This window comes from Variovorax sp. FG153, from assembly GCF_057809595.1.
Map to the genome: position 1 here is coordinate 55,966 of NZ_JBMDKG010000027.1, position 54,777 is coordinate 110,742.

General features: G+C 70.8%; 52 protein-coding genes (2 of these 52 cut by a window edge). 30 read left to right on the top strand and 22 right to left on the bottom strand.

What is annotated here, in order from left to right:
* The 4 genes from ACODT0_RS25705 to ACODT0_RS25720 all read left to right on the top strand — a co-directional run.
* Nucleotides 1-537 carry the final stretch of an FGGY family carbohydrate kinase gene (locus ACODT0_RS25705; protein ID WP_489042617.1) on the top strand. Its footprint begins 990 nt before the window's first position, so only the last 537 of its 1,527 coding nucleotides appear in the window; the start codon falls outside the window, past its left edge; it ends in the stop codon at nucleotides 535-537.
* The gene (locus tag ACODT0_RS25710) at nucleotides 534-2,291 is read left to right on the top strand and encodes a glycerol-3-phosphate dehydrogenase/oxidase (protein ID WP_261212337.1); all 1,758 of its coding nucleotides are present in this window, start codon (nucleotides 534-536) and stop codon (nucleotides 2,289-2,291) included. The genes ACODT0_RS25705 and ACODT0_RS25710 overlap by 4 nt, the downstream gene beginning before the upstream one ends.
* Nucleotides 2,288-3,043 carry a GntR family transcriptional regulator gene (locus ACODT0_RS25715; RefSeq protein ID WP_057592543.1) on the top strand — a complete coding sequence of 252 codons (756 nt, stop codon included), beginning with the start codon at nucleotides 2,288-2,290 and terminating at the stop codon, nucleotides 3,041-3,043. Before ACODT0_RS25710 ends, ACODT0_RS25715 begins: the two co-directional genes overlap by 4 nt.
* 89 nt (nucleotides 3,044-3,132) lie before the next feature.
* Nucleotides 3,133-3,390: an acyl-CoA-binding protein gene (locus tag ACODT0_RS25720; protein WP_057592544.1), complete on the top strand. Its 258-nt coding sequence runs from the start codon at nucleotides 3,133-3,135 to the stop codon at nucleotides 3,388-3,390.
* 13 nt (nucleotides 3,391-3,403) lie between these two features.
* Here the strand turns inward: ACODT0_RS25720 and ACODT0_RS25725 are convergent, their stop codons facing one another.
* On the bottom strand, nucleotides 3,404-4,654 hold the full coding sequence (locus ACODT0_RS25725; protein WP_489042618.1) for a CaiB/BaiF CoA transferase family protein: 1,251 nt from the start codon (nucleotides 4,652-4,654) through the stop codon (nucleotides 3,404-3,406).
* A 322-nt stretch (nucleotides 4,655-4,976) separates the two neighbouring features.
* Between ACODT0_RS25725 and ACODT0_RS25730 the strand changes: the two genes are divergently transcribed.
* From ACODT0_RS25730 to ACODT0_RS25760, 7 genes are all read left to right on the top strand, one after another.
* Nucleotides 4,977-5,876, top strand: coding sequence for a helix-turn-helix domain-containing protein (locus ACODT0_RS25730; protein WP_057592547.1), 900 nt, complete (start codon nucleotides 4,977-4,979; stop codon nucleotides 5,874-5,876).
* Nucleotides 5,877-5,987: 111 nt separating this feature from the next.
* Nucleotides 5,988-6,908, top strand: coding sequence for an ABC transporter substrate-binding protein (locus ACODT0_RS25735; protein ID WP_489042619.1), 921 nt, complete (start codon nucleotides 5,988-5,990; stop codon nucleotides 6,906-6,908).
* A 26-nt stretch (nucleotides 6,909-6,934) separates the two neighbouring features.
* Nucleotides 6,935-8,452, top strand: coding sequence for a sugar ABC transporter ATP-binding protein (locus ACODT0_RS25740; protein WP_489042620.1), 1,518 nt, complete (start codon nucleotides 6,935-6,937; stop codon nucleotides 8,450-8,452).
* On the top strand, nucleotides 8,449-9,429 hold the full coding sequence (locus ACODT0_RS25745; protein ID WP_057592549.1) for an ABC transporter permease: 981 nt from the start codon (nucleotides 8,449-8,451) through the stop codon (nucleotides 9,427-9,429). Before ACODT0_RS25740 ends, ACODT0_RS25745 begins: the two co-directional genes overlap by 4 nt.
* 48 nt (nucleotides 9,430-9,477) lie before the next feature.
* Complete coding sequence (locus tag ACODT0_RS25750; protein WP_489042621.1) at nucleotides 9,478-10,611, top strand: alcohol dehydrogenase catalytic domain-containing protein; 1,134 nt, start codon at nucleotides 9,478-9,480, stop codon at nucleotides 10,609-10,611.
* Nucleotides 10,608-12,134 (top strand): FGGY-family carbohydrate kinase, encoded by a 1,527-nt coding sequence (locus ACODT0_RS25755; protein WP_489042622.1) that lies wholly within the window; start codon nucleotides 10,608-10,610, stop codon nucleotides 12,132-12,134. The genes ACODT0_RS25750 and ACODT0_RS25755 overlap by 4 nt, the downstream gene beginning before the upstream one ends.
* 164 nt (nucleotides 12,135-12,298) lie before the next feature.
* On the top strand, nucleotides 12,299-13,036 hold the full coding sequence (locus ACODT0_RS25760; protein ID WP_489042623.1) for an SDR family oxidoreductase: 738 nt from the start codon (nucleotides 12,299-12,301) through the stop codon (nucleotides 13,034-13,036).
* Nucleotides 13,037-13,048: 12 nt separating this feature from the next.
* Here ACODT0_RS25760 and ACODT0_RS25765 read toward each other — a convergent pair whose 3' ends face one another.
* From ACODT0_RS25765 to ACODT0_RS25775, 3 genes are read right to left on the bottom strand one after another with little or no spacing between them, the layout of a single operon-like run.
* Entirely contained in the window at nucleotides 13,049-13,363 is a 315-nt protein-coding gene (locus ACODT0_RS25765) for a polyhydroxyalkanoic acid system family protein (RefSeq protein WP_489042624.1), read from the bottom strand.
* A complete protein-coding gene (locus ACODT0_RS25770; RefSeq protein WP_261212319.1) occupies nucleotides 13,356-14,486 on the bottom strand; it encodes an aminopeptidase in 1,131 nt (376 codons plus the stop codon). The genes ACODT0_RS25765 and ACODT0_RS25770 overlap by 8 nt, the downstream gene beginning before the upstream one ends.
* Nucleotides 14,483-16,567 carry a molybdopterin-containing oxidoreductase family protein gene (locus ACODT0_RS25775; RefSeq protein ID WP_489042625.1) on the bottom strand — a complete coding sequence of 695 codons (2,085 nt, stop codon included), beginning with the start codon at nucleotides 16,565-16,567 and terminating at the stop codon, nucleotides 14,483-14,485. The genes ACODT0_RS25770 and ACODT0_RS25775 overlap by 4 nt, the downstream gene beginning before the upstream one ends.
* Nucleotides 16,568-16,648: 81 nt before the next feature.
* On the opposite strand from ACODT0_RS25775, the gene ACODT0_RS25780 reads away from it, so the two are divergent.
* Nucleotides 16,649-17,776 (top strand): ABC transporter substrate-binding protein, encoded by a 1,128-nt coding sequence (locus ACODT0_RS25780; RefSeq protein WP_489042626.1) that lies wholly within the window; start codon nucleotides 16,649-16,651, stop codon nucleotides 17,774-17,776.
* A 34-nt stretch (nucleotides 17,777-17,810) separates the two neighbouring features.
* Here ACODT0_RS25780 and ACODT0_RS25785 read toward each other — a convergent pair whose 3' ends face one another.
* The 4 genes from ACODT0_RS25785 to ACODT0_RS25800 all read right to left on the bottom strand — a co-directional run bounded on the left by ACODT0_RS25785 (nucleotide 17,811) and on the right by ACODT0_RS25800 (nucleotide 22,061).
* Nucleotides 17,811-18,923, bottom strand: coding sequence for a M14 family metallopeptidase (locus ACODT0_RS25785; protein WP_413762137.1), 1,113 nt, complete (start codon nucleotides 18,921-18,923; stop codon nucleotides 17,811-17,813).
* The gene (locus ACODT0_RS25790) at nucleotides 18,920-20,122 is read right to left on the bottom strand and encodes a M20 aminoacylase family protein (protein ID WP_057592558.1); all 1,203 of its coding nucleotides are present in this window, start codon (nucleotides 20,120-20,122) and stop codon (nucleotides 18,920-18,922) included. The genes ACODT0_RS25785 and ACODT0_RS25790 overlap by 4 nt, the downstream gene beginning before the upstream one ends.
* Nucleotides 20,123-20,195: 73 nt before the next feature.
* Nucleotides 20,196-20,699 (bottom strand): deaminase, encoded by a 504-nt coding sequence (locus tag ACODT0_RS25795; protein ID WP_422098304.1) that lies wholly within the window; start codon nucleotides 20,697-20,699, stop codon nucleotides 20,196-20,198.
* A 30-nt stretch (nucleotides 20,700-20,729) separates the two neighbouring features.
* Nucleotides 20,730-22,061: a nucleobase:cation symporter-2 family protein gene (locus ACODT0_RS25800; RefSeq protein WP_489042627.1), complete on the bottom strand. Its 1,332-nt coding sequence runs from the start codon at nucleotides 22,059-22,061 to the stop codon at nucleotides 20,730-20,732.
* Between the two features lie 109 nt (nucleotides 22,062-22,170).
* On the opposite strand from ACODT0_RS25800, the gene ACODT0_RS25805 reads away from it, so the two are divergent.
* The 3 genes from ACODT0_RS25805 to ACODT0_RS25815 are packed head-to-tail and all read left to right on the top strand — an operon-like array spanning nucleotide 22,171 to nucleotide 25,564.
* On the top strand, nucleotides 22,171-23,085 hold the full coding sequence (locus ACODT0_RS25805; RefSeq protein WP_057592561.1) for a LysR family transcriptional regulator: 915 nt from the start codon (nucleotides 22,171-22,173) through the stop codon (nucleotides 23,083-23,085).
* 35 nt (nucleotides 23,086-23,120) lie between these two features.
* Complete coding sequence (gene argE / locus ACODT0_RS25810; RefSeq protein WP_489042628.1) at nucleotides 23,121-24,287, top strand: acetylornithine deacetylase; 1,167 nt, start codon at nucleotides 23,121-23,123, stop codon at nucleotides 24,285-24,287.
* Between the two features lie 11 nt (nucleotides 24,288-24,298).
* The gene (locus ACODT0_RS25815) at nucleotides 24,299-25,564 is read left to right on the top strand and encodes a DUF445 domain-containing protein (protein ID WP_489042629.1); all 1,266 of its coding nucleotides are present in this window, start codon (nucleotides 24,299-24,301) and stop codon (nucleotides 25,562-25,564) included.
* Nucleotides 25,565-25,698: 134 nt separating this feature from the next.
* Here ACODT0_RS25815 and ACODT0_RS25820 read toward each other — a convergent pair whose 3' ends face one another.
* The gene (locus tag ACODT0_RS25820; RefSeq protein ID WP_057592596.1) at nucleotides 25,699-26,481 is read right to left on the bottom strand and encodes a type III pantothenate kinase; all 783 of its coding nucleotides are present in this window, start codon (nucleotides 26,479-26,481) and stop codon (nucleotides 25,699-25,701) included.
* Between the two features lie 135 nt (nucleotides 26,482-26,616).
* Here ACODT0_RS25820 and lysM point away from each other — a divergent pair, with 135 nt between their 5' ends.
* The 3 genes from lysM (at nucleotide 26,617) to ACODT0_RS25835 (ending at nucleotide 28,211) form a co-directional block, all read left to right on the top strand.
* The gene (gene lysM, locus ACODT0_RS25825) at nucleotides 26,617-27,081 is read left to right on the top strand and encodes a peptidoglycan-binding protein LysM (RefSeq protein WP_057592562.1); all 465 of its coding nucleotides are present in this window, start codon (nucleotides 26,617-26,619) and stop codon (nucleotides 27,079-27,081) included.
* Between the two features lie 127 nt (nucleotides 27,082-27,208).
* Nucleotides 27,209-27,817, top strand: a complete 609-nt coding sequence (locus ACODT0_RS25830; RefSeq protein ID WP_489042630.1) for a nucleotidyltransferase domain-containing protein — start codon at nucleotides 27,209-27,211, stop codon at nucleotides 27,815-27,817.
* Nucleotides 27,765-28,211: a DNA-binding protein gene (locus ACODT0_RS25835; protein ID WP_261212304.1), complete on the top strand. Its 447-nt coding sequence runs from the start codon at nucleotides 27,765-27,767 to the stop codon at nucleotides 28,209-28,211. The genes ACODT0_RS25830 and ACODT0_RS25835 overlap by 53 nt, the downstream gene beginning before the upstream one ends.
* A gap of 4 nt (nucleotides 28,212-28,215) precedes the next feature.
* On the opposite strand, the gene ACODT0_RS25840 is transcribed toward ACODT0_RS25835, so the two are convergent.
* Complete coding sequence (locus ACODT0_RS25840; protein WP_057592565.1) at nucleotides 28,216-28,626, bottom strand: rhodanese-like domain-containing protein; 411 nt, start codon at nucleotides 28,624-28,626, stop codon at nucleotides 28,216-28,218.
* A gap of 226 nt (nucleotides 28,627-28,852) precedes the next feature.
* Between ACODT0_RS25840 and ACODT0_RS25845 the strand changes: the two genes are divergently transcribed.
* From ACODT0_RS25845 to ACODT0_RS25855, 3 genes are all read left to right on the top strand, one after another.
* Complete coding sequence (locus ACODT0_RS25845; protein WP_479671013.1) at nucleotides 28,853-29,968, top strand: TRAP transporter substrate-binding protein; 1,116 nt, start codon at nucleotides 28,853-28,855, stop codon at nucleotides 29,966-29,968.
* Between the two features lie 125 nt (nucleotides 29,969-30,093).
* A complete protein-coding gene (locus ACODT0_RS25850; protein ID WP_057592567.1) occupies nucleotides 30,094-30,723 on the top strand; it encodes a TRAP transporter small permease subunit in 630 nt (209 codons plus the stop codon).
* Nucleotides 30,720-32,666, top strand: coding sequence for a TRAP transporter large permease (locus tag ACODT0_RS25855; protein WP_057592568.1), 1,947 nt, complete (start codon nucleotides 30,720-30,722; stop codon nucleotides 32,664-32,666). Before ACODT0_RS25850 ends, ACODT0_RS25855 begins: the two co-directional genes overlap by 4 nt.
* 64 nt (nucleotides 32,667-32,730) lie before the next feature.
* Here ACODT0_RS25855 and ACODT0_RS25860 read toward each other — a convergent pair whose 3' ends face one another.
* The 7 genes from ACODT0_RS25860 to ACODT0_RS25890 form a co-directional block, all read right to left on the bottom strand.
* The gene (locus ACODT0_RS25860; protein ID WP_489042631.1) at nucleotides 32,731-33,699 is read right to left on the bottom strand and encodes a Bug family tripartite tricarboxylate transporter substrate binding protein; all 969 of its coding nucleotides are present in this window, start codon (nucleotides 33,697-33,699) and stop codon (nucleotides 32,731-32,733) included.
* 50 nt (nucleotides 33,700-33,749) lie between these two features.
* Entirely contained in the window at nucleotides 33,750-34,757 is a 1,008-nt protein-coding gene (locus ACODT0_RS25865; protein WP_489042632.1) for a hydroxymethylglutaryl-CoA lyase, read from the bottom strand.
* A complete protein-coding gene (locus tag ACODT0_RS25870; RefSeq protein WP_208514023.1) occupies nucleotides 34,754-35,959 on the bottom strand; it encodes a CaiB/BaiF CoA transferase family protein in 1,206 nt (401 codons plus the stop codon). Before ACODT0_RS25870 ends, ACODT0_RS25865 begins: the two co-directional genes overlap by 4 nt.
* The gene (locus ACODT0_RS25875) at nucleotides 35,956-37,341 is read right to left on the bottom strand and encodes an MFS transporter (protein WP_479671019.1); all 1,386 of its coding nucleotides are present in this window, start codon (nucleotides 37,339-37,341) and stop codon (nucleotides 35,956-35,958) included. The genes ACODT0_RS25870 and ACODT0_RS25875 overlap by 4 nt, the downstream gene beginning before the upstream one ends.
* Nucleotides 37,342-37,471: 130 nt before the next feature.
* Nucleotides 37,472-38,365: a LysR family transcriptional regulator gene (locus ACODT0_RS25880; RefSeq protein WP_203203197.1), complete on the bottom strand. Its 894-nt coding sequence runs from the start codon at nucleotides 38,363-38,365 to the stop codon at nucleotides 37,472-37,474.
* Nucleotides 38,366-38,381: 16 nt separating this feature from the next.
* A complete protein-coding gene (locus tag ACODT0_RS25885; RefSeq protein WP_489042633.1) occupies nucleotides 38,382-40,373 on the bottom strand; it encodes a PEP/pyruvate-binding domain-containing protein in 1,992 nt (663 codons plus the stop codon).
* 160 nt (nucleotides 40,374-40,533) lie between these two features.
* Nucleotides 40,534-40,938 (bottom strand): zinc ribbon domain-containing protein, encoded by a 405-nt coding sequence (locus ACODT0_RS25890; RefSeq protein WP_489042634.1) that lies wholly within the window; start codon nucleotides 40,936-40,938, stop codon nucleotides 40,534-40,536.
* Nucleotides 40,939-40,974: 36 nt separating this feature from the next.
* Here ACODT0_RS25890 and gorA point away from each other — a divergent pair, with 36 nt between their 5' ends.
* Entirely contained in the window at nucleotides 40,975-42,333 is a 1,359-nt protein-coding gene (gorA, locus tag ACODT0_RS25895) for a glutathione-disulfide reductase (protein ID WP_489042635.1), read from the top strand.
* An 8-nt stretch (nucleotides 42,334-42,341) separates the two neighbouring features.
* Here gorA and ACODT0_RS25900 read toward each other — a convergent pair whose 3' ends face one another.
* Nucleotides 42,342-43,244, bottom strand: coding sequence for a ketopantoate reductase family protein (locus ACODT0_RS25900; RefSeq protein WP_489042636.1), 903 nt, complete (start codon nucleotides 43,242-43,244; stop codon nucleotides 42,342-42,344).
* A 55-nt stretch (nucleotides 43,245-43,299) separates the two neighbouring features.
* The gene (locus tag ACODT0_RS25905; protein WP_057592576.1) at nucleotides 43,300-44,214 is read right to left on the bottom strand and encodes a LysR substrate-binding domain-containing protein; all 915 of its coding nucleotides are present in this window, start codon (nucleotides 44,212-44,214) and stop codon (nucleotides 43,300-43,302) included.
* 185 nt (nucleotides 44,215-44,399) lie between these two features.
* Between ACODT0_RS25905 and ACODT0_RS25910 the strand changes: the two genes are divergently transcribed.
* From ACODT0_RS25910 to ACODT0_RS25940, 7 genes are all read left to right on the top strand, one after another.
* A complete protein-coding gene (locus ACODT0_RS25910; protein ID WP_489042637.1) occupies nucleotides 44,400-45,176 on the top strand; it encodes an ABC transporter permease in 777 nt (258 codons plus the stop codon).
* A complete protein-coding gene (locus ACODT0_RS25915; protein ID WP_489042638.1) occupies nucleotides 45,173-46,201 on the top strand; it encodes an ABC transporter ATP-binding protein in 1,029 nt (342 codons plus the stop codon). The genes ACODT0_RS25910 and ACODT0_RS25915 overlap by 4 nt, the downstream gene beginning before the upstream one ends.
* A gap of 28 nt (nucleotides 46,202-46,229) precedes the next feature.
* Nucleotides 46,230-47,306 carry an extracellular solute-binding protein gene (locus ACODT0_RS25920; RefSeq protein ID WP_489042639.1) on the top strand — a complete coding sequence of 359 codons (1,077 nt, stop codon included), beginning with the start codon at nucleotides 46,230-46,232 and terminating at the stop codon, nucleotides 47,304-47,306.
* A 10-nt stretch (nucleotides 47,307-47,316) separates the two neighbouring features.
* Nucleotides 47,317-48,138, top strand: a complete 822-nt coding sequence (locus tag ACODT0_RS25925; RefSeq protein ID WP_057592579.1) for an ABC transporter permease — start codon at nucleotides 47,317-47,319, stop codon at nucleotides 48,136-48,138.
* Nucleotides 48,089-48,637 (top strand): TIGR00725 family protein, encoded by a 549-nt coding sequence (locus ACODT0_RS25930; RefSeq protein WP_261212290.1) that lies wholly within the window; start codon nucleotides 48,089-48,091, stop codon nucleotides 48,635-48,637. The genes ACODT0_RS25925 and ACODT0_RS25930 overlap by 50 nt, the downstream gene beginning before the upstream one ends.
* 45 nt (nucleotides 48,638-48,682) lie before the next feature.
* Complete coding sequence (locus tag ACODT0_RS25935) at nucleotides 48,683-50,200, top strand: AMP nucleosidase (RefSeq protein ID WP_489042640.1); 1,518 nt, start codon at nucleotides 48,683-48,685, stop codon at nucleotides 50,198-50,200.
* A gap of 147 nt (nucleotides 50,201-50,347) precedes the next feature.
* Nucleotides 50,348-51,340: a Bug family tripartite tricarboxylate transporter substrate binding protein gene (locus ACODT0_RS25940; protein ID WP_489042641.1), complete on the top strand. Its 993-nt coding sequence runs from the start codon at nucleotides 50,348-50,350 to the stop codon at nucleotides 51,338-51,340.
* Nucleotides 51,341-51,352: 12 nt separating this feature from the next.
* On the opposite strand, the gene ACODT0_RS25945 is transcribed toward ACODT0_RS25940, so the two are convergent.
* Nucleotides 51,353-52,054, bottom strand: coding sequence for an ArsR/SmtB family transcription factor (locus ACODT0_RS25945; RefSeq protein WP_057592581.1), 702 nt, complete (start codon nucleotides 52,052-52,054; stop codon nucleotides 51,353-51,355).
* Between the two features lie 82 nt (nucleotides 52,055-52,136).
* On the opposite strand from ACODT0_RS25945, the gene ACODT0_RS25950 reads away from it, so the two are divergent.
* The gene (locus tag ACODT0_RS25950) at nucleotides 52,137-53,315 is read left to right on the top strand and encodes a cytochrome P450 (RefSeq protein WP_489042642.1); all 1,179 of its coding nucleotides are present in this window, start codon (nucleotides 52,137-52,139) and stop codon (nucleotides 53,313-53,315) included.
* 16 nt (nucleotides 53,316-53,331) lie between these two features.
* On the opposite strand, the gene ACODT0_RS25955 is transcribed toward ACODT0_RS25950, so the two are convergent.
* Together ACODT0_RS25955 and ACODT0_RS25960 are read right to left on the bottom strand one after the other, a co-directional pair.
* Complete coding sequence (locus ACODT0_RS25955; RefSeq protein WP_489042643.1) at nucleotides 53,332-54,312, bottom strand: flavin-nucleotide-binding protein; 981 nt, start codon at nucleotides 54,310-54,312, stop codon at nucleotides 53,332-53,334.
* Nucleotides 54,313-54,323: 11 nt separating this feature from the next.
* On the bottom strand, nucleotides 54,324-54,777 hold the 3' portion of the coding sequence (locus ACODT0_RS25960) for a glutathione S-transferase family protein (protein WP_261212282.1). Its footprint extends 194 nt past the window's final position; 454 of the gene's 648 nt are visible here — the last part of the coding sequence; its start codon lies beyond the right edge, outside the window; its stop codon occupies nucleotides 54,324-54,326.

Here is a 54,777-nt window from a genome sequence, read left to right on the forward strand (position 1 = left end):
GCCGCCATGGGCTCGCCGCTGGGCGCGCATGGCGTGCGCTTCCTGCCCTTCGTCAACGGCGGCAGCGCGCCGCCCGGCGCGAGCGCGGGCTTCGTCGGCCTGCGCAGCCACCATGGCCGCGCCGACATGGCGCGCGCGGTGGTCGACGCGGTGGTGGCGCTGCATGCGCGCCACCTGGGCCGGCTCGCGGCCCACGGCCTGCTGCCCGGGGCGCTCACCATGCTCGGCGGCGGCGCGCGCGACGCGCGGCTGGCACGGCTGCTGGCCGGCTTCCTCGGCCGGCCGGTCGCGCGCTGCGGCGACGACGAGACCGGCGCGCGCGGCGCGGCGCTCTACGCCGCCATCTCGCAGGGCCTCGATCTCGACGCGAGCGCCAACGCCCATCTGCTCGCGCCCTGCGAGACCCTCGCGCCCGAAGCGGGCGACATCCCGCCCTGCGCCGATTTCCTGGCCGGCTTCGATGCGCTGCTCGACAGCCTCGCACCGGCCTTCACCCTGACCACCGGCACCACCCGCATGCCGGATTCCGCACGATGAGCGCCTGGCAACTGCCCTTCACCCGTCCCGCCTCGCTCGCCGGACGCCATTTCTCCACCGTCATCGTCGGCGCCGGCATCAACGGCGTGGGCGTGTTCCGCGACCTCTCGCTGCAGCGCGTGGACTGCCTGATCGTCGACAAGGGCGACTTCGGCGCCGGCGCCAGCAGCGCGCCCTCGCGCATGATCCACGGCGGCCTGCGCTACCTCGAGAACGGCAGCTTCTCGCTGGTGGCCGAGGCCACGCGCGAACGCAACCTGCTGCTGCGCAACGCGCCGCACCTGGTGAAGCCGCTGAAGACGGTGGTGCCGCTCGCGAGCCTGTTCGGCGGCATGCTCGGCAGCGCGCTGCGCTTCCTCGGCCGGCCGGCCTCGCCGCGCACGCGCGGCCTGCTGGCGGTGGCGCTGGGGCTGCGGCTGTACGACCTGCTGGGCCGGCGCCAGCGCGTGATGCCGGGCCACCGCATCGACCGCGTGCCGCCGCGCGACCGCCAGCTGTTCCGCGCGGCGATCCGCTGGACCGCGACCTTCTTCGACGCCTGGATCAGCCATCCCGAATGGCTGATCCTCGAGCTGATCGCCGATGCCTGCCGCGACCAACCGCGCTCCACCGCCGTCAACCACTGCCGCGTGATGGGCTGCGCCGGCAACATCCTCACCCTGCGCGACGAGATCACGGGCGAGCTGGTGCGCGTGACGGCCGACACGGTGGTCAATGCCAGCGGCGCCTGGCTCGACCGCAGCACCGCGGTGCTCGGCGGCAGCGGCCCGCGCGTGATGGGCACCAAGGGCTCGCACCTGGTGCTCGACCATCCCGCGCTGCGCGACGCGCTCGACGGCCGCATGGCCTACTTCGAGGCGATGGACGGACGCGTGTGCATCGTCTATCCCTTCCTCGACCGCGTGCTGGTCGGCTCGACCGACATCCCGGTGGAAGATCCCGACCAGATCGCCACCGAGCCGGAGGAGGTCGACTACCTGCTCGAGGTGCTGCGCGAGGTGTTCCCCAACCTCGCCTTCGACCCGGCCGACGTGGTCTACACCTATGTCGGCGTGCGGCCGCTGGCGCGCTCCGATGCCGACAAGCCGGGCCAGATCTCGCGCGACCACTCGGTGGCCGTCGATCCGCCGAACGCCACGCGCGACATCCCGATCGTCTGCCTGGTGGGCGGCAAGTGGACCACCTTCCGCGCGCTGGCCGAGGAGGCCACCGACGCGGTGCTGCGCCACCTCGGCCGCGCGCGCACCGCCTCCACCGACATGCTGCCGATCGGCGGCGGCGCCGAGTTCCCGGCCGACGCGGCCGCCACCGAGCGCCTGCTCGAGCGCCTGATGGCCACCGGCGCGAGCCGCCGCCGCGCCCAGGCGCTGTTCGCGCGCTACGGCGCCAAGGCGCTGCCGCTGGCGCAGCGGCTCGCGGCCTCGGGCGACGTGCCGCTGCGGCATGCGCCCGACTACTCGGTGGCCGAGCTCGGCTACCTGTGCCTCGAGACCGGCGTGATCCACCTGTCGGACCTGGTGGTGCGCCGCACCCTGCTGGCGATCCGCGGCCAGGTCACCGACGCCGCGCTGGCCGAGATCGCCGGCATCGCGGCCGAGGCCCTGGGCTGGGACGCGCAGCGCCAGCGCGAGGAGCTCCATGCCTGCGCCACCGCGCTGCGCGAACGCCACGGCGTGCGCCTGCAGACCGCCGCCCCGGCAGCGGATTCCCCTTTGGATGCATCATTGATGGCCTCGAAGCCCGTCCTCACGTGAACAGCCCGACCTTGACCGCGCCCGCCCTCGACCGGAATTCCGAATCGCCCCTGTGGGCCCAGTTTCGCGACGCCGTCCGCCTGCAGATCCTGCAGGGCGAACTGCCGATCGGCGCCAAGCTGCCGTCCGAGGCCGAACTCGGCGACCAGTACGGCATCTCGCGCATCGTGGTGCGCGAGGCGCTGGCCGACCTGGTGCGCAACGGCCTCATCTACAAGATCAAGGGCCGCGGCGCCTTCGTCGCGGCGCGCGAGCGCGACGAGGACTTCGTCTCCACCGTGCTGGGCTTCTCCGACGAGATGGAGCGCAAGGGCCGCTCGGTGCGCACCCAGATCCTGACCCAGGAGCTGCGCCTGCCCACCACCCTCGAGGCCGGCGCGCTCGGCCTCACCGAAGACACGCAGGTGGTCGCGCTCAAGCGCCTGCGCAGCGTGGACGGCGAGCTGCGCCTGCTGGTCGAGACCGTGGTGCCGGCCGACATGGCGCCGGGCCTGCACCGCATCCGGCTGGAAGACCGCTCGCTCTACGACGTGCTGCGCCGCCAGTACGGCCTGCGCCTGGTGCGCGCCGAGCGCTGGATCGACGCCGTGCTGCCCGACGCCCAGACCTGCGAGCTGCTGAACCTGCCCGCGCCCGAGCCGCTGCTGCGCATCGAGTCGATCGCCTACGGGCTCAATGGCCGGCCGCTCGAGCACTACCGCGCGCTGCACCGCTGCAAGTCGAGCCGGCTGCACGTGCAGACCACGACCTGAGGCCCTTCACGCGGCGCGGGCTCGAACGCGGGTGACTGTCGGGTCAGTAAGATGCCCGACTCCTTCCACCTACCTACGTATCCCCCGCCATGTCCGACCTCGACGAACGCTTCCAGACCGCCCAGGCCAATTCCAAGCTGCTGGCCGAGCGCCCCGACAACCCCACGCTGCTGAAGATCTACGGCCTGTTCAAGCAGGCGACCGAGGGCGACAACACGGCCAAGAAGCCCAGCTTCAGCGACATCGTCGCGCGCGCCAAGTGGGATGCCTGGACCTCGCGCAAGGGCCTGAGCGGCGACGAGGCCAAGGAACAGTACATCGCGCTGATCGAGTCGCTGCGCGGCTGAGTGCCGGCTCCCCTCACGCCCCGCCGATGATCCCGCGCTCGCGCAGCGCCGCGATCTGGCCGGCGGTCAATCCGATCTCCTCGAGCACCGCGTCGGTGTCCGCGCCCAGCGCGGGCGCGTTCAGCCGGTGCGCGGCCGGCGTGCGCGAGAGCTTGGGCACGAAGCCCGGCACCGACAGCTCGCTGCCGTCGTCCATGCGCAGCCGCTGCAGCATGCCGCGCGCCGCGTAGTGCGGGTCGGCCGCGATGTCGGCGATGGTGTAGATGCGCCCGGCCGGCACGTGCGCGGCATCGAGTGCGGCCAGCACCTCGTCGACGGTGCGGCTGGCGGCCCAGCCGCCGATGGCGGCGTCGAGCAGTTCCACCTGCGCCACGCGGCCGGTGTTGTTCGCCAGCGCGGGATCGGCCGCCAGATCGGGCCGGCCGATGCAGCCCATGAGCCGGCGAAAGATGCTGTCGCCATTGCCCGCGACGATCGCGTAGCCGCCGTCGGCGCAGCGGTAGGCATTGGTCGGCGCGATGCCCGGCAGCGCGCTGCCCGCGGCCTCGCGCACCGCGCCGAAGGCGCCGTACTCGGGCAGCAGGCTCTCCATGCAGTTGAAGACGGCCTCGTAGAGCGCCACGTCGACCACCTGGCCCAGGCCCTTCGGATGCTCGGCGCTCACGGTGGCGTGGCGATGCTGCAGCGCCATCAGCACGCCGACGACGCCATGCAGCGAGGCCAGCGTATCGCCGATCGACACGCCCACGCGCACCGGCACGCGGCCCGGCTCGCCCGTGAGGTGGCGCAGCCCGCCCATGGCCTCGGCCACCACGCCGAAGCCGGGCCGGTCGCGATAGGGACCGGTCTGTCCATAGCCGCTGATGCGCAGCATCACGAGCGCGGGATTGGCCGCCAGCAGCGCCTCGGGGCCCAGGCCCCAGCCCTCCATCGCGCCGGGGCGGAAGTTCTCGATCAGCACGTCGGCCTCGGCCGCGAGCTGGCGCACGATGGCCTGCGCCTCGGCCTCGCGCAGGTCGAGCGCCAGCGAGCGCTTGTTGCGCGACTGCACCTGCCACCAGACCGAGGTGCCGTCCTTCATCAGCCGCCAGCTGCGCAGCGGATCGCCCGCGCCCGGCGGCTCGATCTTGACCACCTCGGCGCCGAAGTCGGCCAGCGTGCGGGCCGCGAAGGGGCCGGCGATCAGCTGGCCGAGCTCGATGACCTTGAGGCCGGCGAGCGGGCCGGCGGCGGGAGCAGAGGAGGAAGCAGTGGATGTCGTCATGGCCTGCGAGTGTGCCGCGCGCCGCGCCGGGGCTTGCGGGGCGGGAAAACACCTATGAATTCTTGACGCCCGCACGGCCTCGAGACGCCCGGCTTTCCGCAGCGCAGCAATCCGGGCCGTCGCGGGCCGTTTCCCTCGGGGAGAAAGCTTCTTGCTGCGCCGCAGCGCGGATCGCGGTGCGCCCCGCGCGCCCGACACCGCGCATCAAAAAAGTATCGATTCGGGCCGCCATCTCTGGTTGTTGGCGTCGGGAGCGGTTCGTACAGTCCGCCCCACGCTGTCACGCACCCATCCGAACACTGCCCGAGGAACAACGAGCGCCATGCAACCCGATCTGGAAATCGTCGAAGTCCGCGGTGACGAATCCTTCGCCTGCTGGGCCCACGGCTACCCCTACCGCACCGTGCGCTGGCACTTCCATCCCGAGTACGAGATCCAGCTCATCGTCGAGACCCAGGGCGTCTACTTCGTGGGCGACCACGTCGGCCACTTCGAGCCCGGCAACCTCGTGATGATGGGCCCCGACCTGCCGCACAACTGGATCAGCGACGTGCCCGCGGGCCAGAGCGTGGAGCGGCGCGGCATCGTGATCCAGTTCCCGGCCGGCCTGGTGCGCAACATGGCCGCGAGCTTCCCCGAGTTCGCGCGCATCGCGCCGCTGATCGCCGAGTCGGGCGCGGGCCTGCTGTTCTCGGCCGAGACGGCGGCCGCCGCCAAGCCGATCATGGAAGCGCTGCTCGAGGCGCGCGGGCTGCGCCGCGTGATCCTGCTCTTGTCGCTGCTCGAGCTGCTGGCCGCGAGCCAGGACCGCCAGCGGCTCGCGAGCCCGGCCTTCAAGCCCGATCCCAAGGCCTTCATGTCGCACGCCATCAACAACGTGCTGGCCCACATCGCGGCCAACCTCGGCGACGAGCTGCGCGAGCCGATGCTGGCCGAGCTGGTGGGCCAGAGCCCGAGCGCCTTCTCGCGCGCCTTCCGCAAGCACACGGGCCAGTCCTTCGTGCGCTACGTGAACCGGCTGCGCATCAGCCGCGCCTGCGAGCTGCTGACCAGCAGCGAGAAGCCGGTGCTCGACGTCTGCATGGACGTGGGCTTCAACAACGTGTCGAACTTCAACCGGCAGTTCCTGCTGCACAAGCGCATGCCGCCGACCAAGTTCCGCAACTTCCACCGCATGCAGGCGGCGCAGGCCGCGCACCTGCGCGGCGCCAGCCCGCCGTAGGCGGCCCGCCCCCGTTTCCCGCATCGCCATCGGCGCGGGCCCGTTCGGGCACCGCGCGGGGCGAAGCCTTGCCCGCGTCCTTTCCACCGTCATCACCCAAGGAGACATGCCATGAAGAAGAACACCCTCGCCACCGCCACCCTCGCCGCGCTGCTGTGCGCCGCCTCCGCCGCGCAGGCCCAGGCGCCGAAGCAGCCGCTGCGCATCGGCATGAGCTTCCAGGAGCTCAACAACCCCTACTTCGTGACCATGAAGCAGGCGCTCGAGGAGGCGGCCGCGAGCATCGGCGCCAGCGTGGTCGCAACCGACGCGCGCCACGACGTGGCCAAGCAGATCGGCGACGTGGAGGACATGATCCAGAAGAAAGTCGACATCCTGCTCTTGAACCCGACCGACTCCACCGGCGTGCAGTCGGCGGTGCGCTCGGCCAAGAAGGCCGGGCTGGTGGTGGTGGCGGTCGATGCCAACGCACAGGGCCCGGTCGACTCCTTCGTCGGCTCGAAGAACACCGACGCAGGCCGGCTGGCCTGCGAGCACCTGGCCAAGGCCATCGGCGAGAAGGGCGACGTGGCGATCCTCGACGGCATCCCGGTGGTGCCGATCCTCGAGCGCGTGAAGGGCTGCCGCGAGGCGCTCGCCAAGTACCCGGGCATCAAGGTGGTGAGCACGCAGAACGGCAAGCAGGAACGCGCCACCGCGCTCACCGTGACCGAGAACATCCTGCAGGCCAACAAGGACCTGAAGGGCATGTTCAGCGTCAACGACGGCGGCGCGATGGGCGCGCTCGCGGCCATCGAGGCCAGCGGCAAGGACGTGAAGCTCACCAGCGTCGACGGCGCGCCCGAGGCCATCAAGGCGATGCAGAAGCCGGGCTCGAAGTTCATCGCCACCACCGCGCAATACCCGCGCGACCAGATCCGGCTGGCCATCGGCATCGCGCTCGCGAAGAAGTGGGGCGCCAACGTGCCGGCGGCGGTGCCGGTCGACGTGAAGCTGATCGACGCCGAAGGCGCGAAGAGCTTCAGCTGGTAAGGCGCGGACGGACCCCGGCCGTGACCATGAACGACACCGCCGAGATGCTGCGGCTGGAGGGCGTCTCGAAGCGCTTTCCCGGCGTGCAGGCGCTCTCGGGCATCGACCTCTCGATCCGCAAGGGCGAGGTGCATGCGCTGCTCGGCGAGAACGGCGCGGGCAAGTCGACGCTGATGAAGATCCTCTGCGGCATCCACCAAGCCGACGAGGGCCGCATCTACATCGACGGCAGCGAGCGCCGCTTCGCGGGCTATGCCGACGCCATCGCGGCGGGCGTGGGGATCATCTTCCAGGAGTTCAGCCTGATCCCGCACCTGGACGCGGCCGAGAACATCTTCCTGGGCCGCTACCCCACGCGCCGCTTCGGCCTGATCGACCGGGCCGCGATGCGGCGCGCGGCACGGCAGCTGTTCGACGAACTGGGCGTGCGCATCGACCTGCGCGTGCCGGTGTGCCGGCTCTCGGTGGCGCAGCAGCAGTTCGTGGAGATCGGCAAGGCGCTGTCGCTGAAGGCGCGCCTGCTGGTGCTCGACGAGCCGACCGCCACGCTGACGCCGAACGAGGCCGACCACCTGTTCCGGATCATGCGGTCGCTGCGCGACCGGGGCGTGGCGATGATCTTCATCTCGCACCACCTCGACGAGATCTTCGAGGTCTGCGACCGCATCAGCGTGCTGCGCGACGGCGCCAACGCGGGCCATGCGGAGGTCGGCGCGACCGACATCGACGCACTGGTCGAGATGATGGTGGGCCGGCGCATCGAGCAGAGCTTTCCGCCCAAGCCGCAACCGGCACCGCATGCGGCCGGCGCGCGCAAGCTGCTCGAGGTGCCCGCCATCCAGCTCGCGAAGGGCGGGCCGGTCAATGCCTTCGAACTGCATGCGGGCGAGATCCTCGGCTTCGCGGGCCTGGTCGGCTCGGGCCGCACCGAGCTCGCGCTCGGCATGATGGGCGCCGACCGCGCGCACCGCAAGACGGTGCTGCGCAACGGCACGCCCGTGCGGCTCGACGACCCGACGCAGGCGCTCTCGCACGGCATCGGCCTCCTGCCCGAGAGTCGCAAGGTGCAGGGGCTGATCACCGACTTCACGATCCGCTTCAACATCACGCTCAACAACCTGGGCCGACACCGCCGCGCGGGCCTGGTGCGCGAGGGCACCGAGAAGCGCGAGGCGGCCGAGCTCGCGCGCCGCGTGGGCGTGAAGGCGCCGGACCTCGAGACCCGCGTGGCCACGCTCTCGGGCGGCAACCAGCAGAAGGTGGTGATCGCGCGCTGGCTCGGCCACGCCTGCGAGGTGCTGATCTTCGACGAGCCCACGCGCGGCATCGACGTCGGCGCCAAGGCCGAGATCTACGCCCTGATGCGCGAGCTCACGCGCCAGGGCAAGGCGGTGCTGATGATCTCGAGCGAGCTGCCCGAGATCGTCGGCATGTGCGACCGCGTCGCGGTGTTCTCGGGCGGGTCCATCGTGGCCACGCTCGAGGGCGACTCCATCCACTCCGGCGACATCATGCGCCACGCAACCACAGGGGGTTCGCCATGAACGCCACCGCCAGCCATCCCGCGCCGCCCGCTCCCGCCGGTGGATTCCTCACCGAGCTGCGCCGCTCCACGGCCTTCCTGCCGCTGGTCGGGCTGGTCGCGATCTCGGTCTTCATGATCGTCGCGACCGACAACTTCCTGTCCTGGGGCAACCTGCAGAACATCGCGCTGCAGTCCTCGATCAACGCCATCATCGCGGTCGGCATGACCGCGGCCATCCTCACCGGCGGCATCGATCTCTCGGTGGGCGCGGTGGTGGCGCTGTCGGGCACCTTGGCCTCGGGGCTGATGGTGCAGTTCGGGCTGCCGCCGCTGCTCGCGGTGCCGCTGGGCCTGGCCGTGGGCGCGGTCATCGGCCTGTTCAACGGCTACTGCGTGGCCTACCTGCGCATGCCGCCGATCATCGTGACCCTGGCCACCATGGGCATCGCGCGCGGCATCGCGCTGATCTACACCGGCGGCTACCCGATCGACGGCCTGCCCGAGTCCTTCGCCTTCCTCGGCGGCGGCACGCTGGCGGGCATCAAGGTGCCGATCCTGCTCATGCTCGCCACCTACCTCGCGGCCTACGTGCTGCTGAACATGGCGCCCTTCGGCCGCTACGTCTACGCCATCGGCGGCAACGAGGAAGCGACGCGGCTGTCGGGCGTGCGGGTGGCGCGCTACAAGCTGCTGGTGTATGCGCTCAGCGGCTTCACGGCCGCGGTCGCCGGCATCGTGCAGGCCTCGCGCGTGACCAGCGGCCAGCCCGGCGTGGGCGTGGGCTTCGAGCTCGACGCCATCGCCGCCGTGGTGATGGGCGGCACCTCGATCGCCGGCGGCCGCGGCGCGATCGTCGGCACCCTCGTCGGCGCGCTGCTGCTGGGCGTGCTCAACAACGGGCTCAACATGATCGGCGTGTCGCCGTACCTGCAACTGATCATCAAGGGCGGCATCGTGCTGCTCGCGATCTTCATCAGCCGGGAAGCAAAGCGCTAGCCCTCCCTCTTCTGCCTTGCTCCTTCCCCCTCTCCCCACAAGGAACCCATGTCTTATCAAAAGCTCCAGTCCGGCAGCACGGGCGCCATCGCCCGGCTCGCCATGCAGGCCGTCGTCTGCCACGGCCCCAAGGACTACCGCCTCGAGACCGTCGAGGTGCCCGCCATCGGCGCCAACGAACTGCTGATCTCGATCGCGGCCTGCGGCATCTGCGCCTCCGACTGCAAGTGCCATTCGGGCGCGAAGATGTTCTGGGGCGGCGACGGCCAGCCCTCGTGGGTCAAGGCGCCGGTGATTCCGGGCCACGAGTTCTTCGGCTACGTCGAGGCGCTCGGCGAAGGCGCGGCCGAGCACTTCGGCGTGAGCAAGGGCGACCGCGTGATCGCCGAGCAGATCGTGCCCTGCGGCAAGTGCCGCTTCTGCACCTCGGGCAAGTACTGGATGTGCGAGGTGCACAACATCTTCGGCTTCCAGCGCATCGTGGCCGACGGCGGCATGGCCGACTACATGCGGCTGCCGCCGACCGCGCGCGTGCACAGGATCCCCGACGGCATCGCGCTCGAGGACGCGGCCATCATCGAGCCGCTGTCGTGCGCGATCCATACCGTGAACCGCGGCGACATCCAGCTCGACGACGTGGTGGTGATCGCGGGCGCCGGCCCGCTCGGCCTGATGATGACGCAGGTGGCGGCGCTCAAGACGCCCAGGCAGCTGATCGTGATCGACCTCGTGCCCGAACGCCTCGCGCTCGCGAAGCAGTACGGCGCCGACGTCGTGATCAATCCGAAGACCGAGAACGCCGATGCCATCGTCAAGGGCCTGACCGAGGGCTATGGCTGCGACGTCTACATCGAGACCACGGGCGCGCCGATCGGCGTGACGCAGGGCCTGGAGATGATCCGCAAGCTCGGCCGCTTCGTCGAGTTCAGCGTCTTCGGCGCGGAGACCAGCGCCGACTGGTCGATCATCGGCGACCGCAAGGAGCTCGACGTGCGCGGCGCCCACCTCGGGCCCTACTGCTACCCGATCGCCATCGACCTGCTGGCGCGCGGGCTCGTGACCTCGAAGGGCATCGTCACGCACGACTTCCCGCTGACCGAATGGGAACGCGCCTTCGCGCTCGCCAACTCGCTCGACTCGATCAAGGTGCTGCTCAAGCCGCAGCCGCGGACCGCCCCATGAAGTACGTGATCGGCGTCGACATCGGCACGCAGAGCACCAAGTGCCTGCTGGTCGGCATCGACGGACGCGTGCGCGCGCAGGCCGGCGTGGCCTACCAGCCCGAGACGCCGAAGCCGCTGTGGGCGCAGCAGGACTGCGCCGTGTGGTTCGACGCCGTGTGCGAGAGCGTGCGCGCCTGCGTCGCGAAGAGCGGCGTCGCGCCCGCCGACATCGCCGCGATGTGCGTGAGCAGCCTCTATGGCGGCGCCGGCATCCCGGTCGACGAGACCATGCAGCCGCTGCATCCCTGCCTGATCTGGATGGACCGCCGCGCCACCGCGCAGGTCGATGCGGTGAACGCGACCGTCGACGTCCAGAAGCTGCAGGCGATCACGGGCAACGGCGTGGACAGCTACTACGGCTACACCAAGATGCTGTGGATCCGCGAGCACCAGCCCGAGGTGTGGGCGAAGACGCGCTGGTTCCTGCCGCCCAACAGCTACGTCAACTGGCGGCTGACCAGCGAGCTCGCGGTCGACCACAGCTCGGCCGGCAACATCGGCGGCGGCTACGACGCGGCGCGGCGCGGCTGGTCCCACGAGGCGCTCGGCATGCTGGGCATTCCGGCGCGCATGATGCCGCCGCGGCTGGTCGAATCGAGCGACGTGGTCGGCGGCCTGAAGGCCGAATGGGCCGCGCGGCTCGGCCTCGCCGAAGGCATGCCCCTGATGGGCGGCGGCGTGGATGCCGCGGTGGCCACCTTCTGCGCGGGCGTGACCGGCAGCGGCGACCATGTCGCGATGATCGGCACCAGCATGTGCTGGGGCTTCGTAAGCCCGAGCGTGGACGCGCGCCACCGGCTCATCGGCATGCCGCACGTGTACCGCGGCGCGGACCGCAGCTACGTGTTCGGCGGCGCCATCGCCGCGGGCGCGGCCGTCACCTGGTTCCGCGACACCTTCTGCCAGGCCGAGCTGGCCGAGGCCGCGCGCACCGGCGAGGACGCGCATGCGCTGATCGAGCGCCAGGCCGTCGACGTGCCGCCCGGCGCGCAGGGCCTGGTGTTCCTGCCCTACCTGATGGGCGAGCGCAGCCCGATCTGGGATGCACAGGCCAAGGGCGCCTTCATCGGCCTCTCGCTCGCGCACGGCCGTGCCCACCTCTACCGCGCCGTGCTCGAGGGCGTGAGCTTCGCGCTGCAGCACAACATCGAGGCCGGGCGCCAAAGCGGCCAGCCGCTGGACCCGCGCCTGATCGTGGTCGGCGGCGCGGCCCATTCCGACCTCTGGATGCAGATCGTGGCCGACATCACGGGCTACCCCGTGTTCACCATCGAGGAAGAGGTCGAGGCTGCCCTCGGCGCGGCAATGCTCGCGGCGCTGGGCGCGGGGCTGGTCGATGCGGCGACGGCCGAACGCGGCTGGGTCACGCTGGTGGAACGCGCAAGGCCCGAGCCCCAGGCGCAGGCCGTCTACCGCGAGCGCTTCGAGATCTACAAGTCGCTGTACCCCGCGTTGCGCGATGCGATGCATCGATTGAAATAAGACAACAACAACGGCCGGACGCAGAGGACGCGAAGGTTCCGCGAAGAGCGCGAAAAAGAAATTCAGAAAATGATGGGATTCCTTTTTGCGTCCTTCGCGAAACCTTCGCGTCCTCTGCGTCTGGAAGTCCGCTCCCCTCTCCACGTCATCCCCCACCTTCCGACATGAACCCATCCTTCGACTTCACCGGCCGACGCGCACTCGTGACCGGCGCTAGCAGCGGTATCGGCCGCGCAGTAGCGGTACGGATCGCGCAAACAGGCGCGCAGGTCACGGCCGTGGGCCGCCAGGAAGCCGCGCTCCAGAAGCTGCAGGAAGAGACAGGCTGCAACCCACTCGTGCTCGACGTGGCCGACTCCCAAGCCCTCGACCAGGCATTCGCCGAGCTCCCCGCCTTCGACCTCGTGGTGAACTGCGCCGGCATCGCGCTGCTCGAACCGGCGCTCGAACTGCAGGCCCGGAGCTTCGATGCCGTCATGGCCGTCAACGCGCGTGCCGCCGCGCTGGTCGCCGCGCGCTGCGGCAAAGCGATGGCCGCGGCCGGCGTGCGCGGCAGCATCGTCAATGTCTCGAGCCAGGCCGCGCTGGTCGCGCTCGATGCGCACCTCTGCTACTGCGCCTCGAAGGCCGCGCTCGATGCGATCACGCGCTCGCTGTGCCTCGAGCTCGGGCCGCACGGCATCCGCGTCAACAGCGTCAATCCCACCGTCACGCTCACGCCCATGGCCGAGCAGGCCTGGGCCGATCCGGCCAAGAGCGCGGCCGCCATCGCGGGCATCCCGCTCGGGCGCTTCGCGCGCGTGGAGGAAGTGGTCGCGCCGATCCTCTTCCTGCTGAGCGAGGGCGCGTCGATGATCAGCGGCGCATCGCTGCCGGTGGACGGCGGCTACACCATCGCCTGAAACGGCGGCGCTTCAGGCGAAGCGGTTGCCGCCCTCGGCCGGCCCCAGCAGCGTATCGAGGTTGCGGCTGATCTTCTGCTCGATCATTTCGCTGAAGCTGCTGAAGAGGAAGCCCAGCGTGGCATCGAAGGTGAGCGTCTGGGCCGTCACCTCGACCGTGCCGTCGATGCCGGCGCGCGTGAAGGTCGCCACGTCGCGCTCCTCGCCCTCGGTGTAGACGCAATCGAGCCCGAACTCCTGCTCGGCCTGCCGCACCCACTTGCGTGCCACCTGGCGTGCGCGGGCGATGCCCAGGGTGTGTTGGCGTTCGATATGGATGTCAGGCACCGTCGTGTTCTCCGTTGTTGTCGTGGCCGCGGCCGCGCCGCGTCTGCAGGATGCCGCTGGCCGTGGCGAGCGCCTGGCGGCGCTCCTCCATGGTCGGCAACCGGCCGATGCGGCGGACCTCAGTGTAAAAGCGCGGCCAGCTCCGGCCCTCGCGTTCGAACAGCGCCTCGAAACTCGGCACCAGGTCGTCGTAGGCGCCCTGCGCGCCGAAGGCCGCGTTGTTGGCGCGCGCCACCCAGCCGTCGTAGGCATGCTGGCGCGGGCCGGCCCAGCCCTCGCGCAGCGCCGCGTAGCGGGCGCGGAAGTCGTCCATCGCGGCCTGCTTCATCGCGGCCACGGCCTTCCAGTCCTGGGCCTTGGCCTCGGGCGATTCGTAGACCCGCGTGAGCGCGCGCCGGGTGTCGAGCGCGAGCGCGCGGAACTGCTGGCGCTGGGCATCGAACTGCGCGTACTCGCGGCGCGCCGGCTCGCCGGCCTCGCGCTGCAGCCACAGCGCGCCGCCGATGCGCTCGACCGCCGTCGCATAGGACTCGTTGAACACCGTGTCGCCCGCCACGTAGAGCACCTGGTGCGCGAGCTCATGGAACACCAGCCGCGCGAGCTCGCCCTCGGGGTAGCCGATGAAGGTCGACAGCAGCGGGTCGCCGCCGGCCCAGTTCATCCAGCCCAGCGTGGAGTAGGCGGGCACCGGGTAGACCGAGACCTCGAGGTCCTGCCGCTTCTGCGCCTCGGCCTCGGCCTTGGCCGCCTCCTCGCTGTAGTAGCCGCGGTAGCCCACGCAGCCCGCCACGGGGAAGCACCAGCTCTTGAGCGTGAGCGAATACGGCGGCGCCGCCACCACGTTCCACACCGCGGCCGCGCGGTGCAGGTCGGCGTAGGCGGTGTAGCTGGGGTTGTCGGGCAGGCCCAGTTCGTCGCTCGCGAAGCGGCGGATGCGCTGCGTGAGCTCGAGCTTGGCCTTGAGCGCCGCGGGCACCGCGGGATCGGCCAGCCAGTCGGGCACCGGCTTCGCGGCGCGCATGATGCCGATGTGGCCACTGGCCGACTGCCAGTAGTAGCGCAGGTCGGCGCAGCCGCCGAGCAGCAGCGCGCCGGCCAGCGCCACGATGGAGGCGGCCTTCACGCGGCCGCCGCCTGCGCGCCGGCCACGCGCTCGACCTCGACCAGGCAGTCGTAGAAGGTCGGGCCGCGGCCGATGTCGGTCAGGCGCTGGCTCGTGAGCTGGTTGACGTTGGTGCCGTCCATGCCGAGCTTGCGCCACCAGATGCCCATGCCGTTGACCACGCCGGGGCGCGCGCGGCGCGAGACCTCGGCGCGGCAGCGGTGCTCGCCGCGGCCGTTGAACACGCGCACCAGCGCGCCGTCCTCGATGCCGCGCACGGCCGCGTCGTCGGCATGGATCTCGAGCAGCGGCTCGACCTCGATCGCGCGCAGGCTGGTCACGTTGACGAAGGTGGAATTGAGGAAGTTGCGCGCCGGCGGCGAGATCATCGCGAGCGGGAATTCGGTGGAGCTGCCCGCCGGCTCCCAGTTGGGCACGTGGTCGGGAAGGCCGTCCATGCCCATGGCCGCCAGGCGCGCGCTGTGGAACTCGCAGCGGCCCGAGGGCGTGGGGAAGCGGCCCTCGGCGAACGGCGCCTCGGCCAGCTTCACGCTGGTGAAGCCCTGGGCGAGCAGTTGCGCGAAGTCGATGCTCCCCTCGGCGAAGGCGGTGCGGCACAGCGACTCGTCGCTCTCGGCGAAGCAGGGCTCGTCGAAGCCCAGGCGGCGCGCCAGCTCGCGGAACACCCAGGCATTGCTGCGCGCCTCGCCGCGCGGCGCCACGGCCGGGCGGTTCAGCAGCACGTCGGTGTGGCCGTAGCTGCAGTGGATGTCCCAGTGCTCGAGCTGCGTGGTGGCCGGCAGCAGGTAGTCGGCGTAGTCGGCGGTGTCGGTGCGGAACTGCTCGAGCACCACGGTGAACAGGTCCTCGCGCGCGAAGCCCGCCGCCACCTTGGCCGACTCGGGTGCCACCGCCACCGGGTTGCTGTTGTAGACCACGATCGCCTGGATCGGCTTCGCGGTGTCGAGCAGCGCGTCGCCGATGGTGCTCATGTTGATGGTGCGCGGCCGGCGGCCGGCCAGCAGGTCGGGCCGCTGCAGCGCGGCGCGGTCGACCGGGTAATGGCCCGAGCTGCTCAGCAGCAGCCCGCCCGCGCGGTCGCGCCAGGCGCCCACCAGCGCCGGCAGGCAGGCGACCGCGCGCGCCGCGTTGCCGCCGCCGCGCACGCGCTGCATGCCGTAGTTCAGGCGGATCGCGGCCGGCTTCGTGGTGCCATAGGCCCGGGCCAGCGCCACGATCTGTTCCTCGGGCACGCCGCACACGCGTGCCGCGCGCGCGGGCGGCCATTGCAGCGCGCGCTCGCGCAACTGCTCCCAGCCCAGCGTGTGGTTCGCGATGTAGTCGTGGTCGAGCCAGTCGTGCACGATCAGCTCGTGCATCAGCGCCAATGCCAGCGCGGCATCGGTGCCCGGCAGCAGCGCGATGTGCTCGTCGCACTTGTCGGCGGTCTCGGTGCGCCGCGGGTCGATGCACACCAGCCGCGCGCCGGCGCGCCGGGCCGCCTGGGCGTGGCGCCAGAAGTGCAGGTTGCTCGCGATCGAGTTGCTGCCCCAGATCAGGATCAGCTTCGCCTCGGCGAAGAACTCGATGCGCATGCCGACCTTGCCGCCCAGCGTGTGGACCATGGCCTCGCCGCCGGCCATCGAGCAGATGGTGCGGTCGAGCAGGCTGGCGCCGAGCTTGTGGAAGAAGCGCCGGTCCATCGATTCGCCCTGCACCAGGCCCATCGTTCCCGCATAGCTGTAGGGGAGAATGCTCTCGGGATCGGCCCGCAATGACCGAAGATGCGCGGCGATGCCGTCGAGCGCAGCCTCCCAGCTCACCGGCTCGAAGCGGCCGCTGCCCTTGGGGCCGACCCGCTTGAGCGGCTGGACCAGCCGTTCGGCATGGTCGTTGCGTTCGATGTAGCGGGACACCTTGGTGCACAGCACGCCGCCCGTGTGCGAATGGGCCGGATTTCCCTGCAGCTTGACCGCCACTCCGTCCTTGACGGTGGTGACGAGCGCGCAGGTGTCCGGGCAGTCGTGGGGGCAGGCGCCGAGCACCGTGGCGGCAGCGGCGGGCGAGGAGTCGTGGGGGGTGTCGTTCGAGGCGTGGGCCATCGGGCGAGTCTAAAGTTTTTAAGGTTTTCGGGGCATGCACGGGGTCCGTCGCATGACGCATGACAGGAGGGGGTTTTCGCCATGATCAATCGCAGGCATTTCTCGCTGGCGGCCGGTGCCGCCACGCTCGGCGGTTTCGCCGCCGTCGCCCGGGCCCAGGGCGATGGCCCGATCGTGCTCGGCCAGTCGGCGCCGTTCACCGGCCCGGCGGCGCAGCTGGGCATCCAGTTCCACCAGGGTGCCAAGGTGTTCCTCGACGCCTACAACGCCCAGTCCGGCCGCCGCCCGGTGCAGATCAAGACGCTCGACGACGGCTACGAGCCCGAGCGCTGCGTCGCCAACACGCAGAAGCTGATCGACGAGGACGTGTTCGCGCTGTTCGGCTACATCGGCACGCCCACCAGCCTGGCGGCGCTGCCGCTGGCGGTGAAGGACAAGGTGCCGTTCGTGGCGCCCTTCACCGGCGCGATGGCGCTGCGCGAGCCCTTCCACAAGAACGTGTTCCACCTGCGCGCCTCGTACAACGACGAGACCGCGCTGATGGTCAGGCAGCTCACCCACCTGGGCCTGAAGAAGATCGCGGTGTTCCACCAGAACGACGCCTACGGCAAGGCCGGGCTCGACGGCGTGACGCTGGCGCTCGCCGAGCAGCAGCTCAAGCCGATCGCGCAGGCCACGGTGGAGCGCAACTCGGCCGAGGTGGCGCCGGCCGTGAAGACGCTGCTGGCGGCGCGGCCCGACGCGGTGGTTCAGGTCGGCGCCTACAAGGCCTGCGCGGCCTTCATCCGCGAGGCGCGCAAGGCCGGCTTCGGCGGCACCTTCTTCAACCTCTCGTTCGTCGGCACCCAGGCGCTGTCGGACGAGCTCGGCAAGGAGGCCGCGGGCGTGCTCGTGACCCAGGTCGTGCCCTCGCCCTACAGCCAGGCCAACGCGATCGCGCGCGAGTTCACCGAGGCGGTGCGCAAGGCCGGCAACGGCGCCAGCGCCAATTTCTCGAGCCTCGAGGGCTATCTCGCGGCCAAGGTGCTGGTCGAGGGCCTGCGCAAGGCGCCCGGCAAGCTGTCGCGCGAGGGGCTGATCACCGGCCTCGAGAGCATCGACCGGCTGCAGCTCGGCGGCTTCGAGGTCTCGTTCTCGGCGAAGAACCACGTGGGCTCGAAGTTCGTCGAGCTCTCGATGCTCACGGGCGACGGCAAGGTGCGGACCTGAAGCGGGTCCGCCCGGTCCGCCCGGTTCGGGCGGCTCAGCGCCCGCTGAGCCCGTCGGCGGCCTGGAACATGGCCTGCCGCGCCTGGCTCACGATCTGGCCGCGCCAGGCATCGGTGTCGGTGTAGAAGGCCTCGAGCGTGCGCCGGCGGATCGCGTCCGACAGGTCGGCCGGCGCCTCGGGATGGCGATGCAGCCAGTGGTCGCCGCGCAGCGCGGTCAGCACGTCGAGCACCGGCACCGTGCCGTACTCCATCGCGATGCCCGTGTACTCGGCCTGCGGGCATTCGTCGTAGACGGCATCCCACATCAGGCCGCGCAGCAGCGCCGAGGTCGAGGAGCCGTCGTAGATCGAGGTGACGGGCGCCGCGTCGGCCTGGCCGGCACCGTTGCCCCACCAGGCGTTGGCGCGCTCGTAGGCGATCTTGTCGTCGCGGCAGGCGAAGATGCGCTCGCCGATGCCGTTCGGGCCCAGGCCGGTGTGCAGGTCGATCCAGGCCAGCCGACGCGTGCGACGCGTGTGGCGGCGCAGCACGGCGCGGATCATCCGGTGGCTCCAGGTCGGGGCCTTGCCGCCGAAGAACAGGCCGTCCTCGAACTGGTACTGGCCGCCGCTCACCGCGGTCTGGTAGGCACCGATGCCGTTCTTCTCGATCCAGGCCTGGACCGCGGCCTGGTTCTCGGCCGTGGGCGGCCAGGTGTCAGGCACCAGCAGCGCATGCAGCTCGGCATAGGCGGCATTGACCGGCAACGGCTGCGTGAAGTCGACGAAGTTGCGGTTCAGGTCGACGTTCTCCTGCGTCACGCGGCGGCCGAACGAGAAGCCGTGCGGATTGAGCGCATGCACGTAGAGCACCGCCACGCCGGCCGAGCGCGCCTTCTCGCGCCACTCGGCGTCGTGCAGCGCGAACACCTGCACGCCGCTGCCGCAGTGGCCTTCCACGCCGTGGCAGCCGCTGCTGAGGATCAGCAGCCGGTCGGCGTCGGGCGCGCCGTCGAAGGCCACGTCGCACGAGAGTTCCTCGCCGTCGCGCCCGCGCATCGGCAGCAGGTGGGGTTCCACGGTCAGGCCCGCGCTCAGGCAGGCCTGCAGGAATTTCTGGCGCGCCTGCGCATAGCGCGGCGCGAAAGCCTCGCCGATGCCGATCATTTCTGCACGGCGCCGGTGGCGAGGAACTGCTCGGCGATCTGCACCCAGCAGGTGGCGCCCAGCGGGATCAGGTCGTCGTTGAAGTCGTAGCTGGCGTTGTGCAGCGTGCACGGGCCCTCGCCGTGGTGCACGTCGCGGTGCGCGCCGTCGCCGTTGCCGATGAAGGCATAGGCGCCGGGCTTGGCCTGCAGCATGAAGGCGAAGTCCTCCGAGGTCATGGCGGCTTCCTGCTTGAGCACGTTCTCGGGACCGACGATGCCGCCCATCACGCGGCGCGCGAAGTCGGCCTCGGCCTCGGTGTTGATGGTGGGCGGGTAGTAGCGCTCGAAGCGGAACTCGCAGGTGGCGTCGTGCGCCGCGCAGATGTGGTCGCAGATCTGCTTCATGCGCGCCTCGATCATGTCGAGCACCTCGAGCGAGAAGGTGCGCACCGTGCCCGACAGCTCGCAGTTGTCGGGGATCACGTTGTTGGTTTCGCCGGCATGGATGGTGGTGACCGAGATCACGGCCGAGTCGGTCGGCTTCATCTTGCGCGTGAGGATGGTCTGGAAGGCCTGAACGATCTCGCAGGCGATCGGCACCGGGTCGATGCCGGTCTGCGGCAGCGCCGCATGGCCGCCCTTGCCCACCACGTTGACGTAGAACTTGTTGCCCGAGGCCATCACCGGGCCCGGGCTCACCGCGAACTGGCCGGCCTTCATGCCGGGCCAGTTGTGCATGCCGAACACGGCGTCCATCGGGAACTGCTCGAACAGCCCCTCCTTGATCATCTCGCGCGCGCCGCCGCCACCCTCCTCGGCCGGCTGGAAGATCAGGTAGACGGTGCCGTCGAAGTTGCGGTGCTTCGCCAGATGCTGCGCCGCGGCAAGCAGCATCGCCGTGTGCCCGTCGTGGCCGCAGGCGTGCATCTTGCCGTGGTGCTTGCTCGCATGCGCGAAGGTGTTGAGCTCGGTGACCGGCAGCGCATCCATGTCGGCACGCAGGCCGACCGCGCGGTTGCTGGTGCCGTTCTTGACGATGCCCACCACGCCGGTCGTGCCGAGGCCGCGGTGGATCGGGATGCCCCATTCGGTGAGCTTGCCCGCGACCACGTCGGCGGTGCGGACTTCTTCGAAGCAGAGTTCGGGGTGGGCGTGGAGGTCACGTCGGACGGCGGCGATGCCGGCCGCCTGCGTGACGAGCGAATCGATGAGTTTCATGGCTTGCTCTCAAAACGCCAGTCTATCCACTAAGCCATTTCCGGGCACGCCGGAAAACACCGATCCACGGGCTTCAGTGGCCGTCGGTCCAGAAGCCATGGTGCGGCGCGGCGGCCTCGTCCTCGAGCAGCGGTCCGATCACTTCGATGCGGCGCTGGCCGCGCACGAAAACCTCGCGGCAGGGCAGCGAAAAGGTCGGGTTTTCCGGATGGTCGCCCGTGAGGCCGAGCAGTGCGTGCTCCGACAGCGCATAGACCACGCGGCCGATGTTCGTCCAGTAGATCGCGCCGGCGCACATGCAGCAGGGCTCGGCGCTGGTGTAGAGCGTGCAGCGCGCGAGCGCTTCGGGCGCGAGCAGCCGCGCCGCCTGCGCGGCCGCGACCAGCTCGGCATGCTGCGTGGGATCGCCCTCGGGCGGCATCGAGTTGTTGCCGGCCGTGACGACGACCTCGCCATGCTCGTTCGCCACCAGCGCGGCGAAGGGATGGCGGCCGCGGGCTTTCGATTCCTCGGACAGCGCGATCGTCATGCGCAGCAGTTCGAGGTCGCGCGCAGAGAGGGAGGGAGGTGTGTTCATGTCGGTCGAATTCATTGTGAAGGTCTGGGATCAGTGCGTCGCGGCCGCCGGCGCTTCCTGCTCGGCGGCACCGCGGTTGAGCAGCAGGTTCAGCAGCACCGCCGTGATCGCGGCCAGGAAGATGCCGCTCTCGAGCACCAGCTTGAGCGGCCCGGCGGCCTGCGCGAACAGCGCCGGGAACGACATCGGCAGCACGCCCACGCTGACCGACACCGCCACCACGATCGCATTGCGCGTGCCTTCGAAGCGCACGCGCGAGAGTTCCTGGATGCCCGCCACCGTGGTCATGCCGAACATCACGATCGCGCAGCCGCCGAGCACCGGCCGCGGCACCGAGGCGATCAGGGCACCGAGCTTGGGAAACAGCCCCATGAGCACCATGATCGTGCCGGCCGAGGCCACCACGTAGCGGCTCCTGATGCCCGACAGCGCGATCAGCCCGGTGTTCTGCGTGAAGGCGTTGTACGGAAAGCTGTTGAAGACGCCGCCGATCATGGTCGACAGCCCGTCGGCGCGGAAGGCGTTGCCGAGCGTGGCCGGCGTCGCGGGGCGGCCGACGATCTGGCCGATGGCCAGGCAGTTGCCGGTGGTCTCGGCCATGATGACCATCATCGCGAGCGTCATGATCAGGATCGGTGCCAGCCCGAACGCGGGCAGGCCGAAGGCGAAGGGCGCGCTGAATTCGAACCATGCCGCGTGGCCCACCTGCGCGAAATCGGTGAGCCCGAAGACCGCAGCAATCGCCGTGCCCGCCACCAGCCCGAGCAGCACCGCGAGGTTGCCGACGAAGCCGCCGAAGCGCGCATAGATGCCCAGCGTGATGGCGACGGTGGCGAGGCCCAGCAGCAGGTTCGGCGCGCTGCCGAAGTCGGGCGCGTCGGGGTTGCCGCCGCCGAGCCAGATCGCGGCGGCCGGCATCAGCGAGATGCCGATCACGGTGATCAGGCTGCCGATCACCACCGGCGGGAAGAAGCGCAGCAGCCGGCTGATGGCCGGTGCCAGCAGCACCGTGATCGCGCCGCCCGCGATGACGGCGCCGAACACGTGCGGCAGCCCGTATTCCTTGCCGATCATGATCATCGGCGCCAGCGCGATGAACGAGCAGGCCTGCACCAGCGGCAGCCGCGCGCCGAACTTCCAGAAGCCCAGGGTCTGGATCAGGGTGGCGATGCCCGAGGTCAGCAGGTTGGCGTTGATCAGGGTCACGACCTGCGCGGGCGTGAGGCCGAGCGCGCCGCCCAGGATCAGCGGCACCGCCACCGCGCCCGCGTAGAGCACCAGCACGTGCTGCAGGCCGTAGCTGGCCATCTGCTGCGGGGGCAGCACTTCGTCCACGGGGTGGACGCCGGAAGAAGGGGTCATCGAAAAGTCTCCGCGTTGGTGTTGTGGGTCGGGTCGCGGCCGGATGATCGATTTCCTCCGTCATGGGTCAAAGTTAATATCAATCGTTTTTTTCGATGGAAGACGGACCGTGCGCTATTCGCTGGACCAACTCGAGACCTTGGCGGCCGTGGCGCGCGCCGGTTCCTTCTCGGCGGCGGCGCGCCAGCTCGGCAAGACGCAGTCGACCGTGAGCGCGGCCATCGGCAACCTCGAGGTCGACCTCGGCGTGGCGCTGTTCGACCGCGCGACCAAGATCCCCGCGCTGACCGAGGCCGGCCGCCGCCTGCTGCGCGAGGCCCATGGCGTGCTCGACCGCTGCCTCGCGCTCGAGGGCCATGCGCAAAGCCTCGCCGACGCGGTCGAGCCCAGCCTCACGCTGGCGATCGAGATTCCCTACAACGTGCTGATGCCGGTGTTCTCGGCCTTCGCCGAGCGCTTCCCGCACGTCGACCTCGAGGTGCGGCATCCGCTGCACGGCGACGTCAGCGTGCTGGTGCGCCAGGGCGAGGCGCAGCTGGGCATCGGCTTCGCGCAGCCCGGCTATGCGCGCGAGTTGGCGTTCGTGCAGATGGGCAAGCTGGTGATGGCGCACGTCGCGGCGCGCACGCATCCGCTCGCGGCCCTGCCCACGGTGAGCTTCGGCGAGCTGCACCGGCACCGCCGGCTCGCCTTCAGCGCGCACAGCGAGCGGCTGCCCACCACCGAGTACCTCGACGCCACGCGCTGCTGGCGCGCCGAGAGCTACCTCGCGCTGCTCGAGATGACGCACGCGGGCCTGGGCTGGGCCACGCTGCCGCGCCTGCTGGTGCGGCGCGAACTGGCCGCGGGCGAGCTGGTCGAGCTGCAGCTCGAGGCCTACCCGCACACCGACTGGCTGCTGGGCGTCGACCTGCTGTGGAACAAGGCGCGCCCGCTGGGCCGGGCGGGCGGCTGGCTGCGCGACGAGCTCGCGCGCCTCAAGGTGTCGGAGACCGACAGCGGCGGCCATCCGACCGCTTTCTGAAGCCTCCGGTGCCGAGTTCCGGGACAATGCGCCGCATGTCCCTCACGCTTTCCCCCCGCAGCCTGGAACTGGCCCAGGCCCTGGTGCGCATGAACACCATCAGCGCCAACAGCAACCTCCAGCTGATCGAGCTGGCCCAGTCGCATCTCGCGGCCCTGGGCGTCAAGAGCCGCATCACCTACAACGCCGAACGCACCAAGGCGAACCTGTTCGCCACGCTGGGCGAGGGCAAGCCGGCCGGCGTGATCGTCTCGGGCCACACCGACACGGTGCCCTGGGACGGCCAGGACTGGAGCGTCGACCCGCTCTCGGCCACGGTGCGCGACGGGCGCCTGTACGGCCGCGGCTCGGCCGACATGAAGAGCTTCATCGCGGTGGCGCTGGCCAACGCCGAGCGCTTTCTCGCGAGCGAGGCGCCCTTCGCGGTGCACTTCGCCTTCAGCTACGAGGAGGAGATCGGCTGCTTCGGCGTGAAGGAGCTGATCGCCGACATGCGCGACGCGGGCATCAAGCCGCTGGCCTGCATCGTGGGCGAACCCACGAGCATGGTGCCGGCCATCGCGCACAAGGGCGTGTACCGCTACCGGTGCTGCGTGCGCGGCAAGGAAGCGCACTCCTCACTCACGCCGAAGTCGGTCAACGCCATCGAGATGGCCGCGCGCGTGATCGGCAAGGTGCGCGACATGGCCGAGGGCTTCGAGCGCGAAGAGCCGCGCTACGAGGGCTTCGACGTGCCCTTCAGCACCGCCAGCGTGGGCCAGTTCCACGGCGGCATCGCCGACAACGTGGTGCCGCGCGACGCCGAGTTCCGCTACGAGTTCCGCGACCTGCCGACCGCCGACGCGAAGCGCATGCAACAGGAGGTGCTGGCCTATGCGGGCTCGCTCGAGCCGGCGATGAAGAAGGTCGCGCCCGATGCCGGCTTCAGCTTCGACACCATCTGCGAGATCCCGAGCTTCCTCGGCAGCGCCAATGACGCGATCACCAAGCTGGCCCAGCGGCTCTCGGGCGAGGAGCGCACCACGCTGGTGGCCTTCGGCACCGAGGCGGGCCTGTTCAAGAACGCCGGCATCCCCACCGTGGTGTGCGGCCCCGGCAGCATCGAGCAGGCGCACCAGCCCGACGAGTACGTGAGCCTCGAGCAGCTCGCACGCTGCGAACTCTTCATGCACCGCCTGGCGTCCTCGCCGGCCATCGGCTGAACAGGCGCTCGTTGACGACCCCGGCGGCCGAGGGCGACGACGCGCTGCGGCGCATGAAGCGCGTGGCGCTGGGCCTGCTGTGCGCCGCCGCGGCGCTCTATGCGGTCGCCACGGTGCTGCACGACTGGCATCCGGTGTTCGGCTACCTCGCGGCCTTCGCCGAGGCCGCGATGGTCGGCGCCATCGCCGACTGGTTCGCGGTGGTGGCGCTGTTCCGCCATCCGCTGGGGCTGCCGATCCCGCACACCGCGATCATCCCGAGCAACAAGGACCGCATCGGCGCCAAGCTCGCGGGCTTCATCTGCAACAACTTCCTGAGCACCGCGCAGGTGCTCGCGAAGCTGCGCGAGTTCGATCCGGCCGGCCGCATGGCCGAATGGCTCGCGCGGCCGGCCAGCGGCGAGCGGCTCGGCGAATGGGGCGTGGCGGCCACGCGCTACGGGCTCTCGGCCTTCGACGACGCGCGCGTGCGCGACTTCATCGGCAAGGCCGCCGCGGCCGGGCTCGAGAAGATCGACCTGTCGCAGCTCATGGGTCAGACGCTGGGCGCGCTGACCGCGGGCGGGCGCCACCAGGCGCTGCTCGACGGGGTGCTCGAACAGATCGCGGGCGTGCTCGACGGCGAGGAGGTGCAGGCGCACATCACGGAGGCGATCGCGCGCGAGATCAAGACGCTGCGCTTCGTCGGCCTCGACCAGGTGGCGGCGCGCCTGGCCACGCGCAAGATCGTGGCGGCCGTGGCCCACACCATCGCCGAGCTCGCGGCCGAGCCCGAACACCCCATGCGGCGGCGCTTCGATCATTTCGTCGACGACTTCATCGTGCGGCTGCAGCACGACCCCGAGTTCCATGCGCGCGGCGAGCGCATCCGTGCCGAGCTGATCGCGCACCCGGCGCTGGGCGACTACCTGCACGGGCTGTGGGGCGAGCTGCTGGCCTGGCTGCACGAGGACCTCGGCCGCGGCGATTCGACGATCCGCCGGCGCATCGCCTCGATGGCCGCCGCGCTCGGCCAGCGCCTGCAGGGCGACGAGGCGATCCGGCGCTGGATCAACGAGCAGATCGAGGCCGCGGCGCCGCTCGCGATCGAGCGCTACCGCGAGGACATCCGGCGCTACATCGTGGAGCGCGTGGCGCAGTGGAACACCGAGGAGATGACGGCCGAACTCGAGCGCAACATCGGGCGCGACCTGCAGTTCATCCGCGTCAACGGCACGCTGGTGGGCGGGCTCGTGGGGCTGCTCATCCACGCGGCGACGCAGCTGCTGCGCGCCTGAGCGGCGAGCCTCAGAAGGTGTGAAGGAACCGTCGCGAGCGCCCCGAGGTCGCGTCGAGGACCGGAGCCGTACTGACGTACGGCGAGGACCGCAGATGCGAGATCGGGGTGCGCAGCAGGTTCATTCACACCTTCTCAGCCGGCGCGCTGCTGCGCGATCACCAGCAGCCCGTCCATGATCAGGCTCTCGACCAGCTCGAAGTGGCCGTTCATCACGGGCGCCATCTTCCAGCCCGCGCCGCCGGTCATGTAGCAGGCCGGCTCGGCGCCGCAGTGCGAGCGCACGTGCTGCACCATGCGCTCGACCGCGCCGGCGATGGCGTAGGTGCCGCCGCTGGTCAGCGCGTCGCTGGTGTTGGTGGGGAATTCGCGCACCTCGCCGGTGGGCACGTGCAGGCCCGCGGTGCCCGACTCGAGCGCGCGCAGCATGATGCCGTGGCCCGGCAGGATCAGGCCGCCGAGGAACTTGCCGTCGGCATCGACGGCCTCGACGGTGACCGCGGTGCCGATCAGCACCACCACCATCGGCCGCGGCGCGCCTTCGCCGAGCATGCGGTGGCGCGCGCCGATCATGGCGACCCAGCGGTCGGCGCCGAGGCGCGTGGGATGGTCGTAGCCGTTGACGATGCCGGCCTCGGCGAGGCTGGGCATGACCCAGCGTGGCGTGCAGTCGAAGCGCTCAACCACCTGCTCCTCGGCACGGCGGCGCAGTGCGTCGCCGGCCACGACGCAGCCGAGCATGCTCGACGGCGATGGAAGATCGGCCCAGGGGCCGTCGGCGAGCCGCTCGATGTGATCGAGGAACTCGGCACCCTGCGCCAGCAGGGCGGCGCCGGGGCGAGCCGCATCGTAGAGCGCCCACTTGAGGCGCGTGTTGCCGATGTCGATCGCGAGGAAGGGAGCGGTGGCTGCGGACATGCGCGGCATTATTGCGACTTTGTGACTATTCCTGCTGTCGCGGTGTTGTCGGTCGCGGTCCGGGACTACGCGGGGCGCCCATGGCGCGCCGCTACATTCGCGGATTCCATCGACCACCCGATCAAGGAGAGAACCATGGGATTGCTGAGTTTCATCAAGGAAGCGGGCGAGAAGCTGTTCGGCGGCTCGTCGGCCCAGGCGGCCGAACCCGATGCCAACGACAAGGCCGCGGCCGCCATCAAGACCTACATCGAGACGCAGAACCTCGGCCTCACGAACCTCGTCGTGACCTATGTCGCGAGCACCGGCATCGTGACGCTCGCGGGCAATGCGCCCTCGCAGGAAGCCAGCGAGAAAGCCTCGCTCGCGGCCGGCAACGTGGCCAACGTGACGAGCGTGGAGAACAACCTGGTCGCCCCCGCCGCACCACCCGCGCAGTACCACGACGTGGTCAAGGGCGACACGCTGTCGGCCATCTCCAAGAAGTACTACGGCGACGCCAACAAGTACAACGCGATCTTCGAGGCCAACAAGCCGATGCTGTCGCATCCGGACAAGATCTATCCGGGGCAGAAGCTGCGGATTCCGCCGTTGAACTGATCTTTCGCGACTCGTACAGGAAAAGGCCTGCGGCTTGCCCGCGGGCCTTTTTACTTGGGCTCGACGACTTGCCGAATGTCGCCTCAATAGCAACAATCGTCGCCCAATGAGCAACGATTCTTCCTTGATGGACCTGCTGTTCCCCGCCGCGCGGCAGCGCGTGCTGGCGGTGCTGCTGCTGCAGCCGCAGTCCGCATTCCATCTGCGCGAACTGGCGCGCCTGACCGACAGCCATGCGGGCACGCTCGCGCGCGAGGTGGACAAGCTGGCGCGCACCGGCCTGCTCAAGCGCAGCGAACAAGGCAACCAGGTGCGCTACAACGCCGACACCCGCCATCCCCTGTTCGAGGACCTCGCGGCGATGTTTCGCAAGACACATGGCGTGGTGCCTGCCGTGCGCGAAGCGCTGGCACCGCTGGATGCGCAGATCCGGTTCGCGCTGGTGTTCGGCTCGATCGCGCGCGGCACGCCGTCTCCGGGCAGCGACGTGGACCTGCTCGTGCTGGGCAGCGTCGACTTCATGACGCTCGCGCAGGCGGTGTTCCCCCTGCACGCGACGCTGGGCCGCGAAGTGAACACGGTGCTCTACACAACCGAGGAATTTGCACGGCGCGCACGCGCCGGCGATGCCTTCGCACGCGACATACTCGCCAAACCCAAACTGCTCGTGAAGGGAGGAGCGGATGAGCTTGCAGAACTTGCAGGCGATCGGGCGGCTGCAGGTCCATCAGTCTGACGCCGCGGGCATCGCCAAGCTGCTTCAGGCGGCGCGTCGCAACCTGGCCGACGCGCATGTCGCACAGGTCAGCACCGACAACCGCTTCGATGCGGCCTACAAGTGCATCATGCAATGCGCGATGCTGGGCCTGTGGGCCAATGGCTACCGCACGGCCACCAGCCAACCGGGCCATCACCAGACGGCCATCCAGAGCCTGGGGCTGACGATCGGCGTGGCGCAACCGGACATCATCGTGCTCGATGCGCTGCGCCGGCAACGCAACGTGAGCGACTACGAGGGCGACCCGATCTCCAATGCCGCGCTCCAGGCCTGCATCGACCAGGCCGCGCAATTGCTGGCCGGTGCCGAGGGTTGGCTGCGCGCCCACCGGCCCGATCTGCTGCCCCCTTAGCAGCTCAGTTCTGCTTCCAGGGCAGCCCCCGCTTGCGCCACCCCCCAATAAAACCCCGGTGCCCGTTCTCGTCCGGATTCCCCTCGAACCCCTCGAGGATGTTGTAAGCCTCCACCCCCAGCTCCGTCGCCCGCTTCGCCGCCGCGATCGAACGCACGCCGCTGCGGCACAGCAGCACCACTTTCTTCCCGCCCTCGCCAGCCGCGCGCACGCCCTCGTCGAAGCCCGGGTTCAGCGCCATCCCCGGCCACTGCTTCCACGCCAGCGGCACCGCGCCCGGCACGAAGCCGACCCACTCGCGCTCGGCGTCGGTGCGCACGTCGACCAGCACGGCCTCGCCGCTGGCCATCCATTGCGCCGCCTGTTCGGGCGTCACGTCGCCGGCATAGCCTTTTTCACCCACGGGTTCGGTCATCTTCTGCATTCCTTCCAATTCGTTCGATGGCAAGAGGGTTCCCACGAAGCGGCGGCCATCTTTACCGGTCCCGGTGGCCGCCGGATGGTGGAATTTTTCACCGGTTCGTGAAAACCCTGTTTGTCGTGTTTTGCTGCGCGCCAAAGATGGCGGCTTGGGCCTGTCAACCATAACTCCAAGACGGCGGCCTGGGATTTCCCCAGTCAGACCTATGGAGAGAGACAACATGACAGACAGCAAACCGACCCGCCGTCGCAGCCTGCTCAAGGGCGCCGCGGTGGCCGCGGGCGCCATGTCGGCGCCGATGGTCGCCATGGCCCAGACCACCACCCTGCGCTTCCAGAGCACCTGGCCGGCCAAGGACATCTTCCACGAGTACGCGCAGGACTACGCCAAGAAGGTCAACGACATGGCCGGCAGCCGCCTCAAGATCGAGGTGCTGCCCGCGGGCTCGGTGGTGCCGGCCTTCCAGCTGCTCGACGCCGTCGCCAAGGGCACGCTCGACGGCGGCCATGGCGTGGTCGCCTACTGGTACGGCAAGAACTCCGCGCTCGCGCTCTGGGGTTCGGGCCCGGGCTACGGCATGGACGCCAACATGATCCTGGCCTGGCACACCTACGGCGGCGGCAAGGCGCTGATGGACGAGATCTACAAGAGCCTCAACCTCGACGTGGCCTCGTACCTCTACGGCCCGATGCCGACGCAGCCGCTGGGCTGGTTCAAGAAGCCGGTGGCCAAGGCCGAGGACATGAAGGGCCTGAAGTTCCGCACCGTGGGCCTCGCGGTCGACGTGTTCACCGACATGGGCGCGGCCGTGAACCCGCTGCCCGGCGGCGAGATCGTGCCCGCGCTCGACCGCGGCCTGATCGACGCGGCCGAGTTCAACAACGCCTCGAGCGACCGCGTGCTGGGCTTCCCCGACGTGGCCAAGAACTGCATGCTGCAGAGCTTCCACCAGTGCGGCGAGCAGTTCGAGGTGCTGTGGAACGGCCCCAAGCTGCGCGCGCTGCCGCCCGAGCTCAAGGCCGTGATCGAGTACGCGACCCAGGCCGCGAGCGCCGACATGAGCTGGAAGGCGATCGACCGCAATTCCAAGGACTACGAGGAACTCAAGAAGAGCGGCATCAAGTTCTACAAGACGCCCGACTCGGTGCTGCGCGCGCAGCTCGCCTCGTGGGACAAGACCATCGCGAAGAAATCGGCCGAGAACCCGCTGTTCAAGAAGGTGCTCGACTCGCAGCGCGCCTTCGCCGAGCGCGCGGGCCAGTGGCAGAACGACTACTCGGTCGATTTCAAGATGGCCTACAACCACTACTTCGGACGGCAGGCGAAGAAGACCTGAGCGGGTCTTCCGGCCAGAGAAAGAACGCGAGGGCACCCCGAGGCGGGTGCCCTCTTCTCATTCCCGATTTCGCCCGGCGCGGGCCGCGCACGACGCGCGCCGCGCCCGGCGAGGAGTTCGTCCCGATGCAATCCTTCCTGTTGGCGGTCGACCGGTTCTCGACGTGGATCGGCAAGACTTTCGCCTGGTGTGCCCTGCTGCTCACGCTGCTGATCAGCTGGGAGGTGTTCTCGCGCTACGTGCTCAACCGGCCGCATGCCTGGGTGCTCGACGCGCAGATCATGCTCTACGGCGCCATGTTCATGACCGCCGGGGCCTACACGCTCTCGAAGAACGGCCACGTGCGCGGCGACGTGCTCTACGGCTTCTTCATGCCGCGCACGCAGGCGCTGGTCGACCTGGTGCTCTACATCGTCTTCTTCCTGCCCGGCATCGTCGCGCTGACCTGGGCCGGCTGGATCTACGCGAGCGAGGCGCTCGCGATCCGCGAGCAGACCTTCTCGGCCGAGCCGCTGCCGCTGTACCCGTTCAAGTTCATCATCCCGCTCGCGGGCTTCACGCTGCTCCTGCAGGGCATCGTCGAGATCATCCGCTGCGTGCAGTGCATCCGCGACGGCGCCTGGCCCTCGCGCGAGCAGGACGTCGAGGAGGTCGACGTCGAGAAGCTCAAGGAGATGGTGCACGTGAAGGACGCCGACATCGCCGCGCTCGACCGCGTGGTGGTCGCCAACGAGGCACGGGAGGGCGCGCGATGAAGATCCGCCGCGAACTCTGGTTCGGCCTCACCTTCATGGCGCTGATCGTGATCGCCGGCGCCGCCATGCTGCTGAGCGCCGAGACCATCACCAACGGCCACCTGGGCCTCTTGATGCTGTCGCTCGTGGTGGTGGCGATCATGCTGGGCTTCCCCACCGCCTTCACGCTGATGGGCATGGGCATGCTCTTCACCTTCCTGGCCTACGAGCGCGACTGGCATCGCACGCTCGACCTGATGGTGCAGTCGGCCTACAAGACCATGGCCAACGACGTGCTGATCGCCGTGCCGCTGTTCGTCTTCATGGGCTACCTGGTCGAGCGCGCCAACCTGATCGAGTCGCTGTTCAAGAGCCTGCACCTCGCGCTCGCGCGGCTGCCGGGCGCGCTCGCGGTCGCCACGCTCGTGACCTGCACCATCTTCGCGACCGCCACCGGCATCGTCGGCGCGGTGGTCACGCTGATGGGCCTCTTGGCGCTGCCCGCGATGCTGCGCGGCGGCTACAGCGTGCCGCTGGCCGCGGGCGCGATCACGGCGGGCGGCTGCCTCGGCATCCTGATACCGCCCTCGGTGCTGCTGATCGTCTATGGCGCCACCGCCGGCGTGTCGGTGGTGCAGCTCTACGCGGGCGCCTTCTTCCCGGGCCTGATGCTGGCCGGCCTCTACGTGCTCTACGTGATCCTGATCGCGAAGCTCAAGCCGCAGTGGGCACCGCCGCTGTCGGCCGCCGAGCGCGTGGTGCCGCTGCCGCCGCTGACGCAGCGGATCGCCGCCAGCCCGTCGGCGCATGCGCTGCTGGGCCTGCTCAAGGGCAAGCGCAATGCCGAGGTGCCGCTCTCGCACGTGCTCAGGCAGCTCGGCATCGTGGCGCTGCCCGCCGTCGTCTATGCGCTGCTGGCGCTGGGCAGCTACAAGGCCGTGACCACGGTCGAGGCCGAGGCGCGCTACGACATCGAGGAGATCGGTGCATCTCGAAGCAGCAGCAGCGGCGCCAGCTCGAGCGGCTTGCAGGAACCTCCCGCCGAAGGTGGCCTGCAGGAGCCGCCGAGCGAAGGCGGACTGCAGGAACCGCCGGGCGAGGAGCCCGCGGCCGGCGCCGTCGCCGAACCGCCGGGCGCCGAAGCACCACCGGCGGCGCCCGCGCCCGCCGCCGAGACCGCGCAGACCGCGCCGGCCGGTGCCACCACCAAGCCGCCGCCCACCTGGTGGGTCGCGACCTTCTCGGTGCTGGGCGCGCTCACGGCGCTGTTCTACCTGTTCCTGAGCTTCGCGCGGCTCGAGATCTTCAAGATGCTGCTGGCCTCCTTCTTCCCGCTGGTGCTGCTGATCCTCTCGGTGCTGGGCTCGATCGTGATGGGCCTGGCCACGCCCACCGAGGCCGCGGCCATGGGCGCGCTCGGCGGCATGCTGCTGGCGGCGGCCTACCGGCGGCTCAACCTCGCGGTGCTCAAGGAGTCGGTGTTCCTCACCGCCAAGACCTCGGCGATGGTGTGCTGGCTGTTCGTGGGCTCGGCCATTTTCTCGGCCGCCTTCGCGCTGCTCGGCGGCCAGGCGCTGGTCGAGGAATGGGTGCTGAGCATGAACCTCACGAAGGTGCAGTTCCTGCTGCTGAGCCAGGTGATCATCTTCCTGCTCGGCTGGCCGCTCGAGTGGACCGAGATCATCGTGATCTTCATGCCGATCTTCATCCCGCTGCTCGACAACTTCGGCGTCGATCCGCTGTTCTTCGGCCTGCTGGTGGCGCTGAACCTGCAGACCGCCTTCCTGTCGCCGCCAGTGGCGATGGCGGCCTTCTACCTCAAGGGCGTGAGCCCGCCGCATGTCACGCTGAACCAGATCTTCCTCGGCATGCTGCCCTTCATGGGCATCCAGATCCTCGCGATCTTCCTGCTCTACATGTGGCCGCAGATCGGCCTGTGGCTGCCGCAGCTGCTTTACAAGTGAAAACGACGGCGGAGGGGAAACGCATGGCGGCGGCCGACCACCGGCCGCCGCCATGCGCGCGGTCTCACTCGCCCTCGATCTTCGCGGCCTCGACCACCTTGCCCCAGCGCAGGTACTCGGCCTTGCTGTAGTCGGCGAGCTTCTGCGGGTTCATGTAGTCGGCCGTGGCGCCGAGCTCGGCGGCCTTCTGCTGGAAGGCCGGCGTGGCCACCACCTTGGCGATCTCGGCGCTGAGCTTGTCGATCACGGGCTGCGGCGTCTTCGCGGGCGCGAACACCGCGAACCACGAGGTCGCGTCGAGGTTCGGCAGCCCGACCTCGGCCGCGGTCGGCACGTTCGGCAGCGAGGCCACGCGCGCCTTGCCGGTGACGGCCACCGCGCGCAGCTTGCCCGACTGGATGAAGGGCATGAACGGCGGCGGCGTGCCGAAGGTCATGTCGACCTGCGCGCCCAGCAGGTCCTGCAGCGCCGGGCCGGTGCCCTTGTAGGGGATGTGCGTGAGCTGGATGCCGGCCTGCTGCTCGAGCATGGCGCCGGTCACGTGCTGCAGCGAGCCCGGGCCCGAGGAGGCATAGGTCAGCTTGCCGGGGTTGGCCTTGGCATAGGCGATCAGCTCGGCCATGTTCTTGACCGGCAGGCCCTCGCGCACCACCACCACCTGCGGCGCGCTCAGCACGTTGGCCACGGCGCGGAAGTCCTCGGGCACCCATTGCGCCTTCTGCTTCGTGACGTGGGGCGAGATCACGTGGTAGCCCGAGTACTGCATCAGCAGCGTGTGGCCGTCGGCCTCGGCGCGCTTGACCGCCACCGCCGCGATCACGCCGCTGGCGCCGCCGCGGTTGTCGACCACCACCGGCTGGCCCAGCGCCTTGCCCAGCGGGTCGGCGAGCATGCGCCCGGCGATGTCGGTGGTGCCGCCGGCGGCCGTGGGCACCAGCATCGTGATCGGCTTGAAGGGATAGGTCTGGGCCAGGGCCGGGCCGGCGAGCAGCGCGGCCGCGGCCAGCGCGGCGATGAAGCGAAGGGGTTGCATGCGAATGTCTCCTGGTCTTGTGGATGAAAGGGAAGGGAAGCGAAGCGGTCTCAGTGCGCGCGCGCGGCCTCGCGCGCCAGCGCGCGTTCGCGCGTGGCCTCGAAGTCCGCGGGCGGCGCATGCAGGTCGAGCCGGCGGCCGGCCTTGACGATCTGGCTCGGGATGTCGTGGCCGATCAGCGCCGGCAGCCGGCGCGCGGCATCGATCACGCGCGCGAGGTCGACGCCGGTGTCCCAGCCCGAGAGCTCGAGCGCATGCACGATCTCCTCGCTGCAGACATTGCCGGTGGCGCCCGGCGCATAGGGGCAGCCGCCGATGCCGCCGATCGAGGCATCGAAGCGGCGCGCGCCGGCGTCGATGCCGGCCAGCACGTTGGCCAGCCCCATGCCGCGCGTGTTGTGGAAGTGCAGCGTGAGCTCGGTGCCGGGCCAGCGCTGCAGGAAGGCGCGCGCGAGCCCGTGCACCTGGCCGGGCCAGGCCATGCCCGTGGTGTCGCACAGCGTAACGCCGCCGGCGCCGAGCTCCTCGACGAAGCGCTCGCACCAGCCGAGCACGCCGGCCTCGGGCACGTCGCCCTCGATCGGACAGCCGAAGCTGCACGACAGCGAGACATTGACCGCCACGCCGGCCTGGCGCGCGAGCGCCGCCACCTCGGCCAGCGCGCGGAACGACTGCTCGCGCATCATGCGCAGGTTGGCGAGGTTGTGGCTCTCGCTGGCCGACATCACGAGGTTCATCTCGTCCACGCGCGCATCGATCGCGCGCTCGGCGCCGCGCACGTTGGGCACCAGCGCGGTGTAGGCCACGCCGTCCACGCGCTCGATCTCGCGCAGCACCACCTCGGCGTCGCGCAGCGCGGGAATGGCCTGCGGCGAGACGAAGGCCGAGACCTCGATCTTCGCCATGCCCGCGCGCGAGAGCGCGTTGCACAGCGCGATCTTGTCCCCGGTCGGCACGAAGGCCGCCTCGACCTGCAGGCCGTCGCGCAGGCCCACCTCGCACATCCGCACGCGGCGATCGCCGTCGAATGTTCTTCCGTTCCAGACCACGTCGTTCATGCAACCACCTTCCTGCCGCGCAAGGCGGCGATGTCTTCCGATGTGAATCCGATCTCGCCGAGCACCGCGTCGGTGTCGTCGCCCAGCCGCGGCGCCGAGGAGCGCACCGTGCCCGGCGTGCCCATGAGCTTGGGCACCACGCCGGGCACCTCGATCTCGTGGCCGTCGCGCGTGGACTGGCGCAGCAGCATCTCGCGCGCGCGGTAGTGCGGGTCCTCGGCGATGTCCTTCGCGGTGTAGACCTTGCCCGCGGGCACGCGCGCCGCGCCGAGGACCTCGAGCACCGTCGCCACCGATTGCGGCAGCGTCCAGGCCTCGATCGCCTGGTCGATCTCGGCCACGCGCGCCACGCGGCCCGCGTTGTTCGCGAGCGCGGGATCGGCGCCGAGGTCGTCGCGGCCGATGCTCTGCATGAGCCGGCGGAAGATGCTGTCGCCGTTGCCCGCGATCAGCACGTAGCCGTCGGCGCAGCGGTAGGCGTTCGAGGGCGCGATGCCCGGCAGCGCGCTGCCCGCGGCCTCGCGCACCGCGCCGAAGGCGCTGTACTCGGGCACCAGGCTCTCCATCACGTTGAACACCGCCTCGTTGAGCGCCACGTCGATGACCTGGCCCTGGCCGCCGTTGACCTTGCGGTGGTAGAGCGCGGTCAGCACGCCGATGGTGCCGTGCAGCGCGGCCAGCGTGTCGCCGATCGAGATGCCGCAGCGCACCGGCACCCGGCCCGGTTCGCCCGTGAGGTGGCGCAGCCCGCCCATGGCCTCGCCGATGGCGCCGAAGCCCGGCAGGTCGCGGTAGGGGCCGGTCTGGCCGTAGCCCGAGATGCGCAGCATCACCAGGCCCGGGTTGCGCTCGCGCAGCACCTCGTAGCCCATGCCCCAGCCCTCGAGCGTGCCGGGGCGGAAGTTCTCGATCAGCACGTCGGCCTCGGCGATCAGCCGGCGCGCGATCTGCTGGCCCTCCTCGCTGCGCAGGTCGAGCGCCAGCGAGCGCTTGTTGCGCGACTGCACCTGCCACCAGACCGAAGTGCCGTCCTGCAGCAGGCGCCAGTTGCGCAGCGGGTCGCCGCTGCCGGGCGGCTCGATCTTGATCACGTCGGCGCCGAATTCGCCGAGCGTCTTGCCGGCGAAGGGGCCGGCGATCAGCTGGCCCATCTCGATGACGCGCAGGCCTTGCAGCGCGCCGGGACTCAGGGGAAGGTTCATGGCTTGGAGGCTTTCTCGGCGAAGGCGACGGCGGACGCATGCAGCGCGCCGCTCGCGGGGGAACGTGAAGCGGCCGATGGACGCGGCTCGCGCCGGCGCAGCGATTCGGGCAGCGCGAAGGCCAGCAGCGCCGCGCACAGCAGCGCCAGCGCGCCGATGACGTAGAGCGCGGGCGTGGTGCTGCCGCTCAGGTCCTTGATGCGGCCCACCATCACCGGGCTCACGATGCCGCCGAGCTGGCCCAGCGTGTTGATCAGCGCGATGCCGCCGGCCGCGGCGGCCCCGCTCACCAGCTTGGGCGGCAGCGCCCAGAAGGCCGGGATCGAGGCGATCACGCCCGCGCCCATCACGGCCAGCGCGAGCACCAGCAGGTCGGTGTGGTGGTCGAACAGGCCGGCCGCGAAGAAGCCGATGGCCGCGAGCAGCAGCAGCGCGATCACGAAGCGGCGGCGCTCGCCGCTGCGGTCCGACAGCCGCCCGACCACCACCATCGCGATCGCGCCGCACAGGTAGGGCACGGCCGTCAGCAGGCCGATCGCCGTGGGATCGGTGCTGCCCGAGGCGCGGATCAGGTGCGGAGCCCAGAAGTTCAGGCCATAGGACGCGACCTGGATCAGGAAGTAGATCAGCCCGAGCATGAGGAAGCCCGGCGTCTTCAGCGCATCGAGCAGCGAGCCGTGGGCGCCGGCCGCGCCGCCCTGCTCGGCGATGCGCTGCGACAGGCGCGTGCGCTCGCCGGGCGTGAGCCAGCGCGCGTCTTCGATGCGGTCGTCGAGCCGCACGAACACCAGCAGGCCGAGCACGATGCACGGCAGCCCGCCGACCAGGAACAGCCAGTGCCAGCCGGCCATGCCGAGCAGGCCGTCGAAGTGCGCGAGCACCAGGCCCGCGGCGGGCGCGCCGAACAGGCCCGCGAAGGCCGAGGCCAGGAACAGCATCGAGGTGATGCGGCCGCGGTGCGCGGCGGGGAACCACAGCGTGAGGTAGAACAGCACGCCGGGCGCGAAGCCCGCTTCCATCGCGCCGATCACGAAGCGCAGCGCATAGAACTGCCACTCGGTCTGCACGAACATCATGAGCGCGGTGGCTACGCCCCACGAGACCATGATGCGCGCGATCCAGCGCCGCGCGCCGACCTTGTAGAGCATCAGGTTGCTCGGCACCTCGAACAGCACGTAGCCGACCACGAACAGGCCGGCACCGAAGCCGTAGGCGGTGTCGCTCAGGCCCAGGTCGCTCTGCAGCGCGAACTTGGCGAAGCTGATGTTGATGCGGTCGAAGAAGGCGAAGAGATAGCACACCATGATGAGCGGCATGATTCGCCACGCGACCTTGCGCACGATGGCGCCGTCGTCGTCGAGGAGGGAGGTGGGGGTAGCCATGGGAGCCTTTGTCTGCGCGGCTCGCCAGCACGACGCCGCATTCGTTGCCCGGATTCTGGGCAGCGCGGCCGCGCGGGAGAACGACAAAGGCGAGCACGCAGCTTTCGCGGAACGCGAAAGCGCCCGAGGGTTAACCCTGGCAGAGGTGGTCGATCAGGGTGCGCACGTGGCGCGGCACCACGCCGGCGTCGCGCAGGCCGATCAGCAGCCGGCGCTCGGCCCAGGCGTCGTCGAGCGCGATCTCGCGCAGGCCCATCGAGCGCAGGTGCGGCTGGATCGCCGCGTGCGGCAGCACGGCCACGCCCATGCCGGCCGCCACCATCTGGCACACGGCATCGAAGCTGCGCACCTGGATGCGCAGCCGCAGCCGCCGGCCCAGCGCCTCGGCCGCGGCCTGCAGCCGCTGCGCGAGCGAGGTCTCGGCCGGCAGGCTCACGAAGTCGTACTCGGTCGCCTCCTCGAGCCGCACGCTGCGCCGGCGCGCCAGCGGATGGCCGCGCGGCACCACCATCACCAGCCGGTCGACGCGGTAGTTGACGAGGTGCAGTCCGAGGCTCGGCGTGCCCTCCGCGAAGATGCCCGCGTCGGCGCGGCCGTCGAGCACCGCGAGCACGATCTCGCTGCTGTTGCGTTCCTCGAGCTCGATGCGGATGCCGGGATTGGCCGCCACGAAGCCCGACAGCCCGCGCGGCAGGAACTGCGTGACGGCCGAGGTGTTGACCCACAGCCGCACCACGCCGAGCACGCCCGAGGCGTAGTCGGACAGGTCGGCCGCGAGCTGGTCGACGTCGTCGAGGATGCGCTGCGCATGGCGGTGCAGCGCATCGCCCGCGACCGTGAGCGTGACGCCGCGCGAATGGCGCTCGAGCAGCGGCGTGCCCACGGCCGCCTCGAGGTCGGAGATGCGCTTGCTGGCCGCGCCCACCGCGAGGTGCGCGAGCTCGGCGCCCTTGCTGATGCTGCCGGTGCGCACCACCAGGTTGAACAGCGACAGCGAGACCAGGTCGAGGCGGTGCAGGTTCATGGCGCCGGTCCCTGCTTCAGCGGCGGCGCTCGACGTAGGGCCGCGCCTGCAGCAGCACGATGCGCTCGCCCACGGTGGCCCATTCGATGTCCTGGTCGACGCCGCCGAAGCCGCGCTTGACCGCCGCGCCGACGTTCGCGAGCCGCACCACGAGTTCGTCGGTCAGCACGCTGCGGCCGGCCTCCAGCGGCACCTCCTTCACGCCACCGTCCTTGTCGAGCTGCAGCGCGCTGTCCTCGGCCGAACGGCTCAGCACCTGGATCGCCTTCGACCAGCTCGAGTACATGAGCTGCTCGGCCACGCGCCGGCCCTCGACCACGCGGATGCCGATGCCGCGCTTGGCCGAGATGTAGGTGACGTGCGGATGGCCGGCGTCGAAGGGATCGCGCGTGATCATCACGCCCGCGCTGGTGGCATCGATCGCGGTCTGCACGAACACGCCCATCAGCACCGACTCGGCGCCGAAGCCCGCGGCGCCGCGCGCCTCCCAGGCCTCGGCATTGAAGACCGAGGCCCAGACCTTCTTCACCGCGAGCTCGAGCGCGTCGCCGCTCTTCACGTTGGGCACGGTGGTGTAGAGGCCGGCGCCGCTGAAGCCCGGCAGGTCCTCGGAGTTGGACGAGCTGCGCACGAACACGCCGCCGCCGCCGAGCTGCGACTGCCAGGCCGCGCGCCACGCGGCCGCGGTGGCGGGATCGACCGGCCACTGCACGATCTCGGCGCGCAGCGCCTCGAGCGCGCGCTGGCGCACCAGCGGGTCGGCCGCGAAGCCCGGCGCCTGCTGCATGCGCGCGATGCGCTCGGCCAGGCCGTTGGCGCGCATGAAGCGGTCGTAGTGCGCGAACGGAATGCAGTAGCCGTCGGGCACGCTGGTCGACGGTATGCGCGCGGCCTGCAGCGCGCCGAGGTTGGCCGCCTTCACGCCGCACTGCGCGCTGTTGCGGGCGCGCAGCGAAGCCAGCGGCAGCAGCCGCGCTTCGCGCAGGTCGGGCCGCACGGCCGCAGCGCCACCCGGCGCTGCGCTGCCGCGGCCCATGGCGGCCGTGCGCGCGGCGCGCGTGGGCAGCGCCGCGATCTCCTCGGGCGTGAGCGGGCGCACCTGGTAGCCCGAGGCCGCGACCTTGAGCGCCACCCACTGGCCCGCATGCGCGCGCAGCACCTCGGCCGCGTCGCGCACGTAGGCGTTGGGAATGCCCCAGCCCTTGGCCAGCAGGTTGACGTGCGACAGCGCCGTGGACGGCCGCTCGGTCAGCACGCCCGCCACCGGCGGCAGCGCGATCGGCACCTGGCGCAGCACCGCGATGTCCTCGGGCAGCAGCGCATTGACCGCGCCCTCGTCCTCGACGATGCGCACCCGGCCGCTGGCGGTGCCGAGGTTCATCGGCAGGTAGGGCTGCTCGCGGATCAGCGCCTCCTGCGTCACGAAGTCGACGCCGGCCTCGTGTGCCACGCGCTCGTGCAGCGTGGAGTTGGTCTTGAACTTCACGGGCGCGAAGAAGCTGGCCTTCACCGCGCGGTCGGCCTCGCGCAGCAGCGGCGCGGTGAGGCGGTCGCCTTCCCAGAATTCATAGCCGAAGCCCGAGACGTTCTGCTGCCAGCTCAGCGTGCCGAACAGGAAGCGGCGGTCGGGCACGAGGTAGTTGCGATCGATCTCGCGCTTGCCCGCGTGGGGCGCCAGGCCGGTGTCGCGCACGAAGCGCACGTGCAGCTGCCAGCGCGGCGTGTCGAGGTAGTACACGCGCGGCGCCGGCTTCGCGCGCCGGTCGATCACGAACAGCACATGCGGCAGCGCCATCGGCGTGCCGGCGTCGTAGGTGCGCGCGAGCGCGTCGAAGTCGGCGCGGCTGGCGAGCGCGGGCAGCGACGAGGCGCCGCCCGCGGGGCGCACGGGCGAGGCCGTGCTGCCGGCCGGCACGATCGATGCGGCCTCGGGCTCGCGCTTCTGCGCGTCGTAGAACGAGGGCTTGCGCGCGAGCTGCGCGGCGGCCGGCACGGCCAACGCGGCCATGGCGCAGCACGCGAGGATCGCGGGCAGACGCTTGCGGGCCGGGCGCGGCCGAACGAGGCAGTGTCTTTCCATTCTTCTTTTTCCCCTCGGGACACGGACGGTTGCCGCGGATGGCGGCCACCGATTCTCGCGCCTCGGCGCGAGGGGCGGCGCCCGCGCCTCAGCCGCGCGGCGCCGTGTCCGAGGCCTGCCCGCACTGGGCGCAGAAGCGCGCACCCGCCGCCAGCATGCTGCCACACTGCCGGCAGGCCACCGGCTGCAGCGAGTTGCCGCATTGCTGGCAGAAGCGTGCGCCCGCCGCGTTGGCGGCACGGCAGGCGGGGCAGGCGATGCCGCCCGGCCCCTGTCCTTGACCCTGTCCGTATCCGCCATGCGACCCATGATGACCGCCGCCATGCCGCGCGCCACGATGTCCGCCGAAAAGCCGTTCCAACATGCCCATGTCCTTCTCCCTGGTCGTTGCGGCCCGCGGCCACCGCCGGCGGCGATGTAGCTCCGCGAAGCCCGGTGCCAGTGGAATCCCTGAAGCAGCTTCAGGGTCAAGCCCCGCCGGCTGCACCGTCATCGAGGCACCGCTACAGTCGGCGGCCAAGGAGCCCCCATGTCCACATTCGACTTCGATCTCTTCGTCATCGGCGGCGGCAGCGGCGGCGTGCGCGCCGCGCGCATGGCCGCGCAGACCGGTGCCCGCGTCGGCCTGGCCGAGGCCGCCGAACTCGGCGGCACCTGCGTCAACGTCGGCTGCATTCCCAAGAAGCTCTACAGCTACGCGGCCGGCTATGCCGAGTCCTTCGAGGAAGCCGCGGGCTACGGCTGGCAGCTGCCCGGCGAGCCGGTGTTCGACTGGTCGCACCTGAAGTCGCAGCGCGCCAAGGAGATATCGCGGCTCAACGGCATCTACGCATCGCTGCTCAAGAACTCGGGCGTCACGCTGGTCACGGGCTGGGCCCAGCTCGCCGATGCGCACACGGTGGAGGTCGACGGCAAGCGCTACACCGCGCGCCACCTGCTGGTGGCCACCGGCGGCACGCCCTTCGTGCCCGACATCCCGGGCCGCGAGCACATCGTGACCTCCGATGCGATGTTCGACCTCGACCCGTTCCCGCGCCGCCTGCTGGTGGTGGGCGGCGGCTACATCGCCTGCGAGTTCGCCTCGATCTTCAACGGGCTCGACGCGAAGGTCACGCTGCTGCACCGCCGCGCACACCTCTTGACCGGCTTCGACGACGACGTGCGGCAGTTCCTCGCCGGCGAGATGGGCAAGGCCGGCGTCGACGTGCGCCTGAACTGCGAGGTGGCCTCGGTCACGCGCACGGCCGACGGCCTGGTGGCCACGCTCGCGCGCGGCCAGCAGATCGAGGCCGACACGGTGCTGTTCGCCACCGGCCGCGTGCCCAACACGCAGGGCCTGGGCCTCGAGGCCGCGGGCGTGGCGCTCGACGAGCGCGGCGCGATCGCGGTCGATGCGCACTACCGCAGCTCGGTGCCCTCGATCTACGCCGTGGGCGACGTCTCCACGCGCGTGCAGCTCACGCCGGTGGCGCTGGCCGAGGCGATGGTGGTGGTCGACGAACTGTTCGGCAAGGGCGAGCGCCGGCTCGACTACGAGTTCATTCCCACCGCCGTTTTCACGCACCCGAACATCGGCACCTGCGGCTACGGCGAGCTCGACGCGCGCGCGAAGTTCGGCCAGGTCACGGTGTTCTCGAGCGAGTTCAAGTCGCTGCGCCACACGCTGTCGGGCCGCAGCGAGCGCACCTTCATGAAGCTGGTGGTCGACACCAAGAGCGACCGCGTCGTGGGCCTGCACATGGTGGGCGCCGACGCGGGCGAGGTGGTGCAGGGCTTCGCGGTCGCGATGCGCGCGGGCGCCACCAAGGCGATGTTCGACAGCACGGTGGGCATCCACCCGACCGCGGCCGAGGAGTTCGTGACGATGCGCGAGCCGATGCCGGGCTGAGGCCCGGTTCAGGCCTGCGCCGGCTTGTCCTCAAGCAGCCGCACCAGCGTCCACAGCAGCCGGTTGGCCGGCACCGGCACGCCCAGCGCCTCGCCGCGGCGCAGCACGAAGCCGTTGAGATGGTCGATCTCGCTGCGCTTGCCGCGCGCGAGGTCCTGCGCGGTGGAGGAGAACTGCGCGGGCATGGTGCGCGCGATGCCCGCCACCGCGGCATCGATCTCGCCCGGGATCGTCACGCCCTCGGCCCGCGCGACCGCTAGGCATTCGGCCACCACGTCGCGCAGCACGCCGGGCACGCCCTCGTTCTTCACCAGCACGCCGTAGGGCAGCTGCGTGATCGCCGACAGCGCGTTGTAGGCGCAGTTGAGCACCAGCTTGGCCCACAGCGCGCCGCGCACGTTGTCGGAGATCTCGGTCGGCACGCCGGCCGCGCGCAGCGCCTGCGCCACTTCCTCGCCGCGGGCCGAGGGCGCGATCACGAGTTCGCCGCGGCCGTTGTGCTTGACGTGGCCCGGGCCCGCCATGCCGGTCGCGACATAGACCACGGCCGCGGCCACCTCGTGGTCCCGCAGCACCGAGCGCGCGCGCTCGTCGTTGTCGACACCGTTCTGCAGCGTGAGCACCAGCGCGCCGGGCGCGAGGTGCGGCGCGATCTGCGCGGCCGCGGCCTCGGTGTCGGTCGACTTGACGCAGAACAGCACCAGGTCGGCGCCCCGCACGGCATCGGGCTCGGTGCTCGCGGCCATGGGCACGTGTTCGTCGAAGGTCTGGGCCTCGAGGCGCAGGCCGCTGGCCCGTACGGCCTCCACGTGCGCGGGCCGGCCGATCAGCACCACCTCGTGGCCCGCGCGCGCCAGCATGGCACCGTAATAGCAGCCGACCGCGCCGGCGCCCATGACTGCGACTTTCATCGATGCATCGTCCTTGTCGTGATGAGGGATGGCGAGCGTAACCACTCGCGCGATTTCATGCCTCGGCCTCCACGCCGCGCGACTTCTGGCCCTCGTCGAGCAGCCAGGCGCGAAAGGCCGCGAAGGCCGGCAGGTCGAGCCGGTCGGGCCGATAGCAGAGGTAGTGGCCCTGGTTCACGCCGACCGGCGTGCCGCAGGGACTCAGCAGCGAGCCCTCGGCGAACTCCTCCTGCACCAGCAGCTTCGGCACCAGGCCGATGCCCAGGCCGTTGAGCGCGGCCTGGATCAGCGCCGAGTACTGCGCGAAGCGCGGGCCGGCCACGGTCTGCACCTCGGGCACGCCGTGCTGCGCGGCCCACTGGCGCCACGCGGTGGGCGCGCCCTCGTGGTGCAGCAGCGTGTGGCCGAGGATGTCGGCCGGCTGCGCGATGCGGTGCCGCCCCTCGACCAGCGAGCGCGCCACGATCAGCACGAACTCGCGGCCCGCGATGTATTCGGACACCACGCCGGGCCAGCCGTCGGGCCCGTAGCGGATCGCCGCGTCGACGCCGGCCGGAATGCCGTCGCTGGGCTCGAGATGGCGGCTGAAGCTCAGCATGACGTGTCGGCTCTTCTGGCTGAAGGCCGGCAGCCGCGGGATCAGCCACTTGGTGAGGAAGGTGGGCACGCTCGCGAGCGTGAGCAGGCCGGCGCCGGCATCGCCCGAGCGCGCCTCGAAGGTGGCGGTCTCGATCGCGCGCAGGCCGCCGGCGATCTTCTGCCAGTAGACGCGGCCCTGCGGCGTGAGCTGCACGCCGCGCCCGTTCTTCTGCAGCAGGGCGCGGCCGAGGAAGGCCTCGAGCCCCGCGATCTGCTTGCTGACCGCGCTCACGGTGATGCACAGGGCGCCGGCCGCGAGCGTCAGGCTCTCGTGGCGCGCCACCGCGTCGAAGGCCAGCAGCTCCTGGATGGTGGGGCAGTCGCGCTTCATGCATGGCTCCGGTTGATGAAAGTTCGGTGAAAAACAGTTGCCAACAGCTCAAGTGTCGTCATCCAACTTTCACCCATGAATACGAAGGCGCTTCCTAGAATTCAGGCCGATGCGGCGGAAGACCCGGCGCAGACAGTAGCGCATCCGGAAAGTATGCCGGCCGCGCGTGACACGGAGACACACCCTTGGTTCGCGGCATCTCGCTCCTCTACGGCCTGTACCTGCTGCTGCCCATCGCCCTGCTGCTGATCGGCAGCGTGGGCGGCAACTGGACCAACACGCTGCTGCCCACGGGCCTCACCGGGCAGTGGTATGTCGACCTCTGGCTCGACACCTCGTTTCGCAAGGCCTTCGTGAGCAGCCTGGTGGTGGCGCTCTCGGCCTGCGCGATCAACACCGTGCTGGCGCTGCCGCTGGCCTATGCGCTGTATCACGGCGCGCGGCGCGGCGGCAGCCTGGCGGCGCGCATCGTGAGCGCCACGCCGGTGGCGGTGCCGGCGATCACGCTGGCCTTCGGCTACATGATCGTGTTCAACACCGACCTCGCGCCCTGGCTGGGCTCGATGCCGCTGTTGATCGCGGCGCACGCGATCCTCACGCTGCCCTACCTCACGAACACGCTGCTGACCGACCTGCGCCACCTCGACCTGGACCGGCTCGAGCAGGCCGCGGCCACGCTCGGCGCCACGGGCTGGCAGCAGTTCAACGGCATCGTGCTGCCGAGCCTGCGCCAGAGCCTGATCAGCGGGCTGGTGATGGTGGCGGCGATCTCGGTCGGCGAGTTCGGCGTGTCGAACCTGCTCACCAGCTTCCAGAACCGCACCTACCCGGTGGTGCTGCTGCAGGCCTTCTACGGCGCCACGGGCTTCGCCTGCGCGGCCACCGTCATCCTCCTGGTGCTGGCGAGCGCGTCGGCGCTTCTTTCCTCCTCCCTGGTGAAGCAACGCGCCGTCACGCCATGAGCCTCCTCCTCGACACGGTCAGCTACAACTACCCCGGCAGCACGCACGGGCTGCACGAGGTCTCGCTCGACGTGCGCACCGGCGAGCTGGTCGCGGTGATCGGGCCCAGCGGCTCGGGCAAGTCCACGCTGCTCAAGCTGGTGTCGGGCCTCGAGACCGGCCACACGGGCCGCATCGCGCTCGACGGCGAGGACATGTCGCGCACGCCGGTGCACCGGCGCCACATCGGCATGGTGTTCCAGAGCTATGCGCTGTTCCCGCACCTGAGCGTGCTCGACAACGTGGCCTACGGCCTCAAGCTGCGAAAGGTGGCGACCGCCGAGCGCCGCCAGCGCGCGCAGGCCCTGCTCGACACCGTGGGCCTGGGCGAGTACGCACAGCGCGCCGTCGCGCAGCTCTCGGGCGGGCAGCAGCAGCGCGTGGCGCTGGCGCGCGCGCTCGCGATCGACCCGCGCGCGCTGCTGCTCGACGAGCCGCTGTCGGCGCTCGATGCCAGCGTGCGCGGCCACCTGCGCGACCAGATCCGCGCGATCCAGCAGCGCTTCGGCGCCACCACCTTGCTGGTCACGCACGACCAGGAAGAGGCGCTCGCCATGGCCGACCGCGTGGCGATGCTCAAGGATGGGCGGCTGCTGCAGATCGCCACGCCGCGCGAGATCTACGAAGAGCCCGCGAGCCGCGCGGTGGCCGAGTTCGTCGGGCTCTCGACGATCCTGCCGGCCAAGGTGGCGGGCCTCAACAAGCTGGACCTGGGCTTCGCCCAGCTCGCGGCGCCCACCGGCATGCGCGCGCCCGGCACCGCGCTGCACGTGCTGGTGCGGCCCGAGCACATCGCGGCCGATCCCGCGCCCGGCACGCCGAACCGCATCGCGGGCCGCTGCGGCGCGCAGCGCTACCTGGGCTCGCTGACGCGCTACGACTTCGAGGTGCCGGGCGCGCCCAGGCCCTTTCTCGCCGAATCGGCGCGGCCGGCCACCGAGGCCATCGCGATCGCGCCCGAACACCTTCGCCTGCTCGACCACTGACATCCCTTCCTCCCAAGGAGCCACTTCCATGCAACGCAGACATCTGATCCAGGCCGCCGGCGCCCTGCCCGTGCTGGCGCTCGCGCGCACCGCCTTCGCCTTCGACGGCCCCGAGCTCTACGCGGGCGAGAAGGCGCTCTATGCCGAGGCGCAGAAGGAAGGCCTGTGCGTCTCCTTCGACACCGGCCCCGAATGGGCCAACTGGAAGTCGCTGTTCCGCGACTTCAAGAAGCGCTATCCCGAGATCGAGCTGACCTACAACGACATCGGCTCGGCCGCCACCGTGGTCGCGCTGGAAAAAACGAAACGCCGCCCGCAGGCCGACACCGCCTACTACTTCGCGGCCTCGGCCGTCGATGCCGCGAAGAAGGACGTGGTCGCGCCGTTCAAGCCCGTCAACTTCGACAAGCTGCCGGCCGTGTTCCGCGAGGCCGAGGGTCGCTGGTTCACCATCCACACGCTCAACATCGCGTTCCTCGTGAACAGGAAGCTGGTGAAGAACGTGCCCACCGGCTGGGCCGACCTGCTCAAGCCCGAGTTCAAGAGCACGGTGGTCTACCTCGACCCGCGCTCCACCGGCATCGGCCAGGTGCTGACCTTCGCCGCGGCCTATGCCAACGGCGGCGGCGTCGACAACGTGCAGCCCGGCACCGACTACCTCGGCAAGCTGCATGCGGCCGGCAACGTGCTGCGCGTGGAAGGCACCACGCCTTACGCCAAGTTCCTCAAGGGCGAGATCCCGGTCTGGATCAGCTACGAGAACGACGGCCTCAAGGCCAAGCATGTCGACAGCATGGGCGACGCGGTCGAGGTCGTGATCCCGAAGGAGGCCAGCGTGGCCGCGCCCTATGCGATCAGCCTGGTGAAGAACGGCCCGAACCCGAACGCCGGCAAGCTGTGGCTCAACTTCATCATGAGCGAGGCCGGCCAGTCGCTGTTCGCGCAGGGCTTCGTGCGGCCCGCGGTGCCGGGCACGCCGCTGTCCGCCGACGTCGCCGCGAAGATGCCGGCCGCGCCGCAGATCCGCCCGCTCGACGTGGTGAAGGCCTCGGAGCGCAAGGCCGAGCTCGACAAGCTCTGGGCCCAGGCCGCGCTGGGGAAGTAGGCGCTTCGTGATGAGACGCTTCGGTGCCTGGCCCGCCTGGGCCTTCATGGCGCTGTTCTTCGCGGTGCCGCTGGCTGCGCTGCTGCCCGAGGCCTTCGCCGAGCGCGGCAGCGCCTTCGGCCGGCTGGTCGGCAACCCGCTGTTCTTCGGCGCGCTGCGCAACACGCTGGCGCTCGGGCTGGCGGCGGGCGCGGTGTCGGCGCTGGTCGGCACCTGCATCGCGATCGAGCTCGCGCGCCAGCCGGCCGCGCGGCGCCAGTGGCTGATGACCCTGCTGGGCCTGCCGCTGGCCTTCTCGGGGCTGGTGATCGCCTACGGCTTCATCCTGGCCTTCGGCCGCGCGGGCTTCGTGACCCAGCTCATGGCCGGGCTCGGCGCCGATCCCGCCGTGCTCGGCAGCTGGATCTACAGCGTGTCGGGCCTGGGCTTCGCCTATGCCTACTACCTGATCCCGCGCGTGGCGCTGTCGCTGTACCCGGTGTTCGCCAACCTCGACCCGCGCCCGGCGCAGGCCGCGCGCACGCTCGGCGCCTCGCGCGCGCGGGCCTTCTGGGACACGGTGCTGCCCGAGGTCGCGCCCTCGGTGCTGTCGAACGCCTGCATGGTGGCCGCGATCGCGATGGGCACCTACGGCACGGCGCTGGCGCTGGTGGGCACGCAGCTCAACATCCTGCCGCTGATGCTCTTGGCACAGGTGGGCGACGGCGGTTCCGATTTCGCGGTGGCGGCGGCGCTGTCGCTGGTGCTGATGGTGGTGTGTGTGATCGTGATGGGAGTGGGCGATGTGCTTGCGCGAAGGCGTGAACGCGGTGCGGTCGGCGCCGGTCATTGAGGCGCTCGCGCGCCTCGCGCAGCGGCAGCGCGGGCCCGAACGCCATCGCCAGCCGGTGGCGATCATCGGCCCCGGCGATGGCGGGCCCGCCGAGTGCGAGGCCGCCTATGCGGTCGCGCATGCACTGGCCGGCGCCGGCATGGCGGTGGTGTGCGGCGGACGCGGCGGCGTGATGGCCGCGGCCTCGCGCGGCGCCGCCGAGGCCGGCGGCATCGCCGTGGGCATCCTGCCCGAGGACGACGACCGCAACGCCAACGAATGGCTCGGCGTGGCCATCCCCACCGGCATGGGCGAGCTGCGCAACGGCATCGTCGCGCGCAGCGGCCTGTGCCTGGTCGCCATCGGCGGCAACATGGGCACGCTGTCGGAGATGGCGATGGGCCTGAAGTGGGGCAAGCCGGTGTTCGTGATGCACGGCGACATCGCGCTGCCGGGCGCGGTGCCCGCGGCGGATGTGGACGACATGCTCGCGAAGGTGCTGGGCTGCCTGCTGGCCTGAGGCTCCAGCCCGCGAGCGGTCACGACGGCATTGCACAATGCCGCCATGCCCTACATGCCCCCCTTCGTCGCACCCGCCCGCTTCACCGACGCCGCCGCCGCGCTCGACCAGGTGAAGGCCATCTACCAGGGCGGACTCGCCCATCTGCGCGAATCGATGCTGCGCTTCGTGGACGGCGACGAGCTGCCGGGCCGCGTGCGCGCCTGCTATCCCTTCGTGCGGGTCCACACCCACACGGTGGCGCGCCACACGCCGCCGGCCAATGCCGGCCTGAGCTACGGCTTCGTGGCCGGGCCCGGGCGCTACGAGACCACGCTGACGCGGCCCGACCTCTATGCGCGCTACTACCTCGACCAGTTCCGGCTGCTGCTCGAGAACCACCAGGTCGAGCTCGAGGTGGGCACCAGCACGCAGCCGATCCCGATCCATTTCTCGTTCGCCGAGAACGACCACATCGAGGGCACGATGAGCCCCGAGCGGCGCGCGCTGATGCGCGACGTGTTCGACCTGCCCGACCTGGGCGCGATGGACGACGGCATCGCCAACGGCACCTTCGAGGCGCTGCCCGGCGAGGCGCAGCCGCTGGCGCTGTTCACGGGCGCGCGCGTCGACTACTCGCTGCACCGGCTGCGCCACTACACGGGCACCCTGCCCGACTGGTTCCAGAACTTCGTGCTGTTCACCAACTACCAGTTCTACATCGACGAGTTCGTGCGCCTGGGCCACGAGGCGATGGCCGACGAGCACAGCGAGTACATCGCCTTCATCGAGCCCGGCAACGTGGTGACGCGCCGGCGCGGGCTCTCGGCCGGCGCCTGCGCCACCTTCGGCCACCTGCTCGACGGCAGCCAGGGCACGGCGCCGCCGCGGCTGCCGCAGATGCCGGCCTACCACCTGGTGCGCGAGGACTGCAGCGGCATCACCATGGTCAACATCGGCGTCGGCCCGGCCAATGCCAAGACCATCACCGACCACATCGCGGTGCTGCGCCCGCATGCCTGGATGATGCTGGGCCACTGCGCGGGCCTGCGCAACACGCAGCAGCTCGGCGACTACGTGCTGGCCCACGCCTACGTGCGCGAGGACCACGTGCTCGACGAGGAGCTGCCGCTGTGGGTGCCGATCCCCGCGCTGTCGGAGATCCAGCTCGCGCTCGAGCAGGCGGTGGCCGACGTCACCAAGTGCGAGGGGCCCGAGCTCAAGAAGATCATGCGCACCGGCACGGTGGCGAGCACCGACAACCGCAACTGGGAGCTGCTGCCCGGCAACCAGCCGCAGCGCCGCTTCAGCCAGAGCCGCGCGGTGGCGCTCGACATGGAGAGCGCGACCATCGCGGCCAACGGCTTCCGTTTCCGCGTGCCCTACGGCACCCTGCTGTGCGTCAGCGACAAGCCGCTGCACGGCGAGATCAAGCTGCCCGGCATGGCCAACCACTTCTACCGCGAGCGCGTGGAGCAGCACCTGCGCATCGGCATGCGCGCGATCGAGATCCTGCGCCAGGAAGGCTCGACCCGGCTGCACAGCCGCAAGCTGCGCAGCTTCGCGGAAGTGGCGTTCCAGTAAGGCCGCGTCGGCCCAAAGCGTGACTTAGTTCCGCATTCGGCAGGGCCGAGGGCCCATTCCCCGGGTTTTCCCCTGGGTGCCTGTCACCGACACGACAGGCGCCTTGCGCCATCATTTGTTTACCTTTTTAGACAATCGGAAACAAACATGCCGCACCCGACCGCCCTGCCGCCTTCGCCCGGACGCCGGCGCTTCCATGCCTGGCTGGGCGCGATGGCCGTGCTGGGAACGGGGGCCGTGCGCGCGGCCGAGCCGCAGCTGACCGCGAAGCTGCGCATCGTGATCCCCGCCAACGAGGGCGGCGGCTGGGACCAGACCGGCCGCGCGCTCGGCGCCGCCATGCTGGCCTCGGGCGCGGTGGGCGACGTGGTCTACGAGAACATCGGCGGCAAGGGCGGCACCATCGGCCTCGCGAAGTACGTCGAGAAGTACGACGCCGATCCCGACGCGATCCTGATGAGCGGCATGGTGATGGTCGGCGCGGTGGCGCTGCAGAAGCCGGCCGTGACGCTGGCCCAGGTGGCGCCGGTGGCGCGCCTCACGAGCGACTACGAGGTGGTGGCGGTGCGCGCCGATTCGCCGATCAAGACGCCCAAGGACCTGATCGCCCAGTTGCGCGCCGACGCCGCCAGGACGGTGATCGCTGGCGGTTCGGCTGGCGGCGTGGACCACATGTACGCCGGCATGCTGGCGCGCGTGGCGGGCAACACCGCGGCGCTGGTCTACCAGCCGCACCCGGGCGGCGCGCAGGTGGTGGAGTCGCTCGAGTCGGGCAAGTCGGCGGCCGGCATCTCGGGCTACAGCGAATTCAGCGAGGCCCTCGCGAGCGGCAAGCTGCGCGCCATCGGCGTGTCGGCCAGGCGCCCCTTCCTCGGCATCCCCTCGGTGCGCGAGCAGGGCGTGGACGCCGACCTCGCCAACTGGCGCGGCGTGCTCACCGGCAAGAAGGTGACGCCCGAGCGGCGTGCGGTGCTGCTCGAGGCGGTGCGTCGCGCGACCGTGGCCGACCTCTGGCAGAAGACCATCCGGAAGAACAACTGGGACGCTTACTGGATGGCGGGCAAGGACTTCGAGGGCTTCCTCGAGCTCGACACCGCGATGGCGGGCCCGCTGATCTACCTGCTCAAGCTCAAGGCCTGATTCGAGGCCCGATCAGGCACCCGCGAACAGCTCGGGCATCTCGCGCACGGCCTTGGGCGTGAGCGCGAGCGCGCGGCCGTCGAGCTCCTGGCGCACCCAGCCGCGTTTCAGCGAGAGCTGCAGCCACGCGGCGCCGAGCGCGCCGCCCAGGTGCGGGCGGCGCTCGCTCCAGTCGAGGCAGGCGCAGGCGAAGCGGCGGCGCGAACGCCGCACCGCGTCGACCTCCACGCCCAGGCTCTCGAGCGCGACCGCGCCCTCGGTCGTGAGTTCGTAGGAGCCGCTCGCGAGGCCGCTGAGCCAGCCCTGCGCATGCAGCCGGTCGTGCAGCGCGACGCCCGCCGTGCCGGCCATGTGGTCGTAGCAAGTGCGCGCGCTGCGCAGCCGGCTCGGCGTGCTGGGCTTGAACCCGGCCACGCGCGGCGCGCCGGCCACCACCATCAGGCCTTCGAGCGCGGCCGCCACGTCGTCGTCGGCGAGCCGGAAGTAGCGGTGCTTGCCCTGCACCAGCAGCGCGACCAGCCGTTCCTCCTTGAGCCGCGCGAGGTGCGCGCTCGCGGTCGAGGGCGCGACCTCGGCCACGGTCGCGAGCTCGGTGGCGGTGCGCGCATGGCCGTCCATCAGGCAGCTGAGCATGCGGGCGCGCGCGGGCTCGGCGATGGCGCCGGCGAGGCGGGCGAGCTGGAGGTCCGGGTTCGCGGAGGCGGCGGTGTTCATGCGGCGATCCTAAGGCGCCATGCCATCCCACACTTCGACCGCGAGCGAAGTGTGGCGGACACGGGCGGCGCAGACTTCGGCCATGAGCACGCCGCACCCCACCCTCGAGACGATGCCCCCGGCCGACCCCGTCAAGGCCGTCGTGCATCCCGATCCCTATCCCTACTACGCCACCCTGCGCGACGGCCCGCCGCTGGCCTGGAACGCCACGCTGCGCCTGTGGGTCGCGAGCCGCGCCGAGGTCATCGAGACGCTGCTGCAGGTCCACGGCGCGCTGCGCGTGCGCCCGGCCGCCGAGCCGGTGCCGCGCGCCATCGTCGGCCAGCCCGCGGGCGAGGTCTTCGGCCACCTGGTGCGCATGAACGAAGGCGCGGCGCACCAGGCGCACCGGCCCGCGCTGCAGCGCGCGCTCGCGGGCCTCGACCTGCAGGGCGCGCATGCCACCGCGCTCGAAACGGCCGCGCTCACGCGCGCGCTGCCGCTGTCGGACGCGCTGTTCTCGATCCCGCTGCGCGCGGTGGCGCGGCTGCTGGGCTTCGGCGATGCGGCGCTGCCGCGGGTCGACGGCTGGATGCGCGACTTCGTGGCCTGCCTGTCGCCGCTGTCGAGCGAAGCGCAGCTGCGTGCGGCGAGCGTTGCGGCGGCCGCGCTGATGACGCGCTTCGAAGCCCTGGTGGCCGACGCACCGGCCGCGCGCGGCACGCTGCTCGCGGCGGTGCGCGAGGCCGAGCCCGCGGGCACGCCGCCCTCGCGCGCGCTGCTCGCGAACCTCGTCGGCCTGCTGTCGCAGACCTGCGATGCCACGGCCGGCCTGGTCGGCAACGGCCTGATCGCCTTGCGGCGCGAACCGGCCGCGCGCGAGGCGGCCGCCACGCGCGACGGGCTGCAGATGGTGGTGCAGGAGACCGCGCGCCACGATCCCTCGGTGCACAACACGCGGCGCTTCGTGGCCGAGCCGGTGGACATCGCGGGCACGACGCTGGCCGCGGGCGATGCGGTGCTGCTGGTGCTGGCGGCCGCGAACCGCGATCCGGCCTTCAATCCCGAGCCCGATCGCTTCCAGCCGCTGCGCGCGCGGCGCCGTATGCTGGGCTTCGGGCATGGCCTGCATGCGTGCCCGGGACAGGCGCTGGCCTGCACGCTCGCGGCGGCCGGGCTCGAGGCCCTGCTGCGCGAGCGCCGCGCCGAGGTCGAGCGGCTGCTCGAGCGCGGCTGGCGCTATCGGCCGTCGGTCAACGGGCGCATTCCGCAGTTCGACTGAACACGGCGCCCGGTACTCAGGCCGCTGCCTCGGCCCACTGCCCCATGCGCTCCAGGAACGGCGACAGCTGCGCCGCGCCCCAGCGCAGCGGCAGCGCGCCGGGCCGGCGCAGCACCTGCTGCACGCGCAGCCGCAGCAGCCGCTCGGCGCCCTCGAAGGACGCGAGCTCGGGCCCGTCGATCACGATCTCGGCCGTGGCCGCGACATGCAGCATCTCGCCGCTGTCGAAGTCGACGAACAACAGACCCGCGCGCGGATAGGCCAGCAGGTTGCCCAGGGTGTTGAAGAAGCGGTTGCCGGTGAAGTCGGGCACCGTCAGCACACCGCCGCCGATGTCGTCCACGCGCACGAAGCCGGGCCGGCCGCCGCGGTGCGAGACGTCGACGCCGCGCGCGCTGGCATCGACCTCGTCGCCGCCGATGGCCGCGCTCGCGGGATGGGCACTCGCGATGAACAACGTGTCGGCGCGCCGGATCAAGGCGCGTGCCGCGTCGTCGAGCCCATCGAGCCGCTGCACCGCCGCGGGCGCCGAGGCCGGCGGCCGGTAGACGGGCTCGCGCGCCTGGATGTACTTCGGGCAGTTGCCGAAGCTCTGCTGCACCTCGAGCGTGAAGCCCGCCGCGTCGAGCGCCTCGACCGTGCCGTTCATGCGGTTGCGCCGCCGCGTGTGCGGCTGGATGCCGAGCAGCCCGAGCGTCGCGCCGTCGCGCAGCGAGGCCGCGAGCGGATCGCCGGCATCGGGCAGCGCATCGATGCGCAGGTGCGCCGGGTCGGGCGAATGCGCGAAGCCGGCCGGAGCGGCCAGCATGCTGGCCCAGGGCTGGCCCTGTGCGTCGATGCTGCCGGTGACGAGAAAGGGCAGCAGCGCGAAGAAATCGCGGTGCTGGTCGGGCATGAAGTCGCGGATCACGCGCGGCCCCGCCATGGCCATGACCTCGCGCGAGCCGGCCTGCAGCTGCATCGCGCGCTCGCCGGCGTGGAAGGGGATGTCGATCATGGCGAAAGCTCTCAGGCGGCCCGCGCGACCGGCGAGCGCACCATCGGCACGAAGCCCGGCAGCGCCTCGACGCGCGCGAGCCACCGCCGCACGTTCGCATAGGCATCGAGCGGCACGCCGCCCTCGGGCGCATGGGCCACATAGGCGTAGTTCGCGATGTCGGCCAGCGTGACCGATTCGCCGGCCAGGAAGGGCTGGGCCGCGAGATGCTGCTCCATCACCTCGAACAGCGCATGGGCGCGCTTGCGCACCTCGCTCGGATCGTCGGGCCGGCCGAACAGCGCGTAAACGCGCGCGGCCGCCGGCCCGAAGGCGAGCTGGCCCGCGGCCACCGAGAACCAGCGCTGCACCTGCGCCGCGCCGTAGGCATCGCGCGGCATCCAGCGGCCGGGGTCGGGGGCATAGCGCTCGTTGAGGTAGACCAGGATCGCGTTCGAGTCGGCAAGCGTGAGCTCGCCGTCCTCG

Excerpts from the sequence above, each read along its gene's own strand:
- ACODT0_RS25710 (WP_261212337.1), top strand. The coding sequence starts at position 534 with ATGAGCGCCTGGCAACTGCCCTTCACCCGTCCCGCCTCGCTCGCCGGA.
- ACODT0_RS25720 (WP_057592544.1), top strand. The coding sequence starts at position 3,133 with ATGTCCGACCTCGACGAACGCTTCCAGACCGCCCAGGCCAATTCCAAG.
- ACODT0_RS25725 (WP_489042618.1), bottom strand. The coding sequence starts at position 4,654 with ATGACGACATCCACTGCTTCCTCCTCTGCTCCCGCCGCCGGCCCGCTC.
- ACODT0_RS25730 (WP_057592547.1), top strand. The coding sequence starts at position 4,977 with ATGCAACCCGATCTGGAAATCGTCGAAGTCCGCGGTGACGAATCCTTC.
- ACODT0_RS25735 (WP_489042619.1), top strand. The coding sequence starts at position 5,988 with ATGAAGAAGAACACCCTCGCCACCGCCACCCTCGCCGCGCTGCTGTGC.
- ACODT0_RS25740 (WP_489042620.1), top strand. The coding sequence starts at position 6,935 with ATGAACGACACCGCCGAGATGCTGCGGCTGGAGGGCGTCTCGAAGCGC.
- ACODT0_RS25745 (WP_057592549.1), top strand. The coding sequence starts at position 8,449 with ATGAACGCCACCGCCAGCCATCCCGCGCCGCCCGCTCCCGCCGGTGGA.
- ACODT0_RS25750 (WP_489042621.1), top strand. The coding sequence starts at position 9,478 with ATGTCTTATCAAAAGCTCCAGTCCGGCAGCACGGGCGCCATCGCCCGG.
- ACODT0_RS25755 (WP_489042622.1), top strand. The coding sequence starts at position 10,608 with ATGAAGTACGTGATCGGCGTCGACATCGGCACGCAGAGCACCAAGTGC.
- ACODT0_RS25760 (WP_489042623.1), top strand. The coding sequence starts at position 12,299 with ATGAACCCATCCTTCGACTTCACCGGCCGACGCGCACTCGTGACCGGC.
- ACODT0_RS25775 (WP_489042625.1), bottom strand. The coding sequence starts at position 16,567 with ATGGCCCACGCCTCGAACGACACCCCCCACGACTCCTCGCCCGCCGCT.
- ACODT0_RS25780 (WP_489042626.1), top strand. The coding sequence starts at position 16,649 with ATGATCAATCGCAGGCATTTCTCGCTGGCGGCCGGTGCCGCCACGCTC.
- ACODT0_RS25785 (WP_413762137.1), bottom strand. The coding sequence starts at position 18,923 with ATGATCGGCATCGGCGAGGCTTTCGCGCCGCGCTATGCGCAGGCGCGC.
- ACODT0_RS25790 (WP_057592558.1), bottom strand. The coding sequence starts at position 20,122 with ATGAAACTCATCGATTCGCTCGTCACGCAGGCGGCCGGCATCGCCGCC.
- ACODT0_RS25795 (WP_422098304.1), bottom strand. The coding sequence starts at position 20,699 with ATGAACACACCTCCCTCCCTCTCTGCGCGCGACCTCGAACTGCTGCGC.
- ACODT0_RS25800 (WP_489042627.1), bottom strand. The coding sequence starts at position 22,061 with ATGACCCCTTCTTCCGGCGTCCACCCCGTGGACGAAGTGCTGCCCCCG.
- argE (WP_489042628.1), top strand. The coding sequence starts at position 23,121 with ATGTCCCTCACGCTTTCCCCCCGCAGCCTGGAACTGGCCCAGGCCCTG.
- ACODT0_RS25820 (WP_057592596.1), bottom strand. The coding sequence starts at position 26,481 with ATGTCCGCAGCCACCGCTCCCTTCCTCGCGATCGACATCGGCAACACG.
- lysM (WP_057592562.1), top strand. The coding sequence starts at position 26,617 with ATGGGATTGCTGAGTTTCATCAAGGAAGCGGGCGAGAAGCTGTTCGGC.
- ACODT0_RS25830 (WP_489042630.1), top strand. The coding sequence starts at position 27,209 with ATGGACCTGCTGTTCCCCGCCGCGCGGCAGCGCGTGCTGGCGGTGCTG.
- ACODT0_RS25835 (WP_261212304.1), top strand. The coding sequence starts at position 27,765 with ATGAGCTTGCAGAACTTGCAGGCGATCGGGCGGCTGCAGGTCCATCAG.
- ACODT0_RS25840 (WP_057592565.1), bottom strand. The coding sequence starts at position 28,626 with ATGACCGAACCCGTGGGTGAAAAAGGCTATGCCGGCGACGTGACGCCC.
- ACODT0_RS25845 (WP_479671013.1), top strand. The coding sequence starts at position 28,853 with ATGACAGACAGCAAACCGACCCGCCGTCGCAGCCTGCTCAAGGGCGCC.
- ACODT0_RS25850 (WP_057592567.1), top strand. The coding sequence starts at position 30,094 with ATGCAATCCTTCCTGTTGGCGGTCGACCGGTTCTCGACGTGGATCGGC.
- ACODT0_RS25855 (WP_057592568.1), top strand. The coding sequence starts at position 30,720 with ATGAAGATCCGCCGCGAACTCTGGTTCGGCCTCACCTTCATGGCGCTG.
- ACODT0_RS25860 (WP_489042631.1), bottom strand. The coding sequence starts at position 33,699 with ATGCAACCCCTTCGCTTCATCGCCGCGCTGGCCGCGGCCGCGCTGCTC.
- ACODT0_RS25865 (WP_489042632.1), bottom strand. The coding sequence starts at position 34,757 with ATGAACGACGTGGTCTGGAACGGAAGAACATTCGACGGCGATCGCCGC.
- ACODT0_RS25870 (WP_208514023.1), bottom strand. The coding sequence starts at position 35,959 with ATGAACCTTCCCCTGAGTCCCGGCGCGCTGCAAGGCCTGCGCGTCATC.
- ACODT0_RS25875 (WP_479671019.1), bottom strand. The coding sequence starts at position 37,341 with ATGGCTACCCCCACCTCCCTCCTCGACGACGACGGCGCCATCGTGCGC.
- ACODT0_RS25880 (WP_203203197.1), bottom strand. The coding sequence starts at position 38,365 with ATGAACCTGCACCGCCTCGACCTGGTCTCGCTGTCGCTGTTCAACCTG.
- ACODT0_RS25885 (WP_489042633.1), bottom strand. The coding sequence starts at position 40,373 with ATGGCCGCGTTGGCCGTGCCGGCCGCCGCGCAGCTCGCGCGCAAGCCC.
- ACODT0_RS25890 (WP_489042634.1), bottom strand. The coding sequence starts at position 40,938 with ATGACGGTGCAGCCGGCGGGGCTTGACCCTGAAGCTGCTTCAGGGATT.
- gorA (WP_489042635.1), top strand. The coding sequence starts at position 40,975 with ATGTCCACATTCGACTTCGATCTCTTCGTCATCGGCGGCGGCAGCGGC.
- ACODT0_RS25900 (WP_489042636.1), bottom strand. The coding sequence starts at position 43,244 with ATGAAAGTCGCAGTCATGGGCGCCGGCGCGGTCGGCTGCTATTACGGT.
- ACODT0_RS25905 (WP_057592576.1), bottom strand. The coding sequence starts at position 44,214 with ATGAAGCGCGACTGCCCCACCATCCAGGAGCTGCTGGCCTTCGACGCG.
- ACODT0_RS25915 (WP_489042638.1), top strand. The coding sequence starts at position 45,173 with ATGAGCCTCCTCCTCGACACGGTCAGCTACAACTACCCCGGCAGCACG.
- ACODT0_RS25920 (WP_489042639.1), top strand. The coding sequence starts at position 46,230 with ATGCAACGCAGACATCTGATCCAGGCCGCCGGCGCCCTGCCCGTGCTG.
- ACODT0_RS25925 (WP_057592579.1), top strand. The coding sequence starts at position 47,317 with ATGAGACGCTTCGGTGCCTGGCCCGCCTGGGCCTTCATGGCGCTGTTC.
- ACODT0_RS25930 (WP_261212290.1), top strand. The coding sequence starts at position 48,089 with ATGTGCTTGCGCGAAGGCGTGAACGCGGTGCGGTCGGCGCCGGTCATT.
- ACODT0_RS25935 (WP_489042640.1), top strand. The coding sequence starts at position 48,683 with ATGCCCTACATGCCCCCCTTCGTCGCACCCGCCCGCTTCACCGACGCC.
- ACODT0_RS25940 (WP_489042641.1), top strand. The coding sequence starts at position 50,348 with ATGCCGCACCCGACCGCCCTGCCGCCTTCGCCCGGACGCCGGCGCTTC.
- ACODT0_RS25945 (WP_057592581.1), bottom strand. The coding sequence starts at position 52,054 with ATGAACACCGCCGCCTCCGCGAACCCGGACCTCCAGCTCGCCCGCCTC.
- ACODT0_RS25950 (WP_489042642.1), top strand. The coding sequence starts at position 52,137 with ATGAGCACGCCGCACCCCACCCTCGAGACGATGCCCCCGGCCGACCCC.
- ACODT0_RS25955 (WP_489042643.1), bottom strand. The coding sequence starts at position 54,312 with ATGATCGACATCCCCTTCCACGCCGGCGAGCGCGCGATGCAGCTGCAG.